Source organism: Bacillus sp. 1021 (genome assembly GCF_014534735.1).
In the GTDB taxonomy this organism is placed as follows: domain Bacteria; phylum Bacillota; class Bacilli; order Bacillales; family Bacillaceae; genus Bacillus; species Bacillus siamensis.
Genome location: NZ_JACVSR010000002.1, coordinates 630,472 through 686,601, shown reverse-complemented (window position 1 = coordinate 686,601; position 56,130 = coordinate 630,472). Strand labels below are relative to the sequence as shown.

The following is a 56,130-nucleotide window of genomic DNA, read 5'->3' as shown; positions in this document are numbered from 1 at the left end:
AGGGTTATAGATGAAAAAATCTTTTGTTTTTCTATTATCGCTAGTGCTTTTATTTAGCATTTTTCCTATTAGCACTTTAGCCACCGTGAAAACGTCAGAAGATGACACGATAACTGTACCTGGAAAAGATGTAAAAAACACTGCAGTATTAGTTGATGCTATCAATGAATTAGATGAAAAATTGGATATGAAAAATCTATCATCTAATTCTCCAGAAGATATAAGTCAACTGAGTTTAGCAGCAAAAACCCTGTATGATACTATTGTAAATTATGAAAATCAAACATCTGCTTCTTTGACAGGCAATGACGCTTTGATCATATTCAAAGAGTATGTTGACGAATTAAATAGAAGTGAAGTTATTAAACCTGTTGAACATATTGTAACAACAATGGGAGTTATAAACTATAAAGAATATAAAATTAGCAACTCACAAATAAAACAATTGAGTGCTGCTGTTGGAATTAATAGTGGATTTTGGGGTACAGCTACAGCTATAGCTAAAATTTTTGCTAAAAGCCCAACTGCACTTACATTAATGTTAGGTGCGGTACCGCTTTAGGTATGGGTACTATAAATGCCTGCAATTCTAAAGGAAAAGGCATTATTATTACAAAAATGGGTTCAGGAGCAACGAATACATACAGTTGTAGATCCCAATAAAAAAGTGTGAGCTTTCGCTCACACTTTTTTATTTTTTATTTTTCTGATACATTTTGATATAAATTCACTAACAAAAAAAACTATTAAGCCTGATATTAATAACAAAAGTGAATTTATCTTTAAACCCTTGTTAAAAAAATCAAGGATACTATTTATCAATAAAAAACCCGACCAATAGATGAATGAAGAATAGAAAGCTATATTAGTGCTCTTTTCATCCGTATTTCTACTAGTTTTAAAAAACAATTATCTGCCCTCCCTATTCGCTAATCTTTTCAATCCTTACTATAAATTTTTTCCACGCTCATCAAAAATACTTATTGGTAGTTAAGTGCTTAATCTTTCGTTTAGGTTGGTACATTGAGCCTTCTTCATCTTACTCATGTCGTCACCTCCCATAAAACAATGATAACATGAATTAATTCTAGTTTATATTGTATGTAATTCCCGAAATAGCTAATACTCTTCACTAACTTCAAGTATAAACCGAAACATTTAAACAATTTCATTTAAAATCTAAACAGAAGACCATGTACGAGCCTGAAGAAAATACTCCGCAATTCGATCCCTATCTTTCATTTCATTCTGAAAACAATTAAAACAAAGAGCACAGTAATTCTGTTGGCTTTATCTCTATTCTTTACTGTATTTTCTGGACAACTTAATATTTGTCAAAATATGAAAAAACAGATAATACAAAATGATAAGATAAAGCAAGCACAGAAAAATCATCTTTTAGATTATCCTTTAAAGTAGTGAATGAGTAGTAAGGGAAATTAAAATATACCGGCAGGAAATTAGATATGAAGAGGTATGGCATTAACACGAAAGCCATCTTCCTTTCAGCACAAAGGGAGAAAACGAAGAATTTTAAAAAGTGTTGCCAAAATGTTACCGCAGTGCCATCGAAAGCTTTGGAAGCCTTGATAACACTGCGGTTTCGGCATTATGTATGGAGACGGTGGGAGTCGAACCCACGTCCAGAAACATCGATTACTTAAGCGTCTACGAGCGTAGCCTGCATATTTCGTGTTTCACTCGTCTTCGTGCCTGCGGGCGGGCCTTCCGAGAGCTAGTCTGTCAGTCTCTTCTTACGTTCTCAGACGGGAACGTAAGCGTAGCCTACTTGGATGTGCTCTTCACGGACACATAGGCAATGTCAGGAAGAGCTCGCTGCGTTTATTAGGCAGCTAGTGCTAAGTTTTGGTTAAAACTTTTAGTTTTGCCAGTTATATTTAGGTGCGTGTTAACGAGATCGCCTCTCGGCTCGCAGCTCAAGCTCGATCCATCCCTGTCGAATCCGTAACGTCCCCTTGTTAAGGGTATACGGGAGATCTATCAAGCTCTTGCTCAACTGGCTGTACTGTTATTATATCATGATCACAGACAAATTCAATTGGGAATGTCTTCAATAAACAGCCTGTGAATCTGATGTGTGAACAGTATAGCATAGGGCAGTCATCACATCAAGGCTCAGGCATCAGAAGCCTTTTTGTCTGTCTCTGAACGCTCTTTCGATTTCTCTTTTGGCGTCTTTTCGTTTTAAATCTTCGCGTTTATCGTATGTTTTCTTCCCTTTTCCGAGGCCGATTAACACTTTGGCGAAGCCGTTTTTCAAGTACAGCTTCAGCGGCACGAGGGAATAGCCTTTCTCTTTCGTCAGGCCGATCAGCTTATTGATTTCTTTCCTGTGCATCAAAAGCTTTCTCGTCCGGAGCGGGTCGTGGTTATAGCGGTTTCCCTGCTCGTACGGGCTGATGTGCATGTTGTGGAGGAACACTTCTCCGCGCTCGATTTTCGCAAAGGAATCCTTCATGTTTACGCGGCCGGCGCGGATGGACTTAATCTCCGTCCCCTGCAGCACGATGCCTGTTTCATAGGTTTCTTCTATAAAGTAATCATGGTTTGCTTTTTTGTTTTGTGATAGCACTTTGCCTGATCCTTTTGGCATGCCTTATCCTCCTCTCTCCGCAAAAACCGTTCATGTGTGCGATACGCTTTATTTTAGCAAATGGAGCGTTCCGCGACAATGAAAATGCGGCTTGCGAAAGAAAGCAAACAGAGCATTTTGCCCCATTTGCTTTTCGCATTTACTTCTTCTTTTTGCGTTTTTGTTTCGGCGCGTTTTGGAAACCGCGTTTTTTCTTTTTCTTCTTCGGTTTTGTAAACCATTCCCCTTTTTCCTCCGATTTCGGCGGTGAAGCCGGGGTATTGCTGTTTAACACGCGTTTCCGCGCCGGTCTGCCTCGTTTTCTGCGGTCGCCTGTTGTTTCTCTCGGACGGCGGGTGCCTTTCATGCCGACAATTTCAAAGTCGATGTTTCTCTCATCTTTATTGACGTCGACGACTTTGACCGTGATTTCGTCTCCGATCCGGTAAACGTTGCCCGTGCGTTCGCCGATCATGGCGAAATGCTGTTCGTCAAAACGGTAATAATCATCCGTCATAAAGCTGACGTGCACAAGCCCTTCAATCGTATTCGGCAGCTCGACGAACATTCCGAAGTTCGTGACGGAACTGATCATGCCGTCAAATTCCTCGCCGATTTTATCAAGCATATATTCCGCTTTTTTCAGATCGTCCGTTTCCCGCTCTGCATCAACGGCGCGCCGTTCCATCGTTGACGTATGGTCAGCGATTTCCGGCAGGCGTTCGGCCCACTTTTCCTGAGTCGCTTCGTCCGATTGTCCGTTGATCAAATACGTTCTGATCAGCCTGTGAACGATTAAGTCAGGATAACGGCGGATCGGCGATGTGAAGTGCGTATAAAATTCAGTCGCCAGCCCGAAATGGCCCAAGCTTTGCGGATCGTATTTCGCCTGCTTCATGGAACGGAGCATGACGGTTGAAATCACCGTTTCTTCCGGACGGTCCCGCACTTCGTCAAGAATGCTTTGCAGCGCGCGCGGATGAATGTCTCCGGCTTTCCCTTTGACGATATAACCGAATGTGGTGACGAACTCCAGGAACTTTTGCAGTTTTTCGGCGTTCGGTTCTTCGTGAATCCGGTAAATAAACGGCACGTTCATCCAATGGAAGTGCTCGGCCACCGTTTCGTTTGCCACAAGCATGAATTCTTCAATCAGCTTTTCCGCTACTGAGCGCTCTCTGATGACGACGTCTTTTACGGCGCCTTCCTCATCGACGAGCACCTTCGCCTCTTTGAAATCAAAATCCACGGCGCCGCGGTCCATCCGTTTCGCCCGGAGAATTTCCGCCAGACGCTCCATGTCTTTGAACATCGGGACGAGCGGCTCATACCTTTCTTTCAGCTCGGCGTCGTCTTCTGTGAGAATCCGGTTGACATCTGAATAGGTCATTCTTTCCGTCGTTTTAATGACGCTTTGGAAGATCTCGTGCTCTGTCACCTGTCCCTGCTGGTTGATTGTCATTTCGCAGGAAAGCGTCAGGCGGTCGACCTTCGGATTTAAAGAACAGATTCCGTTAGACAGTCTGTGCGGGATCATCGGAATGACCCGGTCAACCAGATACACGCTTGTCCCTCTTTCCAGCGCTTCTTTGTCAATCGGGGAATTCTCCGTGACGTAATGGCTGACATCGGCAATATGGACGCCGAGCTTGTAGCTGCCGTTATCAAGCTTTGTTACAGTGACGGCGTCATCCAGATCCTTCGCATCCGCGCCGTCAATGGTGACAATGACCTGATCGCGGAGATCACGGCGGTTTTTGATGTCTTTTTCATCGATGGTATCGGGCGTGCTTGTTGCCTGCTCCATCGCTTCAGCCGGAAAATCTCCCGGCAGGCCGTGCTTATGGATGATGGATAAAATATCGATGCCCGGATCATTTTTATGGCCGAGTATTTCAACGATTTCTCCTTCGGCGTTCATTCTGCCTTCAGGGTAGCTTGTCAGTTTGACGACGACTTTATGGCCTTCCGCAGCGCCGTTATTGGCATGTTTCGGAATAAAAATATCACTCGTGATTTTCTTATCATCCGGGATGACAAAGCCGAAGCTTTTCGTTTCTGTGTATGTGCCCACGACGCGGTCGATGCTTCTTTCCAAGATGCGGATGACCGTGCCTTCCTGTCTCGATCCGCTTGACTGGGAATTGAGCCGCACCATGACGATATCGCCGTTCATAGCTGTATTCAGCTCATTCGGCGGAATAAACACATCGCTTAAAGAGGTATCCTCCGGCAATAGGAACGCGAATCCCTTTGCATGCGCGGAAATTTTTCCTTTTACTAAATTCATTTTTTCCGGAAGCCCGTAGCGGTTGCTTCTGGTGCGGACGATCTGTCCGGTCTCCTCGAGCGCCACCAGCGCTTTAACCAGTTCTTTAAATTCTTCGGCTTCCGTGATGTTCAGCATCTCCTCAAGTTCCTGAACGGTAAGGGGCTTGTACGCCTCTTCCTTCATAAACGCGAGAAGACGGTCCATAAACGCTTCTTTTTCCATTATCCGACCTCCTGTTTGTTACCAATCGAGTTTCTCTAAAAATTCGTACACATCCTGATGAACGAGGTCCCGTTCTTTGTCCAGCGTAATGACATGTCCTGACTCTTCATACCATTTCAGCTGTTTGTCGTCCGTTTCCACCTCGTTGTAAATGATGTCTGCACTGTCTGTGTTAATCATATGGTCATGCCGTGCCTGAACCACAAATGTCGGGGAATAGATCATGTCGACGTTTTTGCGCACATCGGCAATCAGCTCCTGAAGCGATTTGAGCGTATTCATCGGCGTTTTTTCAAACTCCTTCATTTCCTTTTCAATCTGCTCCGGCTGTTTTCCTTCGAATTTTTTATAATTGCGCGCGTAGGAGAGAACTCCTTCGTACATAACCTCTTCACTTTTAATGTGCATCGGAGCACACATAGGAACAATTCCCTTTATGGGTACAGTGTAACCCAATTTCAATGAAAAAACCCCGCCAAGCGACAGTCCGCAGGCCGCAATGTTTTCATAGCCTTCAGATTGTAAATATTCATACCCGTCCATGACGTCTTTCCACCAATCTTCCGGCCCCGTATGTACCAGCTCTTCCGGCGGAACGCCGTGCCCTTTATATTGAGGCGCGTGACAAGTGTAGCCGCGCTCATTTAAGTAGCGGCCGAGCATTCTGACGTCTGCCGTATTTCCCGTAAACCCGTGCAGCAGAAGCACCGCCTTGTCTCCGCCTTTAAATGTAAATGGTTTTGGTGTCACAATTTTCATGCTCATAACCCCTTTTTTGCACATTCAATTTAGTTTTCCACAGTTTTGCGAGAAACAAACGCCGTCTCTCAACAAGAAAAAGGCCTGATATTAAATCAGACCTTATACAAACATTGCCTTATACGATATACGCCAGCGAAATCGTCAACACGAAAAACAAGACTGCCAGCACAACGGTTGTGCGGTGAAGAATCAGATCAAGGCCCCTTGCTTTCTGTTTTCCGAAAAGCTGCTCCGCCCCGCCTGAAATCGCACCCGATAAACCGGCGCTTTTGCTGGATTGAAGCAATACGACAATAATAAGTGCAATACTGACGATAACCAATAAGGTAATCAATAAAGTGTGCATCCCATACACCTCCAGACTGACTGGCCTACATTGCTTCTATTTTACATGAAAAGCAAAGGCATGTCACGCCGTATCGGTGCATATCATGTCAGAAAAACGGAAATGCAATTTGAATCTTTCATCACTGTTGACTTTTGTCAACAAAATCGTAGTAAAAAAGATCTTCAAACTTCATGTCAAAGTAATAGAGCATCTTTCCGATGACCAGCTGGCCCGGCCTCCGCTCTCCATTCAGTACACGGCTCAGTGTGGCGGGAGATATTCCGATCTCCAGGGCGAGCTGGTTTAACGAGTAGTCATTATTGACCATATACTGCAGCACATAATCTCTTCTGATCTGTATCTTTTCGACCACTTTCTTCACCTTCCGTTCTGTCAAATACTTTCTTTCTTATACATAAGATACGGCTTTTGTTAACTTTTGTCAATACTTTTCCAGCCTGACTATTCCCTTTAGTCAATAAACATACTAGAATATAAATAGACCGCGGGAGGGGGAGAGACTGTGGAAAGCTTCGGGAAACAATTACGGACATTGCGGGAAAAACGGCATCTGACAGTGAACCAGCTGGCAACGTATTCAGGCGTCAGCGCCGCGGGAATCTCGCGGATTGAAAACGGCAAACGCGGGGTGCCGAAACCTGCAACCATTAAAAAGCTCGCAGATGCGTTAAAAATCCCGTATGAGGAATTGATGCAGACGGCGGGATACATAGAGACCGTTCAGGAAACGAGAGCCTCATACGACACAGGCTGCACCTTGCTGGAAAAAGCCGAAACGTATGAGCTGGATGATTTATCACTTTTGGAGCGGGAGAACTGGCGGCACCTGTCGAAAGAAGACTTGGTTCTGCTTGATAAATACTTTGCGTTCTTGTCAGCGGAAGCCAAAAAAAGAAAAAATGAAGACTCATGACTTTGCACATGTGAGGCGATCTTATTGAATACATTCGGAAAGCAATTAAGAGAGCTGCGCCGCGCCCGGAAGCTTACCGTCAATCAGCTTGCCGTCTATTCCGGCGTCAGCTCGGCGACCATTTCCAGAATTGAAAACGGGCACCGCGGCATTCCTAAACCGGCGACCATCAAGAAATTGGCGGACACATTAAAAATTCCGTACGAAGAGTTAATGGCGCGGGCCGGACACATCAAGGCATTTCAGGAGGAAATCCGCGAAACATCCGAAAGCTATCAATCCATCCGCGCCATCTATCAGACCGCCGTTGACAGAGGCGCGGAGCATCTGCCGCTGTTTGACAGCAAAAAGTGGCAGCACTTCACAAAGGAAGACATTGAAAGCGTCAGCAAATACTTTGATTTTATCGCCGCTGAAGCGAAAAAGCGCTCCCCGGATTCCTCATCCTCTTTTTGATCCTCTCCTCAACTTAACAAGCGCCAGACGTACGTTCCCTCCGATTTTGCGGTATAATAGCGGAAGACGAGGTGAAAAAGCATGAACCAATCAGAAATGTGCCCCAGATTCGAAAAAGCGGTCGACATCCTAAGTAAACGCTGGGTGGCTCTAATCGTCTTTCAGTTATTGAACGGACAGCAGCGATTTAGCGAAATTGAAGCGGCGCTTCCGAATTTAAGCGGAAGAGTCTTGTCAGAACGTCTGAAAGAACTTGAAACAGAAGGTGTCATCAAACGGGATGTTATCCCCGAAACGCCTGTCCGTATTGAGTATTCTTTAACGAAAAAAGGCTGCGCATTAGCCCCTATTTTAGAGGAAATTTCCAAGTGGTCTTCAACATGGATTGATCCTTCCTGATAAACGCTTTTCCGCATAAGCGGCTGATCTCTCAAACGGACAGCCGTTTTCATTTTGCCTTTCTTAAACAGGAAAACAAGCCCTCATGCGTGCAGGGCTTGTTTTTGTCTGATGCCTTCCAGCGGAATTCGGATTTCCGCACGGGCTCCGCCAGACTCTTGATTTTCAAGTATTAATTCGCCGTGGTGAAGATGCACGACATGATGGGCGAATGTAAGCCCCATGCCGTGATGCCCCGCCGAATGTCTGCTTTTATCCTCCGTGTAAAAAAGCTGTGTCGCCCTTTTCAGCGCTTCCTGCGAGAACCCGCTTCCGCTGTCAGATACGGCAATACTGAGTGCGGTATCGGTGCATAGGACGTCCACACGGATTTCTCCTCTTTCCGGCGTATAGTCGACGGCATTCGCCGCGATATTCATGACCGCCCTGCGAAGCAGTTCTTGATCAATCGGCGCTTCTTTTCGGTCAATGCCCCGCTCTCTGAGGACGAGATCAATCTGTTTCGGCCCCGCAAGCGCCGCTGCGTCACGATATATGTTTTGAGCCCACTCTTTGAGATCGGTATATTCCAGATGAACGGCAACTGCCCCCTCCGCTTTAGAAAGCTGAATCAGCTGCCCGACATATTGCTCGATTTTGTTTCCGGCATCAAGGATATACTGCGTGTATTCCGTCTGTTCCTCATCAGGTTCTGTTAACTGAAGCAGCTCGGCATTTCCTTTAATGATCGTTGCCGGAATTTTAATATCATGCGCAAGCGCGCCGATCTGTTCCTTCTTTATCCGCTCCGCCTCCCATTGCGCAGCCAGAGATGCCTGAAGCGCGTCTTTCATTTTCAGCAGAGAGTCAATGACATCGTCAAATTCCTTTATGCGCGGCCTTTTTGGATTGATATTTAAATTCTGTTTTTTAATGCTTGCCGTAATGGAGCTGAGTGTGCTGAAATGCCGTCTCAGCTGATTGGCGAATCGCGTCGTCACGATAAACACAGTTAAAAGAAGCAAAGTGATCAGAACCGCAAGACCCGTCCATTCATAATTCGGCAGATAGCGCCTTAGCAGCGGCGACTGAAATTCCGACCTGAGTGAATATTGGAGAACGCCATATTCATTTTTCCGATCAACCACCATGAATCCTTTTTGAGCATAATTAAAATACGGCTGATGCTGGATCTTTTTTCTGGCGCTGGCCGCGTCTTTTTCCGTCATCGTCCCTTTCGTCATCCGCTTTGTTTTTTTATCAAAAACGGCGTATGTCATACCATCGGGGATCATGTCTTCTGTTATCTTTTCCGCCGATTTCAGGCGGGGCTTGATCTGTTCCGCCTCATGCTCGCTGTAATTTGCCGGCAGGATCGCTCCGGCATTCAGGGCAATGGCATTTAAGGCGACGCATAATGCAGCCACCCCCATCGTGCTCAGACACAGCGTGATGGTGAATTTGACAAGCTCTTTGCGGATGCTGGATTTTCCTTTTGCTATTCCCATTTGTACCCGACACCCCACACCGTTTTGATCGGATCAGCCCCGTGTTCTTTACATTTTTTCCGAATGGTTCTGATAAACTCTGTAATGGTTGAATAGAGCGCATCGCCATCTAAGCCGTACACTTCCTCGTAAATCTGCTCCCGTGAGAATGTTCTGTTTTTATGTTGTGCCAGAAATTCTACGATTTTATATTCGTTTTTCGTAAGAGGCAGTTTACGGTCATCAAACCATACTTCTTTATTATCAAAATCAAACATGAAGCCTGATATCAGACGTTTTGTCTGACGCTTTTCCCGCTGTTCCCTTCTGACATGCGCGTTTACCCTTGCCATCAATTCCTGTACGCCGAACGGCTTTGTGATGTAATCATCAGCGCCTGTCATGAGGCCTTTCACAATGGATTCTTCGTCAGATTTTGCCGTTAAAAACAGAATCGGGCTGTCCACCAGCGGCCGAATCCTCCGGCAGAGTTCAATTCCGTCGGTTCCGGGCATCATGACATCAAGAAGAATCAAATCATAGCCTTGAAAAAAATCCAATGACTGATCTTCCGCTTTTTCCAGAATCGTTACTGTATGCTGATCACGCTGTAAAATGTTTCTGATCAGAACGAGAATATCTTTTTCATCATCTACCGCTAAAATGTTTGCCACCGGCCGAATCGCTCCTTGCCTTTATTCATATGAACGCCGCCCTTCCCATCTTCTGCACCAATGGAGGCCGGCCAGACATAATATCACTATAGAAAAATATAACATTATTTCTCCGAATCTCATATCGTATCTCACATAAGGGATAAACTCTTTTTTGACTTTGTCAAAATGCAGCAGTCCTGCAAGGTTCGACAGCCGCACGCTCCATGCCCACGGGAAAAAACGCCAGATGACATCGCCCAATCCCGTATTCATCAGCGCCGCCATTAATAAACCCGCTCCCCCTAAAAGCCCGGACGGTCCCATGCCGTACTGTATGCCGACAAAAAAAGAAATCATATAAAGCGGAATACTGCCGGCAATCAGCCACGCCCCTCCCTTTAAAAAGAGAAAGTACGGAAGGTCATTGATGTGAAGAACAAATTTCATCCCCGCCAAATAAAGACAGATGGCAAGACCTATCGATAACACATTCAACAGCAGCAATAGAAGCAGCTTGCCCGCAAAACTGACGATTTTCGAATACGGAACCGCCAGCATCATCTGAAAATGACCCGCCTGTTCCTCGACTGAGGCAGACATGCCGCAGACAATACTGATGATTAAAGGGTATAAAACGGCAATCACGTTGAAGAAGACGCTGTACAGCTCATAAGGCTCCTGAATCCTTCCATACATCATATATAACAGGAAAAATCCCGCGCATACGGCCGGCGCCGCAACATGCATCCATATGAACGGCGTGCGCTTCATTTTTAATACATCGGCCCACATATATCGTAAAAGCACGGTCATGACCGGTTTCCCCCTTTTGCAAAAGGCACGGCGGAAATCAAACTTATTGCGATAAAAGAAAGGATAGAAAGAATAATAGCCGGAAAGATCACATTTCCGTTTAATAAGCCGCTGTCTGCGGGAAGGGGAATTCCGTTCGGATGGATTCCGAGAATCGGTGACATCACCCGGACTGACCAGCTCCATGGACTCAGCCACCACAATGAACGGGACGCCGGCAGAATACCAAAAACAAAGGCGGCGATCATATTCATGAGAATGACTGCCGTAAACCCGAACTGTCTGGCAATCCATAAGCACAATGGGATTTCCCAAAGCGTCGTCAGCCACAAAAGGGAGCCTGCTTCAACGCCTTTCAGCTGCAGCGCAGCAATTCCCGGAAACACAAGGCCAAGTAAAAACATGATGATGAAAAAGACGATTTGCGACAGGAGTGAATACAGCGCGATCAAGCTTATTTTTGAGAGCCATATGCTTTTTAAATCCGCCGGCAATGAGTACACCGCGCGGTCATTCGCAGATTTTTTCTCTTTTTTAACAGATAAACCGCACATTAGAGCAATCATGAGCGGCATGAAAATAACCGCCCACCAATTGAACGTGCCCGTCATAAAATAGGCCGGATTCAGCAGAAAAGAAAAAGCCGTGTTCAGAAGGGGAATCAGAATGATCAGTTTTTTGATAAATGTTCTTTTAGATGTAAGGTGTTCCGCCTGCATGTACTGAATCATTTTCCTGTCCCCGCTTTCTCCCGTGTTGATTTGACTACCTCCAGAAACAGCCGCTCCAGATCGTCTTCCCGGCTGATTTCTCCCTGATATCCCAAAACACCGTCACTGATGATTCCGATATGGTCTGCGATCTGCTCCACTTCTGATAACAGGTGGCTTGATAAAATTACCGTCATTCCCTGTCCGGGCAAGGAGCGGATAAATTCCCGCAAATCCTGAATCCCCATCGGGTCCAATCCGTTTGTCGGCTCGTCAAGAATTAAGAGCGACGGACGGTTGACTAATGCCAACGCAATGCCGAGACGCTGTTTCATTCCCATGGAAAATTGGCCGGCGCGCTTTTTTCCGGTTCCCGTTAATCCCGTGATTTCCAGCACCTCCGCAATTCTTGAATCAGGCAACCCGAGCATCACGCAGCGGACTTTTAGATTTTCAGCGGCTGTCAGGTTGCTGTAAAGCGGCGGCGCTTCAATCAGGGAACTGATCTTTTTCAAATCTTCGCGCTTCCATGGATGCCCGTCGAACAGAACCTCGCCGGATGTTTGCTGCAAGATGCCGGTCAATATTTTAAGAGTCGTTGATTTTCCGGCGCCGTTCGGACCGAGCAGGCCGTAAATACTGTTGCGCTTAACCGATAGAGACACATCAGCCACTGCCTGTTGTCTGCCGAATGATTTTTGCAGCTGTCTCGTTTCTAAGATGTTGCTCATATGATTACCCCTCTGCTTTGTTATTTGATATGTAAGACTTTACAGCGCAGTTATCAAAATTTAATCAAGAAATCAAAAAAAGCATCCTTCACGCAGAAGAATGCTTTTTTTCATGAGGCTGAGCGTACGATCAGCTTTCTTTTTTGTTTTTTCACAGGGCTGAGGGCTCGTTCCAGCCACGCCATCAGCAGGTCTGCGGCTACCGCCATCAGTGCGGTCGGAATGGCGCCCGAAAGAATAATGGCGGTTCCGTTTGTCGCGTTCGAGCCTCTGACGATCATATCCCCGAGGCCGCCTGCGCCGACGAAGGTGCCGATTGCCGTGATGCCGATCGCAATGACGAGCGCCGTTCGAAGACCCGCCATAATGACGGAAAGCGCAAGCGGCAGCTCCACCATGCGAAGCACTTGATATTTCGTCATGCCCATCGCTTTTCCCGACTCAAGATAAGCGTGATCAATATTAATAATGCCCGTGTGCGTATTCCTGAGAATCGGCAGCAGTGAATACAGAAACAAAGCCGTGATGACCGTATTGGCGCCAAGTCCCATGACAAGCATCAGGACGGCGAGCATCGCCAGCGCCGGAACGGTTTGAATCACGTTCGCCACAGCAAACACCCAGCCGGAGAGACGCCCGTGCCTTGCTGTCACAATGCCGGCCGGAATGGCGAAAGCGGCGGCGAAAACGACGCCGTACGCCGACATGAGAAAATGCCGCCAGCACTCATACAGAACATAGCTGCCGTTTTGAGCGTAATACGTAAACAGCTCTTTCAGCGTGTCCATCCGCATATCTCCTTTCCGTTATTCAAAGTAATGATGCTTTTCTAAAAATTCCTTTGCCACGACGGACGGCTCTTTTAATTGGCCGTCGACTTCGTAATTCATTTTCTGCATCATCTTCGTATCAATCTCGCCGATCATTTGATTGATCACGCCCTCCAGTTCGGGATGCTCGTTTAATACACGTTTCGGAACGACGGGTGAACAGTCGTAAGGAGGAAAGAACCGCTTATCATCCTTCAGTGTTTTCAGTCCGTAAGCAATGATTCTTCCGTCGGTGGAATAAGCGAGCGCGATATCCATCTTCCTGCTTTTCAGCGCGTCGTAAACGAGGCCGATCTGCATCGGATACGTGCCTTCAAATGACATTCCGTATGTGTTCATAAAATCCTGATATCCGTTGCCTCTCAGCTTCATCCAATAGTTATCAACGCCGAATTTCAGATGAGACGCCTCTTTTTTGACATCGGATACCGTTTCTAAATGGTATTTGCGGGCAAGCTGTCCGGAAACGGTAAAGACGTATGTATTATCAAAGCCGTAAGAATCAAACCATTTCATGTCATATCTGTTTTGAAATTCACGCTGAACGAGCCGCAGCGCTTTGTCCGGGTCTTTTTCCGGCTCCATGCGAAGCGTGCCCGTCAGCGCGTCCCCCGTATAGCGCGTCGCGGCGATATCAATATCACCGTTTATCAAAGATTGCTGCTGTACGGCGTTGGAGCCGAGATTTTTAATAACGGTTGTTTTCAAATCGCTGTGATGTTCAATCATCTGTCCGAGCATGCTCGCGATGATTTCTGATTCGGTCATGCTTTGCGCCCCGATTTTGAGGGTATCCTCCGATGCGGCGCTCAATCCCGGTAGCGAACAGCCGCCAAGGAGCAGCATACCGATACAGGCGAATGCGAGCAGCCGTTTTTTGCATCTATTCCCCACGAGAGACTTCCTCCTTATGAAGCATTTTTTATGTCCTTCAGCCCGTCAGGCGTGACTTTCCGTTCTGTCATCCCGAGCAAGCAGTCGACGGCGGCCGCTAACATCGTGACCGGAACGGCGCCAGCGATAATATACTCCGGCTGATAAAGGTTCAAGCCGATAAAAATGTAATCCCCGAGTCCGCCTCCGCCGATAAAGGAGGCGAGCGTCGCCCAGCCGATCAAATAAATCGCCGACGTCCGGATGCCCGCCATGATGACCGGGGCGGCAAGCGGGAGCTCTACAAGCCTGATCTGCTCCCATGCGGTCATGCCGATCCCTTTTCCCGATTCAAGAAGATGCCGGTTGACACCGAGGATTCCCGTATACGTGTTTCTGAGAATCGGCAGCACGGAATAGAAAAACAGCGCCGCAATGGCCGGGACCTTTCCCACGCCTAAAAGCGGAATAAAAAATGCGAGAATGGCAAGGCTCGGCAAAGTTTGGATGATGTTGACGATGCCGATGACTGTGCCGGCGCCTCTTTTCATCCTCGTCAGCAGGACGCCGAGCGGAACGGCGGCGAGAATGCCCGCCATGACGGCGATTAATGAGATGTACAAGTGCTCCCATGTTTTATAAAGCAGTTCTGCACCGTTTGTCTGTAAAAATTGCATGGTCTGATTCATATCAATTGAAGCCTCCTCATGACATCACCGCGAGCTCTTTCTCTTCTCCCCAAATGGAGTCATAGACGATGTCAACGAGACTTGCCCTTGTCACGATTCCCGTTAAACGGCCGGCTTCATCAATGACGGGCACAAATTTCATGCCTCTTTTTAAAATTTTATGGACGGCGTCGCGAAGCAGGGTGCCGCTTCTGACCGTGTATAGATCGCGCTCGAGCACTTCCGCGACGGTTGCCGCCTGTCTTCGTTTGCGGTCAATCATTTCCACATCGACATAACCTTGGAGAACGTTCTTCTCATCAATGACGAGCAGCGAATCCACCCGCTCGGCGCGCATCAACTGAATGGCGGCTGACAGCGTTTTCTCAGGTGTTACCGTCACAGGAGCGGAATTCATGATCTGCTCCACCCGTTCAATATCAGGGCTGGATGATTGAATCAGCCGTTCTTTGCCGATAAACTCCTCGACAAATTCATTCGCCGGAAATCGGAGAATGTCATCAGGCGTTCCGGCTTGGACGATTTCTCCCGCTTTCAGAATGACGATTCTGTCCGCAAGTTTGATGGCTTCGTCCATATCATGAGTAACAAATACGATGGTTTTATGTAAGGTTTTTTGCAGTTTTTTAAATTCTTCCTGAAGGGAATCTCTCGTAATCGGGTCAAGCGCCCCGAACGGTTCATCCATTAAGATGAGCGGCGGCTCTGCGGCAAGTGCCCGTAATACACCTATTCGCTGCTGCTGTCCTCCGCTCAGTTCATGAGGGTAACGGTCTAAATATTCAGGCCCCATATCAACGAGCTTTAAAAGCTCCCGCGCCCGTTCCTTCCGTTCTTTTGCAGGATGTTTTAAAAGTTTCGGAACGAGGGTAATGTTCTGCTGAATGGTCATATGCGGAAACAGCCCGATCTGCTGAATGACATAGCCGATGCTTCTTCTGAGTTCCACCGGGTCTTGTTCCATAATGTTCCGGCCCTCTATCAGGATTCTGCCTTCCGTCGGTTCAATTAAGCGGTTGATCATTTTCATCGTCGTCGTTTTCCCGCAGCCGCTCGGTCCGATAAAACAAATAAATTCGCCCTTAGCGATATTCAGATTGATGCTGTTGACGGCTTTTTTTCCGCCTTTATACGTTTTCGAGACATTTTCTAATGTCAGCAAACACTCACACCTCCATGATTAAGTTTATTCAATTCGTTAAATTTGTATTTAACTTTTCAGACAATTGAATGTTTCCCATTATAAATTAAACTTTATAAATAAAAAAGTTTACAATTTGTCCATATTATATATAAAGGTTGTGTAAGCACTGATTTACCCGTATTGACCGGCAAAGTTCTTCTTATTGCTCCGAATTACTGCCAAATTCTCTCGGAAGAGCATTTCCGCCGGTTTAAAAATATGGTATATTGACATCGGAATTGCTGACTGAAAGGATTGAAACTGTTGGAGAAAGATCCGTTACACGTAATCGAACAAGCCGAAGATCATTTAATAGAACGAATCGCTGAAAATATGCATACATTCGGGATGCCCGCGACGGTGGGACGCATTTTAGGCATTATTTATATGAACCGCAAGCCGATGACCTTAACTGAATTATCAGAAGCGACCGGCATGAGCAAAACGAGAATGAGCCAGGCCGTCCGTGAAATGCTTGACGTCAATCTGGCGGAAAAAGTGTTTGAAAAAGGCGTCCGCAAAGATTTATACGACGTCGAGCAGGATTATTACCAAACCTTTATTACGCTGTTTACGGCCACATGGAGCAAGGTCGTCAGCAAAAATAAGATGATGCATAAAAAGCTGAACCGCGAACTGACGGCCGTTCTTGAAAACGGCGTGCCGGAGGAAGCTGAGGAAAAAATCAATGAACTGCTGAAAGAATTAAAGGATTGGCTTGATTACTACAATTGGATCAGCCGCCTGATCGAGTTTTTCGAAAGCGAAGAAATTTTCAAGCATGTTCCGAAGCCATAAGAAAAAACGCCCTGACCCGCAAGGCGTTTTTTTCATGCCGCATTCGGCGCTTTGGTTCGTTTTTTCTTTCTCCCCGGACTCAGCGCCCGCTCCAGCCACGCCATCACAAGATCTGCGATAACGGCCATGAGCGCTGTCGGGATGGCGCCGGCTAAAATAATCGCGGTCCCGTTCGTGGCGTTTGAGCCTCTGACAATAATGTCACCGAGGCCGCCAGCGCCGACAAACGTACCGATTGCCGTAATGCCGATCGCGATGACGAGCGCCGTCCGCAGCCCCGCCATGATGACGGAGAGCGCAAGCGGCAATTCCACCATGCGAAGCACTTGAAATTTGGTCATGCCCATCGCTTTTCCCGATTCAAGATAAGCGTGTTCAATGCTGGCGATTCCCGTGTACGTATTCCGGATGATCGGAAGAAGCGAATATAAAAACAGCGACAAAATCACCGTATTGGCGCCGAGCCCCATGACGAGCATCAGCACCGCGAGCATCGCAAGCGCCGGCACGGTCTGAATCACGTTTGTCACCGCGAATACCCAGCCGCTTAATGTTCTGTATCTGGCAATGAAGATGCCGAGCGGAATCCCAACGATCGCCGCAAATAAAACGCCGTATACCGACATGAGAAAATGGCGGTAAAACTCCTGAAGTACATAGGCGCCGTTTTGAGAATAATAAGTGCCGAGCTGCTGCAGCACTTCCATTTGCCCCACCTCATTTCTTATTCAAAATAATGATGTTTCTCCAAAAATTCTTTAGCGACGACGGACGGTTCTTTCAGCTTGCCGTCCACCTCGTAATTCAATTCCTGCATCGTTTCCGTATCAATTTTGCCGATCAGTTTATTCACAATGCCTTTCAGTTCCGGATGCTGTTTCAGCACGCTGTCGGGGATGACCGGGGAACAGTCATACGGCGGGAAAAACTGCTTGTCGTCTTTTAAAATTTTCAGATCGTATGCTTTGATCCGTCCGTCCGTTGAATAAGCGAGAACGGCATCCATTTTCCCGTTTTTCACGGCATCGTATACAAGTCCGATCTGCATCGGATAGGTTGTGCCGAATTCATAGCCGTATGTGTCGGTGAAGCCCTTATAGCCGTCGCCTTTTCGTTTCAGCCACGCATTATCTACACCGAGCTTAAATTGATCCGCATACTTCTTAATATCTGATACTTTGTCTAAATGGTCTTTTTCCGCAAGCTCTTTCGTGACGGTAAAAGCGTATGTGTTCTCAAACCCGTAGGAATCAAACCATTTGTAATGGAAGCGTTTCTCAAATTCTTTCTGCACGATGGATAATGCTTTTTTCGGATCTTTTTCCGCTTCCATGCCGAGGGTGCTCGTTAAGTCAGTTCCTGAGTAGCGCGTCGCGGCGATATCGATTTCACCGCCGAGCATCGCCTGCTGCTGGACATAGTTTGATCCGAGGTTTTTAATTAATGCCGTATTCAAATCTGTATTGTGCTCAATCATCTGTGCGAGCATATTGGCGATAATTTCTGATTCCGTCATGCTTTGCGCCCCGATTTTAATCGTATCATCGGAAGCCCCGCTCAGCCCGGGAAGGGAACAGCCGCCTACAAGCAGAGCAGCCGACAGCGCCAGCGCGCACATCCATCTCTTTAGGTTTCTTTTCAAAACAGCCAACTCCTTATGATACTTCCTTCAGTCCTTTCAGCCCTTTCGGCGTCACCTTCCGTTCCGTCGCCGCCAGCAGATAATCGATGATAATGGCTAAAATGGTGACGGGCACGGCGCCGCCGATAATATATTCAGGCTGATAGAGGTTCAGGCCGATAAAAATATAGTCTCCGAGCCCGCCGCCCCCGATAAAAGAAGCAAGCGTCGCCCAGCCGATCAGATAAATGGTGGATGTGCGAATGCCCGCCATGATCACCGGAACCGCAAGCGGCAGTTCCACAAGCCTGATCTGCTCCCAGACCGGCATCCCGATGCCTTTTCCCGATTCCAGCAGATTTTTATTTACGCCTTGAATGCCGGTGTACGTGTTCCGGAGAATCGGCAGCACCGAATAGAAAAACAGCGCGACGATCGCCGGCAGCTTTCCCACCCCTAACAGCGGGATAAAGAATGCCAGTATCGCGAGACTCGGCAAGGTCTGCACAATGTTGACGGCGCCGATGACAGCGCCTGCGCCCTTTTTCATTCTCGTCAGCCCCACTCCGAGCGGAACGGCGACGAGAATGCCTAATATGACGGCGATGATTGAAATATATAAATGCTCCCACGTTTTATATAAAAGCTCTCCGCCGTTCGTCTGCAAAAACTTGATCATTTCATTCATTGTAAGCGTTCCTCCCCTTGTCAGCCTGTCACCAGCTGGTCTTCCTCGCCCCAGATTGAATCGTAAACGATGTCGACAAGGCTCGCTCTCGTGACAATCCCGACCAAATGCCTTTGTTCATCAACCACGGGTACATATTTCATTCCGCGCTTTAAAATTTTGCGTACGGTATCGCGGAGCAGCGTCCCCTGTTCGACCGTATACAGATCAGAGCGGAGCACGTCGCCGACGAGGCTTGCTTTTTTCCGGTTCTGATCAATGATTTCGACATCTACATATCCTTGCAGCACATTCAGGTCATCAACGACAAGCAGGGAATCGACACGGTGCTCCCGCATCACCTGTATCGCCTGCGAAAGCGTTTTGTCCGCCGTAACGGTGACAGGCTTTTTGTTCATCATTTGCTCGACGCGTTCAATGTCCGGTCTTGATTGCAATAACCGTTCTTTGCCGATAAATTCTTCGACAAACTCATTAGCCGGATTTCGGAGGATGTCATCAGGAGTGCCGGCCTGAACGATCTCTCCCGCTTTTAAAATGACGATCCGGTCAGCCAGCTTAATAGCTTCATCCATGTCGTGGGTTACAAACACAATCGTTTTATTCAGTGTTCTTTGCAGTTTTTTGAATTCTTCCTGAAGCGAATCACGTGTAATCGGATCAAGCGCTCCGAACGGTTCATCCATGAGAATAAGGGGAGGTTCCGCTGCCAGGGCGCGCAGCACGCCGATTCTCTGCTGCTGTCCGCCGCTCAGCTCATGAGGATAGCGGTCTAAATATTCCGGGCCCATATCGACGAGCTTCAAAAGCTCCCGCGCCCGTTCCTTCCGCTTTTGTTCCGGCCATTTCAGCAGTTTCGGCACGAGGGAAATGTTCTGCTGAATGGTCATGTGGGGGAAAAGTCCGATCTGCTGAATGACGTAGCCGATTTTCCGTCTCAGCTCCACGGGGTCCTGCTCCATGATGTTTTCGCCATCGATAAAAATCTTTCCTGATGACGGCTCAATCAATCTGTTAATCATTTTCATCGTCGTTGTTTTTCCGCAGCCGCTCGGCCCGATAAAACAAATAAACTCGCCTTTTTCGATATTTAGATCAATGCTGTTGACGGCTTTTTTTCCGCCTTTATAGATTTTTGATACATTTTCTAATCTCAGCAATCCGTGCACCTCCGAAGGATTCCGTTATTTTTCTGAAAAGTATAATCTTTATTATAAGATGAAGTTTATAAAATAAAAAGTTTACAACGTGTTGAAATTATATATAATACACGTATTATTTGATGTTATCCCGCTGACAACGGGGACGTTCTTACAATCGCTCCGGATAGCTCGCATATCCTGCCGCATCATCTTTTTCAACAACTGTAAAAAATATGATATATTGTCAGCATGAAAAGCCAGTGAAGGGATGATCAGCCGTGGAAAAAAACGCTCTTGATATCATCGGTCAAGCTGAAGAGCATCTCATTGAGAGAATCGCCGAGAATATGCATACATTCGGAATGCCGGCCACACTGGGGCGTGTGCTCGGTATTATTTATATGAACCGAAAGCCGATGACGTTAAATGAGCTGTCAGAGGCGACCGGCATGAGCAAAACGAGGATGAGCCAGGTGGTCCGCGAGATGACCGATGCCAATCTGGCTGAAAAAGTGTTTGAGAAAGGCGTTCGGAAAGACCTTTACGACGTGGAGCGTGATTATTACCAGACGTTCATCTCCCTGTTTACGGCAAATTGGACAAAGGCGGTCAGCAAAAATAAAATGCTGTATAAGAAGCTGAACCGTGAGCTGACTGAGCTTCTGGAATCGGAAAACCTCAGTCCCGAAATTGAAGAAAAAGCCCGTCAGCTTTTGGACGAACTGACGGACTGGCTCCATTATTATGACTGGCTGAGCCGTTTGATAGAATTTTTTGAGAGTGAAGAAGTGTTTCAGCATGTGCCGAAAATAGAAAAAAGCAGCGCCCGCAGATAACCGGGCGCTGCTTTTTTTAAGTCAGGAAACCAATATCGGGAACATGCCTTTCAGACCGGCGCCGATCATGCCGATCGCCACTACCGCCAAAATCAAACCCATCAGCCGGGTAATCACGTTCATTTCGGTTTTCCCGAGCTTGTTGCTGATGAAAGAAGAATAGTGAAAGAAGATGAACGTCATCGCGATGACGGCCGCAATACCGATCAGCACGCTGATGTAATGGAAGATGCCGCCGTGGCCGGCCGACAGACTCATTACCGTCGCAATCGTACCGGGACCGGCGATAATCGGAATCGACAGAGGCGTCACGGAAATATCCGCTTTCTCCTTGCTTTCCCCTTTCTCTTCATGATGAAGGGACTGTACATGTGATTGTTTCGCGTTCAAAAGATTATAAGCGATGCCGAAAATAAAAATACCGCCCGCGATACGCAGGGCATGAATATTAATGTCAAACAGTTTAAAGATCAGATGGCCGAAGATTAAAAATGCCGCCAAGATGATAAACGACAGCACGGACGCCTTGCGTGCGATCGCCGTCCGTTCTTTCTCCGGGTAGCCCTCTGTCAGTGAAAGAAAAATCGGCACGTTTCCGATGGGGTTGGACACTGCAAACAGGGAAATGAAGACATGAATGATAAATGAAAACATGCGTACCTCCTTATGACTTGCCGTTGTGATTTATGTTTTGTTTTCCGCTGTTTCTTATGCATGATTTTTACCCCGGTGCCTGCTTCTTGTAACCTCAGCCGGCCGATCCGGAAACAGAAAAAACCGTCCTTACAGGACGGTTTTTTCCGTTTGCTATCTCCATAAGCCTTTTCCGAATTTCAACAGCCGATAAAGCATTTTTAATTTTTTTAGCATCTGTTAATTTCCTCTATCACCCTGAATCAATACTCTCGTTAAAAATTCTACCATAATGGGTACTTTTTCTCTATTATCAAATAATAGAGAAAGTGAATAGTATATCTTTAGAAATCTCCGTTACATCCGTCCTATTTTCTTTTATAATGTAAATATTGAACAAAATCCCTATATTACATGTAAAAGGAGTTTTAGAATGTATTGTCCTCAATGCGGCCATCATACAGATGGCGGAAAGTTTTGTGAAAAGTGCGGTGCGCCCCAGCCCAACCAGACCGGTTCAGGCCAAATGCAGGCCGGCGCTGCTGCTAAACAGGCTTCAAAGCAATTTGCCTTATTCGTGCTTAATGTTTTAAAGAAACCGTATCAGACATGCAAAACGACAGGCGGTGAACAGCTTGTCAGCAGCATAATCAACATGGTGCTTTTCTGTCTGATAACGCCGATTATGATGTATATTCTCTTATCAGACGGCTTTCGTGACGTCAGTTTTACCGCGGTTGTGATCAAACCGGCGCTTACCTTTGCGATATGTGTATTCTGCCTGTATCTCTTGATTTTTATCGCATTGAAGGCCGGCGGCGCGCAGGTGTCATTTAAAGATTCGCTGTCCAGATTCGGGGCGTTTTTGATTCCGTTTACGGCTATTTTGCTTCTTGCACTCATTTTTATGCTGATGCACACAACCGTTTGCTTTACCATTCTGGCTGTCGGTCTATTAGGAGCGGCGTTTGCCGTGCCTCCGCTCATGCTGGCGAGCTACCAGCATCAGCTCACGGCTAAAGCGGATATCACTTATGCTGTTATCGTCATCTATTTCATCATTTGCGTCACGTTTCAATTCACGATCAAGCATTACACAAAAGAACTTATGAATTATTTTTTCTTTTAAAAATGAAAACCCCCGCCGCCTGGTTGGCGCGGGGATTTTTTTATTGAATGGATGTTAAATAAATTCTTCCGTCTTTCACAACGCCGCCATACGTCCAATGATATGTTCTGAGCTTCGGACTGCCGCCGGCTTTCGTAATATAAAACTCCTCATACGTATGAATCGTCAGATGGGAGCCGTTCTGCGAAAAGCTTTTTACATTCACTTCATTAAATACTTCTGTCGTTCCCTCGCCGTATAGTTTTTTAACCAATTTTTGCTGATCAGCATACAAAGGGCTTCCCTCTTCCAAATTGCCCGCCATGATCGCGAAATTGTTCAGGCTGACGGCGCTTGATTGGTTTGTCAGGTAATCAACCATAAACGATGTGACTTGTTCATTCGTGAGGCTGCCTGAAGCTGCCTTTCCTTTGGATGACGCCCATGCGGATGTGTAGGTTTTCGGCTGGTCGTTTTTTATTTTTTTCACATTTGCCCCAGAAGAATCTGAGGCTGGATCAGCTTTTTCAAAAACCCATTTTTTATGCTTTGGATCATATGACAGTATATAATGAAAGCTCGGTTCAGCCTCTTCCATATCAGGCTTCGTATTCTCGTCGAAATAAGCAGACTCATGAAGCTCTTTACCCGTAACAGTTACTTGCCAGCGGCCGTTCTCTTGTGAAATCGCAAATGAGTCCAGATCAAAGCTTGTCTCTTTATACTGATCCTTCAAAAAAGTGCCGGAACTCTTCATGCCGGAAACCACTTCTTTCGTCTGCTCCTTCCACGCTGAACCAGCCTCTGTCATCTGGTCCGTATTTCCGTCTGCCATGGCTTTTGTATACTGCTTCGTTGTTTTGACAATCGTGTCCATGATTGTTTTTTGTGTATCTTGATCGGGAATTAGCGTTAATTCCATATCAGTGCCGTTGATCGGAACATCGGCAGTTTTTGTTTCCCCCCAAGGAAAATCAGCCTCCACGGCGGCTGTCATGGAGCCGTCAGTTAAGAGCGGGCCGTATGTAACGGACTTAAAAGGGTCTTTATGGACGGACTTGCCGTTTATCAGCAGATCGCCTTTCGCGTTTTTGAAGCTGTCTGCCGGAGTGAACGTCACATCCTCGGCGTCTAACGGCAGGTCCAACTCAACATTCCGGCTGCCGGCTGCCTCCGCCTCTTGCTTTTTGCCAACGTCAACCGTGTCATTTTGAAGCTTGGCTTCCGCCGTATAGACACCCGGTGCATACGGGCCGAATGTTTGGGTTTCATCGGCTTTTTTGACCGTACCGGTTTTCTCGCTGTTGATGTAAAGATCGGCGCCTTTATAATTACTTGTGATGCGGAAATAAACCGGATCGACTTTCAGTTCATAATGGTCGAACAATAGAAGGGTTTTTCCCTCTTTTTTGACGTATACCGCATCTTTTTCAGATGAATTGCCGCGAAGCGATTCCATCAGTTCACCGTGTTTCTTTGCGTATGCAAGGAGCGGTTTGACATTGGTCTCATTCAGCTTTAATTTTTTATCTGATGGGGTGAGAAGGGCTGCGAGCTTTTTCGTGTCCCCGTCATGAACCGCCTGTTCGAATTGATCCGTGAGCCTTTTTTCAGATGTCAGCCAGGCTCCGGTTTTATATGCGGCAATCAATAAGATGAGCGCTGCAGCGATGCCTCCCCATAGGAAGAGCGTTTTTTTAGGGATCGGCTTTCTCGGCTGTGATGCGGATTCAGCCGCCTGCCGCCCCAGCCGGCTTCCTTTCCCGATCGGCTTTCCGCATTCTTTACAGAAATGCGCCTCTTCATTATTCTGTCGGCCGCAATATTTACAAAAAAACATGACTTTCCTCCTATTCAATCTGCAAAACTTGTATAACTTTTCCTATGTTTCATATTTTATAATAAAGTAGAATGATTTTGGAGTTATTTTGAAAAAATAGCTGCCGATCACAATGAAGGAGGAGAAACGGACATGCAAAAACTGAGCATCCGAAAAGCGGCAGAGCGGGATGAAGCGCTGTATGAACTATTGCTGCTGGCCGATCCGTCGAGGGAAATTGTCGATGATTATCTTGCCAGAGGCGAATGCTATACGGCTTGGACGTCAGACGAGCTTGCAGGGGTCTTCGTCCTTTTAAAAACAAGACCAAAAACGGTGGAAATCGTCAATATTGCGGTAAACGAATCAATGCAGAACAAAGGCATCGGCAGAAAGCTCTTAGAAGAGGCCGTGAATAAGGCAAAACAAATGGGAGCGGCGACTATTGAAATCGGAACGGGCAACTCCAGTATAGGCCAGCTTGCCCTTTACCAAAAATGCGGCTTCAGACTCCAAGCCATCGACCATGATTTTTTCATCAGGCATTATGAAGATGAGATTTTCGAAAACGGGATACAGTGCCGCGATATGGTAAGGCTTTATGCAGACATATAAAAAAACCTCCCCTTGGGGAGGTTTTTTCGATTACTTATTCAAGTTATAGAAAGAGTTGATACCGTGGTATTGAGCAGTTTCAGCCAACTGATCTTCGATGCGAAGAAGCTGGTTGTATTTCGCAACACGGTCCGTACGGGACGGAGCACCTGTTTTGATTTGTCCTGCGTTCGTTGCCACAGCGATGTCAGCGATTGTGCTGTCTTCAGTTTCACCAGAACGGTGAGAGATAACAGCAGTGTAGCCTGCGCGTTTCGCCATTTCGATCGCATCGAATGTTTCAGTCAATGTACCGATTTGGTTTACTTTGATCAGGATAGAGTTGCCTACGCCGTTTTTAATACCTTCAGCAAGCTTTTTCGTGTTTGTAACGAAAAGGTCGTCACCGACAAGCTGAACTTTTTTGCCAAGACGCTCTGTAAGAAGTTTGTGGCCTTCCCAGTCGTTTTCGTCAAGTCCGTCTTCGATAGAGATGATTGGGTATTTAGAAACCATTTCTTCGTACCAGTCAACCATTTCAGCAGATGTTTTCACAACGCCTTCGCCAGACAGATGGTATTTGCCGTCTTCTTTGTTGTAGAACTCAGAAGATGCAGCATCCATAGCAAGTTTCACTTCTTCGCCAGGTTTGAAGCCGGCTTTTTCGATTGCTTCAACGATTGTTTGAAGCGCTTCTTCGTTAGAACCAAGGTTCGGAGCGAATCCGCCTTCGTCACCTACAGCTGTGTTCATGCCTTTAGCAGAAAGAACTGATTTCAGGCTGTGGAAGATTTGAGCGCCCATGCGAAGCGCTTCACGGAAGTTAGGCGCGCCTACAGGCATAATCATGAATTCTTGAATGTCTACGTTGTTGTCAGCATGCTCTCCGCCGTTTACGATGTTCATCATCGGTACAGGAAGCGTTTTTGAGTTGAAGCCTCCAAGGTACTGATAAAGAGGGATCTGTAAGAAATCAGCAGCTGCGCGCGCACAAGCCATAGATACGCCAAGGATAGCGTTCGCACCGAGTTTGCCTTTGTTTTCAGTTCCATCAAGCTCGATTAAAAGCTGATCGATTGCGTTTTGTTCTGTTACGTCAAAGCCGAGAAGCTCTGGAGAAATGATTTCGTTTACGTTGTTAACAGCAGTTAACACGCCTTTTCCAAGGTAACGGTCTTTGTCGCCGTCACGAAGCTCAACCGCTTCGTATTCGCCTGTAGAAGCTCCGCTTGGCACTAATGCGCGGCCGAAAGCTCCTGTTTCTGTATATACTTCTACTTCAACTGTCGGGTTGCCGCGGGAGTCAAGGACTTCGCGTGCATAAACATCAACAATGTATGGCATGAGTTTTGTCTCTCCTTTTGATTTCAAATTATTTTTGAATTAAAGATGTTCCGGTCATTTCTTTCGGTTTTTCAACACCGAGAAGGTCTAATAACGTTGGTGCGAGGTCGCCTAGGATTCCGCCTTCGCGCAGCGTCACGCCTTCTTTCGTCACAATGACAGGGACTGGATTTGTCGTATGGGCAGTGTGCGGTTCGCCTGATTCTGTAATCAGAATATCTGCATTACCGTGATCAGCGGTAATGATGGCATGCCCGCCTTTAGCGATGATGGCGTCAACCACTTCGCCTAAGCACTCGTCCACTGCTTCAATTGCTTTAATCGTCGGTTCGACCATTCCGGAGTGGCCGACCATGTCAGGGTTTGCAAAGTTCAGGATGATCGCGTCATGCTTGTCAGCCGCGATTTCTTTTACAAGAGCATCCTTCACTTCATACGCACTCATTTCAGGCTTCAGGTCATATGTCGCAACCTTCGGCGAGTTGATAAGGATGCGCTCTTCGCCCGGGAATTCTTCTTCGCGGCCGCCGCTCATAAAGAACGTAACGTGCGGATACTTTTCAGTTTCTGCAATGCGAAGCTGTTTTAACCCGTGCTGTGCTAATACTTCACCAACCGTATTGTCAAGGTTTACCGGTTTAAAAGCCACATATCCGTCAACAGATTCACTGAAGTGAGTCAGGCAGACGAAATACAGGTTTTTCGGATGATGTTCACCGCGGTCGAAATCGCGGAAATCTTTGTTGGTAAACGTGTTCGAAATCTGGATGGCGCGGTCAGGTCTGAAATTATAGAAAATCACAGAATCGCCGTCATGAATTTTCGCAACGGGTTCACCGTTTTCTTTTGTGATAACGGACGGAATGACGAATTCATCATGAATGCCGTTCGCATAAGAATCGTCAACTACATCCATCGCGCTGCGGTAAGACGGGCCTTCGCCGTAAGCCATTGCGCGGTACGCTTTTTCTACACGGTCCCAGCGTTTGTCGCGGTCCATGGAGTAGTAGCGTCCGGAAATGCTGGCGATTTCACCGACACCGATTTCTTCGATCTGCTCATTCAGCTGCTGAATGTAAGTTTTCGCAGTTTGCGGACCTACATCGCGGCCGTCGAGGAAACCGTGGATATACACCTTCGTCAGCCCTTCACTTTTCGCAAGCTTCAGCAGCGCGAATAAATGATTGATGTGACTGTGTACGCCCCCGTCAGAAAGAAGGCCGAACAGGTGCAGCGCTTTGTCGTTGTCTTTCGCGTTTTTGATGGCGTCAAGGAACGTTTGATTGCGTTCGAATTCGCCTTCGCGGATGGCAACGTTCACGCGTGTTAAGCTTTGGTACACAATACGTCCTGCGCCGATATTCAAATGTCCGACTTCAGAGTTCCCCATCTGTCCTTCAGGCAGTCCGACTGCTTCGCCTGATGCCGTCAGCGTCTGATGAGGGTATTGGTTCCAATAACGGTCGAAATTCGGTTTTTTCGCTTGTGCGACTGCATTTCCGACTGTTTCATTGCGTAATCCGAACCCATCAAGAATGATGAGTGCAGCTGGTTTTTTACTCATATTGACCTTCCTCCAATAATTGAACGAATGACTGCGGTTCAAGGCTTGCGCCGCCGACCAAAGCACCGTCAATATCGGACTCTGCCATATATTCTTTAATATTTGCAGGTTTTACGCTGCCGCCGTATTGAATGCGGAGCTTGTCAGCAGTTTCCTGGCTGAAGCTTTCAGCAACGACTTTACGGATATGCGCGCAGACGTCGTTAGCATCTTTCGCTGTAGAAGATTTGCCTGTTCCGATTGCCCAGATTGGCTCGTACGCAATAACGGAAGCAGCAACTTGCTCTTCAGAAAGACCCGCAAGACCTTTTTTCACTTGATCGGCAACAAGATCATTTGTTTTTCCGGCTTCGCGCTCTTCAAGCGTTTCACCTACGCAAATGATCGGCACAATGCCGTGTTTGAAAGCGGCATGCGCTTTTTTGTTAACTGTTTCATCTGTTTCAGCGAACATTTCACGGCGCTCAGAGTGGCCGATGACGCAGTATTCCACGCCGAGGTCTTTCAGAGCAACCGGGCTGATTTCGCCTGTGAACGCACCGTTTTCTTCAAAATGCATGTTTTGGGCGCCGACTTTTAAGTCAGTTCCTTTAACAGCAGAAGTCAGCTTTTCTAAGAAAAGTGCTGGTGCGCAAACAACGGCTTCCGCTTTGTCTGCTGCTGGAATGGAAGATTTCACTTCTTCAACGAAGCTGACAGCCTCGCCGAGTGTTTTGTTCATTTTCCAGTTACCGGCTATAATTGGTTTTCTCATCTGTTCCACTTCCTTATAGCAGTTTTATTTATCGTTCAGTGCAGCTACCCCTGGAAGCTCTTTGCCTTCCATGAATTCAAGGGATGCGCCGCCGCCTGTTGAGATGTGGCTCATTTTGTCAGCAAGGCCGAATTTTTCAACGGCTGCCGCAGAGTCTCCTCCGCCGATGACAGAGTATGTATCATTCGCCTCTGCCAATGCTTCTGCAACCGCTTTTGTGCCTTGAGCGAACAAGTCGATTTCGAATACACCCATCGGTCCGTTCCACACGACAAGTTTGCTGTTTTTGATGACGTCAGCATACGTTTCGCGTGTTTTCGTACCAATGTCGATAGCTTCTAAATCACTTGGAATCTCAGAGATCGGCACGATTTGAACGTTTGCATCGTTAGAGAAATCATCAGCAACGAGAACGTCTTCCGGCATATAGAATTTAACGCCTTTTTCTTTCGCGCGGTCCATGAATGATTTTGCAAGCTCGATTTTATCTTCTTCAAGAAGAGATTTACCGACTTCATAGCCAAGCGCTTTAACGAATGTGTAAGCAAGACCTCCGCCGATGATCAAGTTGTCCACTTTATCAAGCAGACTTTCGATGACGCCGATTTTGTCTTTTACTTTCGCTCCGCCGATGATTGCCGTAAACGGGCGCTCAGGATTTGTCACGGCTTTGCCGAGAACGTCAAGCTCTTTTTCCATCAGGAATCCTGCAACCGCCGGCAGATGCTCGGCAATTCCGGCTGTAGATGCGTGAGCACGGTGGGCAGCACCGAATGCGTCATTGACATATACATCCGCAAGCTCAGCAAATGCTTTAGCAAGCTCAGGATCATTTTTCTCTTCGCCAGGGTAGAAACGTACGTTTTCCAATACAAGAACGTCTCCGTCCTTCATATCAGAAATTTGTGCTTTTACAGCATCACCGTAAGCTTCATCTGCTTTTTTCACTTCTTTGCCAAGCAGTTCGCCTAAGCGTGCAGCGACAGGAGTTAAACGAAGCTCCTCAACCACTTCGCCTTTCGGGCGGCCTAAGTGGCTCGCAAGAAGGACTTTCGCGCCTTGGTCTGCAAGATGTTTGATTGTCGGAAGCGCAGCACGGATACGAGTATCGTCTGTTACTTCCCCGTCTTTCATTGGAACGTTAAAGTCAACGCGGCAGAATACGACTTTGCCTTTTACGTCGATGTCTTTTACTGTTTTTTTATTCATGCCTTAGGAGATCCTCCTTCAAAATGGTTTGCATAGCACGAAAAACGTGAAACGTGAAACCGCCTTATGATGCTTCCGCCGCGGGGCAGATTGCAGCTTCCGGGCACGGGGCAGATCGTCTTCTGAGCCAGGGCAGGCGGCCAGAAAACGAAAGTGCCGCTGAAACTGCAAAACGCGGACGTTCTGCAGCAATCCGGCGCTTTCTGAAAGCCGGTTCTCATGGAAAAAGGGAAAGGGAGTCCGTCCCCTTCCCTTGTCCGCTTTCATTATAGCGTTTCTGTCCGAAAGAACCAAGTCCGGTCCTTTCCGGGAGCTATGAATTAAAGACCTTGTTTTGCGATGTAAGCTGCAAGGTCAACAACGCGGTTAGAGTAGCCGCTTTCGTTATCGTACCAAGAGATTACTTTTACCATGCTGCCTTCCATAACCATTGTAGAAAGAGCATCGATTGTAGAAGAGTTAGCATTGCCGTTGTAGTCTCCGGATACTAATGGCTCTTCGCTGTAGCCAAGGATTCCTTTAAGATCGCCTTCAGCCGCTTCTTTAAGAGCTGCGTTTACGTCTTCAACCGTTACGTCTTTGTTAAGTTCAGCAACTAAGTCAACAAGAGAAACGTTTGGAGTCGGCACACGCATAGCTCCGCCGTTCAGTTTGCCTTTTAGTTCAGGAAGAACTAGAGAAACTGCTTTAGCAGCACCAGTTGATGTTGGGATGATGTTTTCAGCTGCTGCACGCGCACGACGGTAGTCTTTGTGCGGAAGATCAAGGATTTGCTGATCATTTGTGTAAGAGTGAACAGTTGTCATCATACCGCGTTTGATGCCGAATTTGTCGTTAAGTACTTTTGCAAACGGCGCAAGGCAGTTTGTTGTGCAAGATGCGTTAGAGATAACATCGTGGTTAGCTGCATCGTATTTATCTTCGTTAACACCCATAACGATTGTGATATCTTCTTCGTTAGCAGGTGCAGAGATGATGACTTTTTTCGCGCCGGCTTCTAAATGTTTCGCAGCGTCTGCGCGTTTTGTGAAGAAACCAGTAGATTCAACTACGATTTCAACGCCTTGTTTGCCCCAGCTGAGTTTCGCAGGATCGCGCTCAGCAGAAACTTCGATTGTTTTGCCGTTAACAACAAGGTTGCTGCCGTCAACTTTAACTTCTGCGTCTAATTTTCCGTGTACGGAATCATATTGTAAAAGATGAGCAAGCATGTTAGCGTCTGTTAAATCGTTAACCGCCACTACCTCAACTTCAGGATTGTTTAATGCTGCGCGGAATACGTTACGTCCAATACGACCAAAACCGTTAATACCGACTTTTACTGCCATGATTATTTCCTCCTTTTAATAAGTGAGAGATATTTATATTGAGGGACTGTTATCCCTTAATAACTTCTTTGCGGCTCCTTCGTCCGTGACGAGAACCGTGTTTCGCTGCTTTTTAAAATAAGCTTCGATTGCTTCTGCTTTTGATGATCCGCCCGCTACCGCGATAATGTCGGGGATGGCATCGAGGTCATCGAGCTGCATTCCGACTGAATGCACCTTGTGAACGACTTCTCCGTCCGCATTAAAGTAGTAGCCGAATGCTTCTGTCACCGCATGATTGTCATCTATTTTCTTCAAATCTTCCAAAGGTGTGTTTCTTCGCTCCGCCATTGTTCTAGCTTCGCCGATTCCGTGAATGAGCATACTCGCTGATTTAATCGTCTGAAGCACCTCTTTTACGGAAGGTTCTTCAATAATAGATGAATAGGCGCCTTGTGACAGCTGTCCGGGAACAAACAAAAGCCGGTAAGTGCCTGAAGCCTTTTCCGCCATATGCGCGCATATGGTGTTCGCCTGGTTTTTCACGTCTTCGCCTAAACCGCCTCTTGCAGGCACAAACAAAAGCTCGCGGTTTTTAGAATCCGGCGTCATCATATCGGCGACAGCTTCAATTGTCGTACCGCCGGTTACAGCGACGATATTTTTGCCTGAAAATCTCTTTTTCATACACGCAACGGCCGCTCTCCCTAATTCTTTTTTGACCCAAGGAGATTGGTCGCTGTCTCCGGAGACGATAATGGCATCTTTCAGATTAAGCCGCTCTTTTAATGTCTTTTCCAAAAGCGTCAATCCTAAAACATCCTTCATCGTATCTTCCAGAATCGAAAGCAGTGAATAGCCTTCTTCCGTCATTGTCATGCCGTTTGTTTTAATATCAATGAGATTCTGTTCTTTCAAAAACTGAACCTCGCTTCTGAGAACGCGCTCGGTCAATCCGAGACTGGCTGCGAGACTTCTGCGGCCGATCGGTTCGGTAAGCCTGATATACTGCAAGATTTCAAATCTTTTCTGCATGACAAGCAAAAGATCAGGCAATAATTTTTTTTGAGCTTGGATTAACTGGTTCATGACTCAAACGTTCCTTCCTATTCATACTGGACAGAAAATGTCCCGCTATGACAAAAAACGTCCCATCATAGCCAAAAAAAATTATGTCTGCTTTCTTTAATTATTTTAACAGGATGACTTTGTTAATTCAACTGTTAAAGGTCAATTCCTCGACATTCTTCGCAGGATTTACCAGTATCTCCTTGATACAGTCATTATATACAGAAACGGACTGAAAGTGACAGACAAAAGCCCGCCGGAGCGGACTTTTGTCGTAAAGCGCTTTCATTTTATCCAGAGTTTTTCTATTTCCTCTAATGATTTATTTTTCGTCTCAGGGCAGATCGTCACGACAAACAAGAAACAGAGAATATTAATGACGGCGAATATCCAGAAAGTGTACGCGAGACCCAGCCCGCTGATCATCATCGGCACGAATTGGCCGATCGCCCAGTTCGCCCCCCACAGGAATATCGTCGCAATACCGGCGGCGCGTGCGCGGAGGTGGTTCGGAAAGATTTCTGAAATCATGATCCACGTAATCGGCCCGACTGAAACGCAGAAAGCGGCGACGAATCCTAATATAATGACGACTAAAGCCGGACCGCTTGCCAGCTGAAAATAAAAGGATGCCCCGATTAAGATCATGAACAGCGCCATAAAGGCTGATCCGACCCCCATCAGCTTTTTCCGGCCAACTTTATCGACTAAAAGAACCGCAATAATGGTGAAAATCACTTCGACGACACCGACGATGCATGTCGTGACAAACCCCGCATTCTGCCCGAAGCCCATCATTTTGAAGATTTCCGGCCCGTAATACGTAATCGCGTTCATGCCGATGACCTGATTGAACAAAGCCAGCAGAATCCCGATCACAAGCGCTTTTCTCAGCCCCGGTTTAAACAGCTGAGACAATGAACCCATTTTTTCTAATTGTAAAGACGTTTCGATTTGTTTGATTTCTTCTTTCGCGGTCTGCTCGCCGTTAATGCGCGTCAGCACGGCGAGAGCTTCATTCCTGCGCCCCGCTTTTGCAAGCCAGCGCGGACTTTCCGGCACGATAAGCAGCACGATAAAAAAGATGACAGACGGAATCATGCCGTAAGCGAGCATCCACCGCCAGCCGGTGTGCACCCCCCATTCATATGAGCCGGACTGCTGGACGGCGAGGTTAATAAAATAAGTGCCGGAGATGCCTAATATCGTAAACAGCTGATACAGTGAGGACAGACTGCCGCGTATGGCCGGCGGAGCGGCTTCGGTAATATAGGTGACAGAAAGCGAGGAGCCCATTCCGATTCCCAGACCGCCGATGATTCTGGCGATAATTAAGGAAGACACACTTTGAGAAAGCGCAGAGACAACCGCTGACACCGCAAACAAAAGGGCCGCTGCCATCAGAACCTTTCTCCGTCCGAAACGGTCACTCAAAAATCCGGAAATACCGACGCCGAAAACACCGCCGATCATAATGCTTGAAATCACGAGCCCTTCCATAAAAGGACTTAAACGGTACAAGTCTTTCAGAAAACCGATGGCGCCGGAAATCACCGCCGTGTCATAACCGTACAAAAGCCCTCCCAGTCCGGCCGCGCATGAGATGAGAATGACAAACCACTTCGAATGCTCCCGAGTGACAGGTACATTTGAGCCAATTGGTGCCGGGTGATTCTTCATGAATTTTTACCCTCCCGCGAATAATAGAATAAAAACGCTTACAAATCAGAGCACTATTACATTTGTACGTACTTATAAAGAATTTTATCTAAAAATAAGGAAAATTAGTACGTACAAATAAAGAATAAGCAGTTTTTCAGAATCTGTCAATTGTTTTTACGACTTGATGAAAGGGCTTACTATGTTATACTGGAATTTGTCCGTATACATTTTGGAGGAATTGATATGCTACCGAAATATGCTCAAGTAAAAGAAGAAATTTGTTCATGGCTGAATCAAGGAAAAATACAGCCTGACCAAAAGCTGCCTACGGAAAATGAGCTGATGCAGCAGTTCGGCGTCAGCCGCCATACCATCAGAAAAGCGATCGGGGATTTAGTCTCGCAGGGGCTGCTGTACAGCGTTCAGGGCGGAGGCACCTTTGTCGCTTCACGCACGGCGAAATCAGCCATGCATTCAAACAAAACGATCGGCGTCATTACAACGTACATATCAGACTATATTTTCCCGAGCATCATCAGGGGAATCGAATCTTATTTAAGCGAACAAGGCTATTCCATGCTGCTGACGAGCACCAACAACAATACAGAAAGTGAACGACGCGGCCTTGAAAACCTGCTGTCTAAAAATATAGACGGGCTGATTGTCGAGCCTACGAAAAGCGCGCTGCAAACGCCCAACATCGGCTATTATCTCAATCTGGAGAAAAACGGCATTCCGTTTGCCATGATTAACGCTTCTTATGCGGAGCTGGCCGCACCGAGCTTTTCCGTCAATGATGTCAAAGGCGGCATGATGGCTTGCGAATACGTCATGTCCCTCGGCCACACGCACATTATGGGAATTTTTAAAGCGGATGACACGCAGGGCGTCAAACGGATGAACGGCTATCTGCAGGCGCATCGGGAGCGCGGGATTTTCCCGTCTCCGGACATGATCGTAACTTACACGACTGAGGAAAAAGAAACCGTGCTTCTCCAAAAGATTAAGGATACCCTTGAGCAAAACAGCGGATCATACCCGACGGCCATTCTTTGTTATAATGATGAAATTGCGCTGAAGACAATTAATCTTCTCAGAGAATTCGGCTTAAAGGTGCCTGATGACGTGTCAGTCATGGGCTATGATGATTCACATTTCGCCCAGATTTCCGAGGTGAAGCTCACCTCTGTCAAGCACCCGAAATCCATTATGGGGAAAGCGGCGGCAAAATACGTCATCGACTGCTTAGAACATAAAAAACCGAAGCAAGATGACGTCGTGTATGAACCGGAACTCGTCATCCGGAATTCCGTCAGGCGGATCGGCGAATGAAAAAAGCAATGTGCTGCGCACATTGCTTTTTTTGATCAGCTGTTTTTTAATTCGGCGATGATTTCAAACGACCGCATTCTGTCGGCATGCTCAAAGCTTTCTGAATTCACCATGATTTCATCGGCCTGTGTTGTCCGGATGAAGTTTTCCAGCTTTTCCTTCACACGATCCGGTCCGCCGACGATCGTTGAACTGAGCTGTTCATTGACCATCGCTTTTTCATACGGCGACCAGATTTGATCCATGTCTTCAACAGGGGGCTTCAGCTGGTTCGGCGTGCCGCGGACGAGGTCTAAAAATCTTTGATAATGCGATGTCGCCAGATGCTCCGCCTTTTCATCCGTGTCCGCGGCAATAACGGTAACGCCGACCATCGCGTACGGTTTATCCAGTACGTCTGACGGACGGAAGGAGCTTCGGTATAACTCAAGAGCCGGCACGGTATTTTTCGGTGAGAAATGAGCCGCAAAGGCGAACGGAAGCCCGAGCTCTCCGGCAAGGCGTGCGCTGAAGCCGCTTGAGCCCAGAAGCCAGATCGGCACGTCCAGCCCTTCGCCCGGAATGGCGCGGACTTGATTGCGCACATTGCCTGTCGGTTTGAAGTAATTTCTCAATTCTTCAAGCTGATCCGGAAAATCTTCCCCGCTGTTTATGTTTCTTCTTAAGGCTCTTGCCGTTAATTGGTCGGTTCCCGGCGCACGCCCGAGTCCGAGGTCAATCCGCCCCGGATATAACGTTTCAAGGGTTCCGAATTGCTCCGCGATTACAAGTGACGAATGATTCGGCAGCATAATGCCGCCTGAACCGACGCGGATTTTTTTCGTGCCGCCGGCGATGTGGCCGATCAGCACTGACGTTGCCGAGCTGGCGACGCCTTCTATATTATGATGCTCCGCCAGCCAATAGCGGTTATAGCCCCACTCCTCGGCGCGGCGCGCTAAATCCATGCTGTTGCGGAACGATTCAGCAACCGTTCCCCCCTGTACGACCGGCGATAAATTCAATACGGAAAACGCAGTATCTTTCAATGTATGTTCAGCCATCGTTTTCTCCTTTATGGTTTAGTGTAAGCAGATCTTAAACAAGGTCTCTACCACCCACCTTACCACAGCTTTTCACGTGAGTTAAACAATTTGATTCGATGATCTTCGAACAATCAGTCAGCGGTCATCACTGATGAACTCTGTATGAATGAATCTATAACATTCAGATATGAAGAGCCTAGAATGATATAAAAATGAAAAGATATCATTGAAAGAACAGAACCAATAATGTTAACATATGTCATATATTGAATAGGAAGGAAGTCATTCTATATGCGTAAAAAACTCTTAATGGCACTCACAACAGCTTTACTGGCAGCAATCTTTTTTACAGGAAACACCGATAAGGCATACGCCGCAGACTTTTATTCCGGCACTCAGCAGCATTTAAATGTAAGCGGATTTACCGATGCCTCCTACTACACGAAAAAAGCGAAAACTGTCGATTTTACTCTCAGTACACCGTATCCGTCTAATCGAACCTTTAAAGGAAACCTATACTTACAGCGAAAGTCAGGAAAGAAATGGACGACTTGCAAAAAAACAACCTTTTCATTCTCAGTAAGGGTGACTAAGTCATTCTCTTTAAAAGGATGCAAGACAGGTTATTATCGTGTCAAAGCCACGTTCAGCGGTTCAAAACTTGTCAATACGACAAACTCTTTTAAAATTAACCGATAAGATTCAGGACCCTAAGATGATTAGGGTCTTTTATTCATTCTTTGTGAGTTCCTGCGCGATTTGAATAAAAAGTTTTGCCGCCAATGAAGCTTCCTTTACGGAAGGAACGGCAAGCAGAACATCGCGGTACACCGCCTGATTCAATTCTCTCGTCACGACATTGTCCGGCAGCGATATTCCCGACATAGACATTTGTGATAATATCGCAATTCCCAGCCCTTCTTTAATCATGCTGATGGACGTATTGACGTTGTAAACAGTGAATGCGGCAGTCAGCACAGATCCTGCCTCCCTAAACATATCAATAAGCGGTGATTCGTACCCTCCGTCACAGATGATCATCGGCTGGCAGTCAAGGTCTTTCAGAGTGATTGACTCACAGCTGCAAAGCGGATGATCATTTCTAAGCACGACGGCCATTTTATCTTTTTTCAGCGGCAGATATTCCATGTCTTCCGTAGGAAAAAGAGTAATACCTGCGTCTATTACCCGGGAACGGAGCCATTCCTTTACTTCGTTGACCGTTCCTTCATGAAGCACCAATTCAAGCTTCGGATACCGCTTTTTAAACATGCTGATCAGCTTTGGAATGAAATAAGCGGAAGCGGCCGGAAATGTGCCGACGTGAATCGTTCCCTGTTCAAGCCCTCTTTCTGCGGCCGCGAGCTGCTCGGCTTTTTCTATGCCTTTGAGCACCTCTCTGATATGGACGAGAATTTTTCCGCCCGTGTCCGTGAGTCTTATGCCGTTGCGGCGCTCGCGGATGATCAGCTTAATGCCGAGCTCTGACTCAAGCGCCGAGATGGCATGGCTGACGGCGGGCTGCGTCATATTCAGCGCCTGCCCTGCTTTTGTAAAGCTTCCCGTTTCAGCGATTTGAACAAAAACCCGCAGTTGTGTAATCGTCATAACGTTTTACTTATGCTCCTTATAAAAAAGATTCATTTTATTTATCTTGCTGATTACCGTATCATATGATGGAATTGTTCTACAAGGAGTGAACGACGTGAAACAGCTTTCGAAAATACAGACGGCTCTTATGCTGGCGTTTTTAGTTACGGTATGGGGGATTAACTGGCCGCTGACAAAGGCCGCGCTCGCCTATTCCCCGCCTCTTCTGTTTGCCGGAATCCGCACGCTGATCGGCGGACTTCTATTATTAATGGCGGCGCTGCCCCGTTTTAAAAAGCTGCGTTTTAAAGAAACGTGGCCGATCTATCTGATTTCTGCTATTTTAAATATTACTTTATTTTACGGCCTGCAAACGGTCGGCTTAAATTACCTGCCTGCCGGCCTATTTTCAGCCATTGTGTTTTTCCAGCCGGTTTTAATGGGTGTTTTTTCTTGGCTGTGGCTCGGCGAATCGATGTATCCTTTGAAAATAGCTGGGCTTATTCTAGGCTTTTCCGGTGTCGCCGTCATCAGCTCAGCCGGTTTCGGAGGTCATATTTCCATCGCCGGCATTCTTTTGGCCTTAGGCTCCGCAGTCAGCTGGGCGCTCGGCACGGTATATGTGAAAAGAACGGGCGGACGCGCGGACTCGATCTGGATGGTCGCTCTTCAGCTTCTGATCGGCGGCGTGCTGCTTGTGAGCTCCGGCAGTTTTTCAGAAAGCTTTTCAGCGATTCAATGGAAAGCTCCGTTCATTCTGAGCCTTCTGTTCATTTCGGTATTTGTCATCGCGCTCGGCTGGCTCGCCTTTTTTACGCTTGTCGGTTCAGGGGAAGCAAGCAAGGTTGCCTCTTACACCTTCCTGATCCCGCTCATATCCATTGTCGTCAGCTCGATATTCCTGCATGAGCCGCTGACCGTCAGCCTTTTAGCCGGACTGCTTCTGATTGTCACAAGCATTTGCTTTGTGAATATAACACCAAAGAGACTGAAAACACCTGCTTTGGCCGCAGAAAAAAAGGCCGCTCATTAAAAAAACTCTTGCCGCGGGGCAAGAGTTTTTTTGTTTATTGATGTCTCCCTTTCACGAGATACGCAGCCGTAATAAGCAGGTAGATGGCCGCGGTGATGCATGTGATGACAATGGATGTCGTCGCAATTACGCCGATCAGGATGGCCAAAAGCGCAAGCACCGCGAACCAGGTCGTGTACGGGAACCATTTGACGTAATAAGCCGGCTGTTCTGTTGAATGTTTTCTTGATTTCAAATGGGCGAATCCGATAATCAGCCAGATGAACAGCACGGTATAGCCGAGTGAACCCATCAAATAATTAAACGTCTGGCTTCCTGCAAATAAAGAAATCAGAACGCCTACATATAAAAATGACGTACAAGTCAGAATCGCATAGACGGGAACCTTTTTCTTCGATAGTTTTGAAAAGATTTTCGGCACCCGGCCGTCAGAAGCCTGCGTAAATAAGACGCGGGATGACCCATACAATCCCGAGTTCATAGACGAGATAATCGCAAGAAGAATGACGGCATTCATAATATGGTCGGCACCCGGAATTCCGATCATCTTAAATACTATGACAAACGGGCTTTCGGGAACGCTGTTGACTTGATTCCAAGGAATCAGGCTGACGATGATGAAAAACGGCAGCAAATAAAAAGCGACAATCCGCGTTAACGTGCTTCGGACAGCTTTCGGAATCACCTTTTCGGGGTTTTTTGTCTCCGCCAGCGTGACGCCGATGATTTCCGTTCCGCCGTATGAGTAGATCACGACGAGCATCGCCGTAATGACGCCCCCCGCTCCATGCGGGAAGAACCCTCCGTGATCCGTTAAATGAGACAGCCCCGGCGCCGTGTGATTGCCGAATGAGAAAAATAAAAGCAGAATTCCGCATAAAATAAAGATGACAATCACCGTAATTTTAATGAGCGCAAGCCAGTACTCTGTCTCGGCAAAAAGCTTCACAGAAAGCATGTTTACGACCGTTACCACAATGGAAATAATCAAAGCGAGTATCCATATCGGACATTCCGGCAGCCAATATTGAATGAAAATGGCGGCTACGACCGCCTCTGCAGCAATATTGAGCACCCACATTTTCCAATAGATCCAGTCTAAAAAGTATGCAGCGTACGATCCGAGAGACTGCTCAACCAAATCACGGAACGTTCTTGCATGTTTGTTTCTGACGGCCATTTCGGCCAGCCCCTGCATAATAAACAGCAGAATGATTCCGCCGAGGAGGTAGGCCAGCAGCACGGAAGGCCCGGCTTCATCAATCGCCGTGCTGCTGCCTTTAAAGAGCCCGGCCCCGATTGCGCCTCCAAGCGCCATCATCATAATGTGTCTGGACGACATCGTCCGTTTCAACGTTTGCTTGTCCTTTTCCATCTATCACACGCCCTCTCGCAAAAAGTGTTCATCACATAAAAAAGCACGCCGCCTCTTTTTAGAAAAGAGACGGCGTGCCTCAGGCAGCCGCGGTACCACTCTTGTTGATCCCGAATATCCGGAATCCAGCTTAAAAACCTTTTAACGAAGGTCAGCCGTTAGGACATAGGGAATATTCCGACAATTCCGTTCCGCCCTGCCACTTCCGGGCGAGTTCAAAGAACAATCAGTCCGCGTTGCACCACCCCGCGGCTCTCTTTTTCTGACTGGATTCTTTTACTGCTCCCGTTCACAGTGTTTTATGTTAAATGAATCTCTTGAGTTTTTATTTTCTGAATATAGTAACATAATATACAGTCTTCTAATTTCAAAGTCAATACTAATTTTTACCGTCCTATTGTCCTTCCCGATCATTCGAAAATCTCAGCTGAAATCCGGAAACAAGGCTTTGCTTTCCAGGTGCCGCGCTTTCCGCTTTCACCTTAGTGTTTGCGTATAAAAACAGCGCAAGCGCAATGCCGAAGGATATGACGAGAATCCATGCTTTTTTCATCCAGATGCCTCCTCACTTTCTATCATCGGCGGCCTTTCTCTTTTTTTATACACCAAATCGAAAAAACAATTTTAAAATTCTGTTTTCCTTATATTGAAACTTGCTTTATCATAAAAGTATGCGTTTACATTCGAATAGGGAGGTTATAGCATGACCCCTGTCAATTCAAGCAGTATCGGGAAGATTCAGGCAGCCAGCAAAGGCTTGTCGCCAAAATTGAGAGCGATTGCAGATCATATCGTGAAGGAACCGAAAGACGTGGTTCATCTCTCTATCATTCAGCTGGCGGAAAAAACGAAAAGCTCTGAAGCGACGATTTTCAGGCTGTGCAAGCGGCTCGGTTTTTCCGGCTATCAGGATTTAAAAATCGCGCTTGCTCAGGAAATCGTTCAGGAGCCTGTGCAGCACATTCATGAAGAAATGAGTCCTGATGACAATACCGAAGTCATCATCCAAAAAGTTTTCCGCGCAAATATTTCCGGCCTGACCGATACGTTTCAGTTGTTAGATCCGGCCGATGTTGAAAAAGCGGTAGAGATGATTCACGGCGCAGACAGAATCGAATTTTACGGAAACGGCGGCTCCGGGCTGATCGCCACAGATGCGTATCATAAGTTTATGCGCACGGGCATAAACTGCATCGCTCACACGGACTCTCACTTTCAGGCGATGTCAGCGGGTCTTCTCGGTCCCGGAAGCGCAGTCATTGGGATTTCTCACTCAGGGAGCAACAAGGATGTGCTCGACGCGGTGAAAACGGCCAAATCGCTCGGCGCGGGCACGATCGGCATTACAAGCTACCAAAAGTCGCCGCTCACCCAGATTTCTGACGTTGTGCTGTATACATCAACAAGGGAGACGGCCTTTCGAACGGAAGCGATGTCCGCAAGACTCGCCCAGCTGACGGTCATTGATACACTTTATTTCGCAACGGCACGTCTGCGGCAGGAGAAAACGCTCGCCAACTTGCAGCAAATCAGAAAAATGATCGCGCACAAACGTTTGTAACCGTTTTCTGAATATTTATTTTTCAAAAGAGAAAAGCCGATACAGCGGGAATTGAGGCAATTTTGTGAAAAAAATTTTCTTCTCTATCGTTGATTTATAAAAAAATTATTCCTATAATTGACTTTGTAAGGGCATACATTATCAATCTATCTTATTATTCAATTAGAGTAGGCGGGATATATATGAAGGAAACCCAAGCTGTTATCGGTCTGGATATCGGCACGACCAGCACGAAAGCCGTTCTGTTCGGACCAAGAGGCAAAGTGCTATCCAAACATTCGGTTCACTATGATTTAATACAGCCAAAGCCGGCATGGGCCGAGCAGGATCCCGAGCACATTTTGGAAGCTGTTATCGCGAGCATCAGAGGCGCCGTCACAAAGGCCGGACTGAGCCCGGACAACCTGCTGGCAATCGGTATCAGCACCGCCATGCACTCATTGATTGCTGTCGATCAAAATGGCGGCCTGCTGACCAAAAGCATCATTTGGGCGGACAACCGCAGCGCCGAGCAATCAAAACGGATTTTAAAAGAGATGAACGGTTTCGATATTTATAAAAGAACGGGCACACCGGTTCACCCGATGTCTCCCCTTTCCAAAATTGTGTGGATGAGAGAACAGGATAAGGAGACATTCACGAAAGCCGCCAAATTCATCAGTATTAAGGAATATATTTTGCACGAGTTTTTCGGAACTTATGTCGTTGATTATTCGATTGCTTCGGCAACGGGGCTGTTCCGTTTAGAGACGCTTTCATGGGATGAAGAAGCGCTCCGGATTGCCGGAATCCGGGAAGATCAGCTGTCGGACATCGTGCCGACCACTCACCAGCTATGCGGCCTTGCGCCGGAAATCGCGGCACGGATGGGCATTCATGCGGATACTCCGTTTATCATCGGCGCAAATGACGGCGTGCTTGCCAATCTGGGAGTAGGCGCGATCGGCAAAGGCGAAGTAGCCGTTACGATCGGAACAAGCGGAGCCATACGTTCGGTGACGGATAAGCCGGTGACGGATGAAAAAGCGCGGACGTTCTGTTATGCGCTGACTGACAAGCATTGGGTCATCGGAGGACCGACGAATAACGGAGGCATTATGCTGCGCTGGCTTCGTGATGAATTCGCTTCTCCTGAGGTCGAAACGGCGAAGCGGCTTGGCATTGATCCGTACGATTTAATGATTGATATCGCGGATAAAGTGCCCGCAGGCTCTGATGGTCTGCTGTTTCTGCCGTTTTTATCAGGAGAGCGCGCGCCGTTTTGGAATCCGAATGCCCGCGGAACGTTTTTCGGCATCAGCCTCCGCCATAAACGGGAGCATTTTATCAGAGCGGTGCTGGAAGGCGTCATCATGAGCGTCTTTTCGATCGGTGTCGCACTGAGAGATTTGGCGGGCCCCGCAAAAGATGTGCGGGCATCCGGAGGGTTTGCGAGATCACCGCTGTGGAGGCAGATTTTGTCCGATACGATGGGACGGGAAGTCCTCGTTCCGGAAAGTTATGAGGCATCAGCGCTCGGAGCTGCCGTCCTCGCTTTACACAGCATTGGCGAAATGGAACGGATTGAGGATGTTCAGGACTGGATCAGAATTTCTCACCTTCATGAACCGAATGTCAAAAACAGCGAAACATATATTGAGCTGTTTTACTTATACGAGCGGCTGTATGACAAGCTCAAAGATGAATTTGACGTCATCAGTGAATTTCAGCTCAAACAAAGCCGTTAATTCTTCTTTGAAAGGGTGAAAAGGTCATGTTACTGTTTATAGTCATTGCCGCTATTATCGTTTTACTCTTATTGATTACGGTCGCTAAGTTAAATCCTTTTATCAGTCTTTTGATTACATCCATTCTTGTCGGTTTCGCAGCGGGCATGAAGCTGCCGGACATTATCACTTCGATGAAAACCGGGCTCGGCAATACGCTGTCTCTGCTTGCGATCGTGCTGGCCCTCGGCACGATGCTCGGAAAAATGATGGCTGAATCAGGCGGTGCGGAGCGGATCGCCCACACCCTGATCGGCCGTTTCGGCAAAAAGAAAGTGCATTGGGCGATGGTGGCCGTTGCTTTTATCGTCGGCATCCCGGTCTTTTTCCAGGTCGGCTTCGTCCTGCTCGTGCCGCTTCTGTTTACGATTGCGATTGAAACCGGTGTTTCATTAGTGACGATCGGAATTCCGCTCCTTGCGGGACTTTCCGTCGTGCACGGATTGGTTCCGCCCCACCCGGCGGCGATGGCGGCTGTCGGCATTTATCACGCCAATGTCGGAAAAACGATTGTGTATTCTTTAATCGTCGGCATTCCGACTGCCATCATCGCGGGGCCGCTTTACGGAAAATGGATCGGTAAGCGTATTCACAAACCCGTCCCCGAACTGTTGAAAAAACAATTTATTGAACGGAATGAAAAACGCAAGCTTCCGGGATTCGCAAATACATTGTTTACGATATTAGTACCGGTGATTCTGATGCTTATGGCAACGCTTGCCGAAATTGCGCTTCCGGAAAAAAGCGCGCTCTATGACACTTTTAAATTTATCGGCGACCCTGTCACGGCGCTTTTGATCGCCACGGTTTACTCCTTTTTCAGTCTTGGATTTTATCAGGGCTTTAACAGAGAAAGCATTTTAAAATTCAGCAATGACTGTCTGGGACCGATCGCTTCCATTCTGCTCGTGATCGGAGCCGGCGGCGCTTTTAACAACGTTCTGATTGATTCAGGCGTCGGCACGTACATCGCAGACATGGCGAAGCATTCGAGCTTCTCTCCCGTTCTTTTAAGCTGGACGATCGCGGCAGTCATCCGTGTCGCGACAGGTTCAGCGACTGTCGCCATGATGACGGCGGCCGGTATTGTTGCACCGATTGCATCTGTCATGCCGGGGGTCAGCAGCGAGCTTCTTGTTTTGGCAACGGGAGCAGGCTCTTTGATTCTGTCTCACGTCAACGACTCCGGTTTCTGGCTCATTAAAGAGTATTTCGGAATGACCGTGAAAGAAACGTTCCTGACATGGACGGCGATGGAAACGATTATTTCTGTCAGTGCGATTTGTTTTATTATGATTATTAACGCGTTTATATAAAAGCCGAATAGTGACCCCTGTCAAGTAGACAGTGTTAAAAAGACACTAAGCAGCCTGAGTCCTGTATTGATATGGGCTCAGGTTGTTTAACTTCTTTTGGAACCGTTGATGGTTATAAAAATGAATATATTTACATACTGCTTCTTGAACTGCTTATGCTGTTTTGAATGAATATAAATACATACATTCCGTTTTAAAATGGCTAAAGAAACTTTCCATACAGGCATTGTCCCAACAGTTTCCTCTTCTCGACATACTGGCTTTCATCTGATATTTTTTGAGTAGATTGTGGTAGAGGAGGGATGTACATTGGAAACCTTGGTCGCTATGCAGGAGTACGCCTTTTACATCATTCCGTTTTTTCTTTGCTTTTTTAGCGTATCCACTACAAGTTTCAGGTCATTCCTTCGACTGATCTGATAAGCGGCGATTTCATTATTATACAAGTCTTTCATCACAGAAATGTACAGTTTTTGGCCGCTGAACATTAAATAGGTAATATCCGTTACCCATTTTTCATTAGGTGTTTCGAAGCTGTAAAATCTCTGTTTAGATGGTTGCGGGAAGTGATGTGCGTTTCTTTCTTGCCGTAAAAGGGGCGAATTCTCGGCCTGCCCATACCAGTGCCATTTGCCTTGCGCGTTTCTCCTTAAGCCCTTTCATCCCTCTGTCTGAAAGTGGTTAACCCATCTCCTTACTTGGTATTTATCAATGTTCATTTCTCTGGCGATTGTCTGATAACCCATCCCATCATTTAGGTGAAGATCAACAACTTTTTTCTAAAGTGAATATCATAAGTTTTACGTGTTTTCCCAATAAAAATCCCCTCCATTGCAGACAGATCAGTATGCTTTCTTTTTTCTGTCTACTATGAGGGGATCATATCAATATGAGCTGGGCTCCTTTTTCTTTAACGAAACAAAAGAACAGCTAATATCCCTAGATTAATTATTCCTAAAAGGAAGGAAACGACCGCTATCCCTTTGTTTTTCTGCATAAAATAAAGACCATTTATAACCAAGATACAGCTGATCAAAGCATCAAATAATCGGAGAGCCATAACGTTAAAATCAACTTCCGACTCAAAAAAGCTAAATATCGATACTGCTATTAAAAAGATTACTGATACTGTGATATAAATCAACCAGTCCCTAGATGCACTGCTCTTTTCAGTTTCTTTTTGAATACTGTTCATGAGTTGTTCAAAACCACCTTATAACAATATTTCCTAAATTTTATAATATGCACCTAATCATTTTCAATGCATCGTTATAATGATAAAAAAGAGGGGTATTTCTTCCCCCCCTCTCCTTAATTATCCGCAAATTAATTTTATTGCTTTGCTTTTTGAGTTGTGCTTGATAATAACACAAACTGTTCCGCAACCAATACCAATTGCTAGGTTGATGGCCGCAATTCTTAAGCAAGAAAGAGCACAAGAGCCTCCATTTGCTATATCATATAACCAAGATACAGCAGCTCTGCAGCTCATCATAGTTGATGCTTTTGTTTCTTCCGCAGAGTCTTTTGAATCCTTTAAGTAATCTTCTACAGAAACTTCTGTTCCATTATCCAGTTTGACTTTTCCGCCTTCTGTTAAGTTTACATCTTCAACAACTTTACCAGCTTGTTTTATTTGTAAATTAAGAAGTTTTTCTGATTCATCAAATGTAATGTAAGTTTCAATGGTATCGAATATTTGTTCAGTTTTCAGATCAACAAAATATTGTGCTGATGTTAATCCAGACTCCATATCATCAACAGGAATTGTTACCACAGCCATGCCTTCTTTTACATTTACAATCTCTTCATCTTGTTCATTTGAAAGTCCAAAGAAGCTGTTTTTTGGTTTTTTCACCAACTTGTTTTGTTTAAATTCCTTTGAGGCATAGACAATTTCTTTTGCTTTTTGTTGATCTTCTAATGGTCCCGATGACTCAGGAACCCCTGATTGGCATGAGGTACAATTTGTTTTTGCTTTTCCTAAAACATTTGAATTAGCTTTAACACTAGTATTAAAAGAGAAAATCGTTACTAATGTAAGTGTGAAAGCCATTAACAGTGAAAAAAAGCCTTTCTTATCCATCAAATACCTCCTTTTTCCATATTTTAGGTATACCCATGAAGATTGTAACTTATTTCCAATTCAGAATCAACAACAAAACAGATAATTCTATTAAAATCAAAAAAATTTCTAAAATAGCGGACTTTATTTTCACTGTCAAAAAACTGTCTAATTGCACTTTCTTTTCGTTCGTAAATACAATCATAGAAAACCCATACATCAGGTGAAATTGCTGAGACATCGGCGCCGGTTTCAAAACAAAAGATCTCAAAAGGTAAAATAACACGGATCAAATTGATCATTTCTTACTTTTGTATCACATTTTGTCTGTTTCTTCATTGTCCCAAGGTAAGATCTTGTTGATCTATTAAAATGAAAGGATATGAATATGAAAGTATTTGAAGCCAAAACACTGCTTTCAGAAGCAGATAAACGTGCAAAAGAATACAAGGAATTAAGAAGCCAGATGGTCAATCTTAAAAAAAGCCTTTAAAGCCGCAGCTGACTTAGATGACAGTAAGTTTTCCGGAAAAGGTGCTGACAACATCAAAGCATTTTATCAAGATCACGCTGGTGTGGCTGACAATTGGATTGATCTAATTGATAGGAATAATTAGGAAATGTGGACGAAGCACTTGTTACCTCAATGTTCATTTCTCTGACGATTGTCTGATAACCCCCATCATTTAGCTGAAGATCAACAACTTTTTTCTTAAAGTGAATATCATAAGTTTTACGTGTTTTATCTATAAAAAATCCCCTCCATTGTAGACAGATATGCTTTCTTTTTTCTGTCTACTATGAGGGGATCATATCAGAAAACCGGGGGTTGTTTTTTATCGGTCATTAACAAGGATATAAGCGGCTTTCACGGGTCCGTGGACGCCGACAACCAAGTCCATTTCGATATCGGCCGAGTTGCTCGGTCCGGTAATATAGTTGATGCAGGAAGGAACGGTGACGCCGTCTCTGATCTGCTGTTTCAGGATATCGCTGGCCTGCGTCATTCTCGGCACAATGGAAGATTTCGGAATGATTGCGATATAGGTGGTCGGAAGCAGGCTGACTGATCGGCCGGCATGCTCTGACGCATACAAAACGACGGTGGCTGATTCAGCAAGCGTAATCTCGCTGAATGTAATGCCTACATTCGCTTGTTCCGCTTTTTCAATATTTTTCGCTCCTTGTTCCGCATCCCATTCCCAAACCGGAATGCCTTCATCCGGCCACTCTTCCGACACAAGAGTCTGCAGGCCGTACGTTTCAAACCGGCTGTCTTTCGGAATGATGACAGGCCCTCCTTCAAAACGGTCCACCTGCGTGCGCAAAGCGGCGTACAGCCCGGCGGCATCCGTTTCGATCAGCTCGGTATGAATGTTGACGCAGTGGTCTTTCAGCATCGTGACAAGATCATCTTCCGTACAGCCCGCATGCGTTTCATATTGAGGCTGGTACTTCCATTCAGGCAGGGACACGCCTGCTTTTCTGCGCTCTCTGCCCAGACGTCCGGCGATCCGGTTTAAAAAGGATTCCTGATGTTTAACCGTCCCTTTCATCATCATTCTTCCCCCTTTTGTTTTTCACGGTCAAAAAACCAATCTCTGAATCTCGATTTATGCGGCGCCGGGAAGTCCCGGACTGCGGTCCATCCCTTTAACGGCCCCGGCCCTTTTGATATTTTGTCATCTTCCGTAAACGGCGTCATGGCGGCAGGCGCCCATTTTGATCCCATTTTATAAAGGGACGGGGATGACGAGCCGATCCCGAAGGCTTTCATGGCCAGTTTTTCGCTGAACGGCGCTTTGCCCTCTTTTTCCACGATGTTCTGCCGATGCTTGAGCAGCAGCTCGTGCAGCGGAATTTTAACAGGACACGCTTCCGTACAGGCCGCACATAAGGAAGATGCGTACGGGAGCTCCTTATACTCATCGTATCCGCCGAGAAGGGGCGATAGGACGGCGCCGATCGGACCCGAATAGATGGACCCGTACGAGTGTCCGCCGACATGTCGGTATACAGGACAGACATTGATGCAGGCGGCGCAGCGGATACATTGCAGCACCGATTGAAATTCCGTGCCGAGAATGCGGGAACGCCCGTTATCCACGACCACGAGGTGGAATTCCTCCGGCCCGTCTGCTTCTCCTTCCTGCCGGGGGCCCGTAAGCGCCGTAATGTAACTTGTAAGCCGCTGGCCGACCGCGCTTCTCGTCAGCATGCTGACAAGCACTTCAAACTCAGAAAATGAAGGAACGATCCGCTCCATTCCCATCACGGTGATCTGCGTCTTCGGCAGCGCGGACACAAGGCGGCCGTTTCCTTCGTTTGTCACGAGACTGACCGATCCCGTATCCGCGATTGCAAAGTTGCAGCCCGTGATGCCGACATCCGCTTCGAGAAATTTTTTCCGGAGGACGCTGCGCGCGTGCATGACGAGCTCTTCCGGTTTTTCCGTCTGTTTGTATTCGAGTCTCTCTTTAAACACGTCACGAATCTGCTCTTTGTTTTTGTGAAGAGCCGGAGCAACAATATGTGACGGCGGATCGTGATCGTCAATCTGGAGAATATATTCGCCGAGATCCGTTTCTGTGACTTCGCAGCCCTCATCTTCAAGCACTTCGTTCATATTGATTTCTTCTGTCACCATGGATTTGGATTTTACGATTTTTTTGGCGTTTTTCTGCCGGATGACATCGCGGATATAGGAGGACGCTTCTTCCGCCGTTTCGGCGAAAAATACGTGCCCCCCTCTTTTGGCGACGTTTTCGGCGAGCTGTTCTAAATAGAAATCAAGATTGTCCAGCACATGCTGTCTGATTTCCTCCGCATGGGAACGCCAATCCTCCCAGTTTCCCAATTCCTCTGCCGCCTGAAGCCTTCTCGTCCTGAGCCGTTCCTGCGCTCCGGAGACGGCTCCTCTCATAAATTCATTATCTATTCCTTCTGATACCCGCTCTTTAAAAGCGGCGGTACCGATTTTCATCGCCATGATTTTACCCCCCTGTGGTTTCTCCTTTTATCTGCTGTTCAGCACTTCGGCGATGTGCATGACTCTGACGTTTTTATCCTTACGGTCAAGACGCCCTCCGATATTCATCAGACAGCCGCAATCCGCCCCGATCAGCACCTCGGCCTCCGTTTCTTCCACGCAGGCGACCTTTTCATCCACCATTTGCTCAGAGATTTGCGCCATTTTTACTGAAAACGTTCCTCCGAATCCGCAGCATTGATGTTTTCCGGGAAGCGAAGTAAACTCAAGCCCCTTTACATGACGCAAAAGCTTCATCGGCTCCTCCGACACGCCGAGCAGCCTTGTCATGTGGCACGACGTATGTAATGTCGCTTTTTTATGCAGCACCGCCCCGACATCCTCCACTCCGAGAACATTGACGATAAAATCTGTTAACTCATACGTTTTGTCCGCAAGCTGCTGCGCTTTTTCCGCCCACTTCGGATCGTCCTGAAACAGATGCGGATATTCACGGAACATCGTCGTACAGGAACCTGACGGACTGACGACGTACTCCGCTTTTTCAAACGCGGCAATCATCTGCTTCATTGCTTTTTTCGCGTCCGTCACATACCCGCTGTTGTATGCGGGCTGCCCGCAGCAAATCTGACCCTCGGGAAAATCCACCTCACACCCGAGCCGTTCCAGCACCTCAACCGTCGCCTTTCCGACATTGGTCTGGAACATATCCACAAGGCACGTGACAAATAATGAGACTTTCATGATGAACCCCTCTTTCATCCTCAATATGTGATCCGGTCATCTGATGACCTGTTTTTGGAAAGCTCTATAAATATCCTACACTATTCTGAATATGGATTGGAAGGTTTTTCTGAAAAATCCTTTTGTCCGATGCGCTAAGAGCACAAAAAAAGAGAAGCCCGAATGCTTCTTTACGCCTCATTTTTCAGCAGGCATCCCAGCCGTTGGACCCCCTCTTTTAGCGCGGCTTTTCCTGCGTAACTGAACGACAGACGGAGATATTCTGCGCCGTCTTCCTGATGCAGAAAAAAATATTTACCGGGTACATAGGAAACACCGTGAGAAAGAGCCCGCTCCAGAAGTGCAGACGTATCAGCCCCCGGCACTTTTACCCAGACAAAATAACCGCCGTCCGGCACGTGCCAGGATGCGGACTCCGGCAGATATTGCTTTAATGCGGCGATCAATACGTCACGTTTGCTCCGGTATGCTTTACGCAAGGCGGCGAGCCGTTCTTCAACATTCGTTTGTTCCAGATAGACGGCGGTCACCGCTTGAGAAAATGGATGATCCAAGTCTTTTTTAAACCAAGACAACGCCTTGATGAATGCAGCGTCCCCTGCAATCCAGCCGATTCTCAGACCCGGGGCGATGACTTTTGAAAATGAACCGGCGTACAGCACCCGGCCGTTCTGATCCATGGCTTTCAATGACGGCGGGATATCCGTGAATCCGAGCTCGCCGTATGCGTCATCCTCCAAGATGAGAAAATCATATGTGTCGGCAAGCTGAAGCAGGCGGGTTCTCCGCTTCGCTGACATCACGGTTCCCGCAGGATTCTGAAAAGCGGGTATCGTGTAAAGAAGACGCGGAAGCACAAGCCCTTTTCGTTTTCTTTCCTCAAGCATGAACGCTAATGTTTCTGTTTGCAGGCCGTCTTGATCTGCCGGAATGCTTATCATATGCGGTGTGTAATTTTTAAAAATCTCGAGCGCTTCCATGTAAGCCGGAGCTTCTGCGGCAGCGGCGGTTTGTTCATCGAGGAACACCCGGGCTGCCAGATCTATCGCCTGACAGGAGCCCGAGGTCACGAGCAGTTCATCGTCACGGCAGCGAATGCCGCGGATGGCCAACCGTTCTTGAATCTGCTTTTTTAAAACGGCCGTCCTCGGACTTCCCATATAATGCAGCGGCAGATCGCGCTCCTCATCCAGAAGGCGGGACGCGGCTTCTTTCAGCTCCTTATCAGGAATGAGCGCGGGATCGGGATAGCCGGAATGCAGAGGGATGCACGCTTTTGGAACAGCCGGCATCCACTCCCCGGGAGGATCGTTTGTCAGAGCTTTCTTTACATGGTCAGGAAAAAAAGATTCGGCCTGCATGTGATCTTATCCCCTTTCACAAGTCAGCTTCTATACATTTTCTTCAAAATAAGCCCCCAGCACTTCTTCCACATTGGTCAGGTGCGCGGTCATCGCGGCTTCCGCTTCATCCGCGTCTCCGGCCGCGACGGCGCTGTATATGCGTTCATGCTCTTCATACAATCGCTGCACGCTCGTTCGTTTAGAAAACAGCCAGATTCTTCTCGTTTCTCTCATCGTTTCCAAAAGAAGCGCAGAGACATGATTCATGAGATGCTTGAGCAGGCCGTTTTGTGATGCTTCCGCCAGCGCCATGTGAAAGGAGAAATCTGCTTTTTCGCCCAATTCTTCGTCTCCGTCGATGTCTTTCATCTCCATGAGGGCCTGGCGGATTTTTTGTAAATCCTCTTCGGTGCGTTTTTCAGCGGCCATGGCGGCGACGCCGAGTTCAAGCAGCTTTCTCACTTCGAGCAGCTGTTTGACATCCTCTTTTTTCATTAAGAGAGCGGAAGAAAGCGGCTGGGAAATATGGGACGGCTCAAATTCTCTTATGTATGTGCCTTCTCCCTGCTTCATGTCGACGAGCCCCATCGCTTTTAAAGCCGACAGCGCTTCTCTGACCGCCGAGCGGCTGACCTGAAAGCTCTCGGAAAGCGCCTGAACGGAATCAAGCTTTTCACCCGGCTTAAGCTCGCCCGCTTTTATCTTCTCCAGCAATGCATCAGCGATTTCTTCGTAAATTTTTTTCGTTTTAATTTGTTTATATTTCAACGCGATCACCCCGTCACTTGTGAATCTTGATGTTTATCGTCTATTATACTTCTTTTTTCGCACGGCCGACAGGTTCAGACAATTTGTTCAAGAAAAGGATTGTATTTTCAAAACTTTCAAAATATAATGCTAATTAACCCGGTCATCAGATGACCTTATCATAAAAGTAATCGCTCGCATGACATAAGGAGGGGTTTTTTAGGGATGCAATGGACACAGGGGTATGCTCCATTAGGGGGAAATTTGCTTTTATCGGCAGCTTGCGCGCTCGTGCCGATGATCTTCTTTTTTTGGGCGCTTGCGGTGAAACGGATGAAGGGGTATATAGCGGGGCTTTTGACGTTAGCCGTTTCGCTTTTAATCGCTGTATTTGTGTACGGCATGCCGGCGGAAAAAGCAGTGCTGTCGGCTTCGCAGGGAGCGGTGTACGGTCTGCTTCCGATCGGCTGGATTATCGTCACATCGGTCTTTTTGTATAAAATCACCGTGAAAACGGGACAATTTGAGATTATCCGGAGTTCAGTGCTGTCCATTACAGATGACCGGCGTTTGCAAGCGCTGCTCATCGCCTTTTCTTTCGGGGCGTTTTTAGAAGGCGCCGCCGGTTTCGGCGCTCCCGTCGCGATCTCGGCCGCTTTGCTTGTCGGACTTGGTTTTCAGCCGCTTTATGCGGCGGGGATTTGCCTGATTGCCAATACGGCGCCCGTTGCCTTTGGCGCGATCGGCATTCCGATTACCGCCGTCGAAGGTCCGACCGGGATACCGGCTATGGACATTTCCCAAATGGTCGGCCGGCAGCTGCCGTTTTTATCCGTGTTTATACCGCTTTATTTAATCATTTTGATGAGCGGGTTTAAAAAGGCTTTTGAAGTATGGCCGGCCATTCTTGTTTCCGGCGTCTCCTTTGCGGCCGTGCAGTACGCAAGCTCGAACTTTTTAGGGCCTGAACTGCCGGATGTGCTGTCAGCGCTAGTTTCCATGGCCGCGCTCGCTGTGTTTTTAAAGTTTTGGAAACCGAAAACGGCCTATCGTTTCGCGGCAGAACGGGAATCAGCAGCGTCCATCGACGGGGTGCCGGCCGTGTACGGAGGCGCTCAAATATTTAAAGCATGGTCTCCTTTTCTTCTTCTGACGGCCATGATATCCGTTTGGGGGATTCCCGGCGTGAAGGCCGCCCTGACCGGCCATTATGAAGGAACGTCAATTTGGCTTTCCTGGCTGAATGCAGCCGGGCGAGCATTGACTTTCACGCCTCCCGTCCCATTTGTAAATCAGCAAATTCTTCAGGCGGACGGCACGCCGATTGAAGCGGTGTACAAGCTTGAGCTTCTCGGTTCAGCGGGCACGGCGATTCTGATTGCCGCCGTCATCTCCAAGTTCGCACTCGGCATGTCGTGGAAAGCATGGGGCGGGGCGTTTATAGAAACGGTGAAAGAATTGACGCTTCCGATCGTCACCATCGTTTCTGTTGTCGGCTTTGCTTATGTGACGAATGCTTCCGGCATGAGCACGACACTCGGTCTTGCGCTTGCCATGACGGGCGCGATGTTTACCTTTTTTTCACCTGTGCTTGGCTGGCTCGGCGTGTTTATTACCGGCTCTGATACGTCGGCCAATCTGTTATTCGGCGGATTGCAAAAGGTGACGGCGCTCTCTGTCGGGATGGATCCCGTTCTCTCCGTCGCCGCCAATTCATCAGGCGGTGTCACCGGAAAAATGATTTCTCCGCAATCCATTGCGGTTGCCTGTGCAGCTGTCGGTCTGGCGGGCAAGGAAGCCGACCTTTTCCGCTTTACGATTAAGCACAGTCTGTTTTTGCTTCTGCTCGTCTGTCTCATGACATTTTTACAGCATCATTTGTTTTCATGGATGATCCCGTAACATGGAGAACCTCCCCGGGTATGGCTCGGGGAGGTTTCAGCTGTACCGTTTTCGCGCAGATGACGGCGGGATATTTAATTGGTCACGGTATTTGGCGACGGTGCGTCTGGAGATTCGGATGTCATGCTGTTCGTGCAGCAGATCGGCAAGCTTTTGGTCTGAAAAAGGTTTCTTTTTATCTTCTTTACGGACCAATGCTTCCAGATGCGCTTTTACGGCATAATTGGAGGCGCCGCCGTCTCCCGATGATTCAGCTTTCGCCGAGAAAAATGTTTTCATTTCATACAGTCCGTACGGCGTCTGGACGTACTTCCCTTTGATGGCCCGGCTGATCGTTGATTCGTGGAGCTCCAGCGTTTCCGCCACCTCTCTTAAGGTCAGCGGCTGCATTCCGCTTTTTCCTGTGAGAAAAAAGGATGCCTGCCGTTCAGTCAGGACGCCGATGATTCTCGTGATGGTTTGTTTTCTTTGCGACAACGCCCGGTTCAGCCAGCGCCATTCCTGATATTTCGCCGACAGATAGTTTTTCGTGTCACGGCACCCGGCAGCTGACAATAGCGGCTGGTAATGGGCATGAAGCTGAATGTCAGGGAACGAACGGCTGTTGAGCCGCGCTTGAATGGTGCCGTTTTTCACCGTGATGAAAATATCCGGTTCTACATAAAAACCCGGCTCCTCATGCGCATAACGGAGCCCCGGCCTCGGATCAAGCGCGCTGATCATGTCAAAGATGTCCTGAATGTCTTTCAGCGGAATGCCCGTCTTCATTGTAAGCGCTTTCCAGTTCTTTCTTGCAAATAGCTCAAAATAGTCGCCGGCAATCCATTCCGCCTGTTCGTTCCGTTCGGGCAGACGGCGGAGCTGAAGAAGGATGCATTCCTGCAAAGACCGAGCACCGATTCCCGCGGGCTCAAGCGATTGAAGCTTTGAAAGAACCGCTTCCGTCTCCTCCAATGATGCGGATACATGGTCGGCGGCAGCTTGTATGTCCTCATTTAAATATCCGTTTGAGTCCAAAGAATATATCAGATAATTAAAAATTTTCTTCTCATCATCGGACAGCTTCATGTCCAAGGCCTGCTGTTTGAGCGAATCCTGCAGCGTTTTGCGCGTAAGTCTGATCTGCTGGCTTCCGTCCCGTTCTTTCATCCTGTTTTTACTTGTTTTATGGTAAGATAGTGGCGGCGTGTCTGTTTCCTTTCGTTCAATCAGAGGGTTTTCCAGTGAGAGCTCATCAATATATCCGGCCAGTTCCGCGGAATTGTATCCGAGTAATGT

56 protein-coding genes, 1 other RNA gene, 3 pseudogenes and 1 other annotated feature (1 of these 61 only partly in view) are annotated in these 56,130 nt (G+C 47.1%); of the genes and pseudogenes, 16 read left to right on the top strand and 44 right to left on the bottom strand.

Features of this window, described 5'->3' with window-relative positions; all coding sequences use genetic code 11:
• Positions 1-10: 10 nt before the first annotated feature.
• Entirely contained in the window at positions 11-562 is a 552-nt protein-coding gene (locus tag ICW23_RS10125; RefSeq protein WP_223152288.1) for a hypothetical protein, read from the top strand.
• A 1,051-nt stretch (positions 563-1,613) separates the two neighbouring features.
• On the opposite strand, the gene ssrA is transcribed toward ICW23_RS10125, so the two are convergent.
• The 6 genes from ssrA to ICW23_RS10095 all read right to left on the bottom strand — a co-directional run bounded on the left by ssrA (position 1,614) and on the right by ICW23_RS10095 (position 6,505).
• Positions 1,614-1,976: a transfer-messenger RNA gene (ssrA, locus tag ICW23_RS10120) on the bottom strand.
• A 167-nt stretch (positions 1,977-2,143) separates the two neighbouring features.
• A complete protein-coding gene (smpB, locus tag ICW23_RS10115; protein WP_003151688.1) occupies positions 2,144-2,614 on the bottom strand; it encodes an SsrA-binding protein in 471 nt (156 codons plus the stop codon).
• A 139-nt stretch (positions 2,615-2,753) separates the two neighbouring features.
• Positions 2,754-5,087, bottom strand: coding sequence for a ribonuclease R (gene rnr, locus ICW23_RS10110; protein WP_047477172.1), 2,334 nt, complete (start codon positions 5,085-5,087; stop codon positions 2,754-2,756).
• 18 nt (positions 5,088-5,105) lie between these two features.
• Entirely contained in the window at positions 5,106-5,846 is a 741-nt protein-coding gene (locus tag ICW23_RS10105) for an alpha/beta hydrolase (protein WP_016937913.1), read from the bottom strand.
• Positions 5,847-5,964: 118 nt separating this feature from the next.
• Positions 5,965-6,195: a preprotein translocase subunit SecG gene (gene secG / locus ICW23_RS10100; RefSeq protein ID WP_013353627.1), complete on the bottom strand. Its 231-nt coding sequence runs from the start codon at positions 6,193-6,195 to the stop codon at positions 5,965-5,967.
• Positions 6,196-6,316: 121 nt separating this feature from the next.
• Positions 6,317-6,505 carry a helix-turn-helix domain-containing protein gene (locus tag ICW23_RS10095; protein WP_101605598.1) on the bottom strand — a complete coding sequence of 63 codons (189 nt, stop codon included), beginning with the start codon at positions 6,503-6,505 and terminating at the stop codon, positions 6,317-6,319.
• 195 nt (positions 6,506-6,700) lie between these two features.
• Here ICW23_RS10095 and rghR point away from each other — a divergent pair, with 195 nt between their 5' ends.
• From rghR to catR, 3 genes are all read left to right on the top strand, one after another.
• Positions 6,701-7,111, top strand: a complete 411-nt coding sequence (gene rghR / locus ICW23_RS10090) for a transcriptional repressor RghR (protein ID WP_045925948.1) — start codon at positions 6,701-6,703, stop codon at positions 7,109-7,111.
• A gap of 24 nt (positions 7,112-7,135) precedes the next feature.
• Positions 7,136-7,567 carry a helix-turn-helix domain-containing protein gene (locus ICW23_RS10085; RefSeq protein ID WP_016937910.1) on the top strand — a complete coding sequence of 144 codons (432 nt, stop codon included), beginning with the start codon at positions 7,136-7,138 and terminating at the stop codon, positions 7,565-7,567.
• Between the two features lie 81 nt (positions 7,568-7,648).
• A complete protein-coding gene (gene catR, locus ICW23_RS10080) occupies positions 7,649-7,966 on the top strand; it encodes a catDE operon transcriptional regulator CatR (RefSeq protein ID WP_016937909.1) in 318 nt (105 codons plus the stop codon).
• An 83-nt stretch (positions 7,967-8,049) separates the two neighbouring features.
• Here catR and ICW23_RS10075 read toward each other — a convergent pair whose 3' ends face one another.
• From ICW23_RS10075 to ICW23_RS10035, 9 genes are all read right to left on the bottom strand, one after another.
• Positions 8,050-9,453, bottom strand: a complete 1,404-nt coding sequence (locus tag ICW23_RS10075) for a sensor histidine kinase (protein ID WP_188154445.1) — start codon at positions 9,451-9,453, stop codon at positions 8,050-8,052.
• A complete protein-coding gene (locus tag ICW23_RS10070) occupies positions 9,444-10,106 on the bottom strand; it encodes a response regulator transcription factor (RefSeq protein ID WP_016937907.1) in 663 nt (220 codons plus the stop codon). Before ICW23_RS10070 ends, ICW23_RS10075 begins: the two co-directional genes overlap by 10 nt.
• 21 nt (positions 10,107-10,127) lie before the next feature.
• Positions 10,128-10,901 (bottom strand): lantibiotic immunity ABC transporter MutG family permease subunit, encoded by a 774-nt coding sequence (locus tag ICW23_RS10065; RefSeq protein ID WP_188154444.1) that lies wholly within the window; start codon positions 10,899-10,901, stop codon positions 10,128-10,130.
• Entirely contained in the window at positions 10,898-11,632 is a 735-nt protein-coding gene (locus ICW23_RS10060) for a lantibiotic immunity ABC transporter MutE/EpiE family permease subunit (protein ID WP_188154443.1), read from the bottom strand. The genes ICW23_RS10065 and ICW23_RS10060 overlap by 4 nt, the downstream gene beginning before the upstream one ends.
• Complete coding sequence (locus tag ICW23_RS10055) at positions 11,629-12,342, bottom strand: lantibiotic protection ABC transporter ATP-binding protein (protein ID WP_188154442.1); 714 nt, start codon at positions 12,340-12,342, stop codon at positions 11,629-11,631. Before ICW23_RS10055 ends, ICW23_RS10060 begins: the two co-directional genes overlap by 4 nt.
• Before the next feature lie 110 nt (positions 12,343-12,452).
• Entirely contained in the window at positions 12,453-13,130 is a 678-nt protein-coding gene (locus ICW23_RS10050; protein ID WP_099743844.1) for an ABC transporter permease, read from the bottom strand.
• Between the two features lie 18 nt (positions 13,131-13,148).
• Positions 13,149-14,018, bottom strand: a complete 870-nt coding sequence (locus ICW23_RS10045) for an osmoprotectant ABC transporter substrate-binding protein (RefSeq protein WP_223152332.1) — start codon at positions 14,016-14,018, stop codon at positions 13,149-13,151.
• A gap of 62 nt (positions 14,019-14,080) precedes the next feature.
• On the bottom strand, positions 14,081-14,734 hold the full coding sequence (locus tag ICW23_RS10040; protein ID WP_188154440.1) for an ABC transporter permease: 654 nt from the start codon (positions 14,732-14,734) through the stop codon (positions 14,081-14,083).
• Positions 14,735-14,750: 16 nt separating this feature from the next.
• The gene (locus tag ICW23_RS10035; protein ID WP_016937900.1) at positions 14,751-15,896 is read right to left on the bottom strand and encodes a betaine/proline/choline family ABC transporter ATP-binding protein; all 1,146 of its coding nucleotides are present in this window, start codon (positions 15,894-15,896) and stop codon (positions 14,751-14,753) included.
• 285 nt (positions 15,897-16,181) lie between these two features.
• Here ICW23_RS10035 and ICW23_RS10030 point away from each other — a divergent pair, with 285 nt between their 5' ends.
• Positions 16,182-16,715, top strand: coding sequence for a GbsR/MarR family transcriptional regulator (locus ICW23_RS10030; RefSeq protein ID WP_003151660.1), 534 nt, complete (start codon positions 16,182-16,184; stop codon positions 16,713-16,715).
• A 32-nt stretch (positions 16,716-16,747) separates the two neighbouring features.
• Here ICW23_RS10030 and opuCD read toward each other — a convergent pair whose 3' ends face one another.
• The 4 genes from opuCD to opuCA are packed head-to-tail and all read right to left on the bottom strand — an operon-like array spanning position 16,748 to position 20,184.
• Positions 16,748-17,422 carry a glycine betaine/carnitine/choline/choline sulfate ABC transporter permease OpuCD gene (gene opuCD, locus ICW23_RS10025; RefSeq protein WP_045925940.1) on the bottom strand — a complete coding sequence of 225 codons (675 nt, stop codon included), beginning with the start codon at positions 17,420-17,422 and terminating at the stop codon, positions 16,748-16,750.
• A gap of 17 nt (positions 17,423-17,439) precedes the next feature.
• Positions 17,440-18,333 (bottom strand): osmoprotectant ABC transporter substrate-binding lipoprotein OpuCC, encoded by an 894-nt coding sequence (opuCC, locus tag ICW23_RS10020; RefSeq protein WP_045925939.1) that lies wholly within the window; start codon positions 18,331-18,333, stop codon positions 17,440-17,442.
• Positions 18,334-18,370: 37 nt separating this feature from the next.
• Complete coding sequence (locus ICW23_RS10015; protein ID WP_188154439.1) at positions 18,371-19,024, bottom strand: ABC transporter permease; 654 nt, start codon at positions 19,022-19,024, stop codon at positions 18,371-18,373.
• Positions 19,025-19,044: 20 nt separating this feature from the next.
• A complete protein-coding gene (gene opuCA, locus ICW23_RS10010) occupies positions 19,045-20,184 on the bottom strand; it encodes an osmoprotectant ABC transporter ATP-binding protein OpuCA (protein ID WP_016937896.1) in 1,140 nt (379 codons plus the stop codon).
• Between the two features lie 260 nt (positions 20,185-20,444).
• Here opuCA and ICW23_RS10005 point away from each other — a divergent pair, with 260 nt between their 5' ends.
• Complete coding sequence (locus tag ICW23_RS10005; RefSeq protein WP_188154438.1) at positions 20,445-21,002, top strand: GbsR/MarR family transcriptional regulator; 558 nt, start codon at positions 20,445-20,447, stop codon at positions 21,000-21,002.
• A gap of 21 nt (positions 21,003-21,023) precedes the next feature.
• On the opposite strand, the gene ICW23_RS10000 is transcribed toward ICW23_RS10005, so the two are convergent.
• Complete coding sequence (locus ICW23_RS10000; RefSeq protein ID WP_014471043.1) at positions 21,024-21,656, bottom strand: NAAT family transporter; 633 nt, start codon at positions 21,654-21,656, stop codon at positions 21,024-21,026.
• A 412-nt stretch (positions 21,657-22,068) separates the two neighbouring features.
• On the opposite strand from ICW23_RS10000, the gene ICW23_RS09995 reads away from it, so the two are divergent.
• Positions 22,069-22,764 (top strand): zinc ribbon domain-containing protein, encoded by a 696-nt coding sequence (locus tag ICW23_RS09995; protein ID WP_188154437.1) that lies wholly within the window; start codon positions 22,069-22,071, stop codon positions 22,762-22,764.
• 40 nt (positions 22,765-22,804) lie between these two features.
• Here the strand turns inward: ICW23_RS09995 and ICW23_RS09990 are convergent, their stop codons facing one another.
• Complete coding sequence (locus tag ICW23_RS09990) at positions 22,805-24,583, bottom strand: zinc ribbon domain-containing protein (RefSeq protein WP_188154436.1); 1,779 nt, start codon at positions 24,581-24,583, stop codon at positions 22,805-22,807.
• Between the two features lie 132 nt (positions 24,584-24,715).
• On the opposite strand from ICW23_RS09990, the gene ICW23_RS09985 reads away from it, so the two are divergent.
• Positions 24,716-25,177 (top strand): GNAT family N-acetyltransferase, encoded by a 462-nt coding sequence (locus ICW23_RS09985; RefSeq protein WP_047477191.1) that lies wholly within the window; start codon positions 24,716-24,718, stop codon positions 25,175-25,177.
• 30 nt (positions 25,178-25,207) lie between these two features.
• Here the strand turns inward: ICW23_RS09985 and eno are convergent, their stop codons facing one another.
• The 7 genes from eno to araE all read right to left on the bottom strand — a co-directional run bounded on the left by eno (position 25,208) and on the right by araE (position 34,082).
• A complete protein-coding gene (eno, locus tag ICW23_RS09980; protein ID WP_007409956.1) occupies positions 25,208-26,500 on the bottom strand; it encodes a phosphopyruvate hydratase in 1,293 nt (430 codons plus the stop codon).
• A 28-nt stretch (positions 26,501-26,528) separates the two neighbouring features.
• Complete coding sequence (gene gpmI, locus ICW23_RS09975; protein WP_016937891.1) at positions 26,529-28,064, bottom strand: 2,3-bisphosphoglycerate-independent phosphoglycerate mutase; 1,536 nt, start codon at positions 28,062-28,064, stop codon at positions 26,529-26,531.
• Positions 28,057-28,818, bottom strand: a complete 762-nt coding sequence (tpiA, locus tag ICW23_RS09970) for a triose-phosphate isomerase (RefSeq protein ID WP_016937890.1) — start codon at positions 28,816-28,818, stop codon at positions 28,057-28,059. The genes gpmI and tpiA overlap by 8 nt, the downstream gene beginning before the upstream one ends.
• Positions 28,819-28,842: 24 nt before the next feature.
• The gene (locus ICW23_RS09965) at positions 28,843-30,027 is read right to left on the bottom strand and encodes a phosphoglycerate kinase (protein WP_016937889.1); all 1,185 of its coding nucleotides are present in this window, start codon (positions 30,025-30,027) and stop codon (positions 28,843-28,845) included.
• 320 nt (positions 30,028-30,347) lie between these two features.
• Complete coding sequence (gene gap, locus ICW23_RS09960) at positions 30,348-31,355, bottom strand: type I glyceraldehyde-3-phosphate dehydrogenase (RefSeq protein ID WP_016937887.1); 1,008 nt, start codon at positions 31,353-31,355, stop codon at positions 30,348-30,350.
• A 33-nt stretch (positions 31,356-31,388) separates the two neighbouring features.
• Complete coding sequence (gene cggR / locus ICW23_RS09955) at positions 31,389-32,423, bottom strand: gapA transcriptional regulator CggR (RefSeq protein ID WP_016937886.1); 1,035 nt, start codon at positions 32,421-32,423, stop codon at positions 31,389-31,391.
• 264 nt (positions 32,424-32,687) lie between these two features.
• Positions 32,688-34,082, bottom strand: a complete 1,395-nt coding sequence (gene araE / locus ICW23_RS09950) for an arabinose-proton symporter AraE (RefSeq protein WP_045925933.1) — start codon at positions 34,080-34,082, stop codon at positions 32,688-32,690.
• Positions 34,083-34,307: 225 nt separating this feature from the next.
• Between araE and araR the strand changes: the two genes are divergently transcribed.
• Positions 34,308-35,396, top strand: a complete 1,089-nt coding sequence (araR, locus tag ICW23_RS09945) for an arabinose utilization transcriptional regulator AraR (protein ID WP_049627429.1) — start codon at positions 34,308-34,310, stop codon at positions 35,394-35,396.
• 35 nt (positions 35,397-35,431) lie between these two features.
• On the opposite strand, the gene ICW23_RS09940 is transcribed toward araR, so the two are convergent.
• Positions 35,432-36,439, bottom strand: a complete 1,008-nt coding sequence (locus ICW23_RS09940) for an LLM class flavin-dependent oxidoreductase (protein ID WP_188154435.1) — start codon at positions 36,437-36,439, stop codon at positions 35,432-35,434.
• 273 nt (positions 36,440-36,712) lie between these two features.
• Between ICW23_RS09940 and ICW23_RS09935 the strand changes: the two genes are divergently transcribed.
• On the top strand, positions 36,713-37,120 hold the full coding sequence (locus tag ICW23_RS09935; RefSeq protein WP_188154434.1) for a hypothetical protein: 408 nt from the start codon (positions 36,713-36,715) through the stop codon (positions 37,118-37,120).
• 30 nt (positions 37,121-37,150) lie between these two features.
• Here ICW23_RS09935 and ICW23_RS09930 read toward each other — a convergent pair whose 3' ends face one another.
• Positions 37,151-38,029 carry a LysR family transcriptional regulator gene (locus ICW23_RS09930; protein WP_188154433.1) on the bottom strand — a complete coding sequence of 293 codons (879 nt, stop codon included), beginning with the start codon at positions 38,027-38,029 and terminating at the stop codon, positions 37,151-37,153.
• Positions 38,030-38,126: 97 nt separating this feature from the next.
• Here ICW23_RS09930 and ICW23_RS09925 point away from each other — a divergent pair, with 97 nt between their 5' ends.
• Positions 38,127-39,044: a DMT family transporter gene (locus ICW23_RS09925; RefSeq protein WP_188154432.1), complete on the top strand. Its 918-nt coding sequence runs from the start codon at positions 38,127-38,129 to the stop codon at positions 39,042-39,044.
• Between the two features lie 34 nt (positions 39,045-39,078).
• Here ICW23_RS09925 and ICW23_RS09920 read toward each other — a convergent pair whose 3' ends face one another.
• Positions 39,079-40,419 carry an amino acid permease gene (locus tag ICW23_RS09920; protein ID WP_047477202.1) on the bottom strand — a complete coding sequence of 447 codons (1,341 nt, stop codon included), beginning with the start codon at positions 40,417-40,419 and terminating at the stop codon, positions 39,079-39,081.
• Positions 40,420-40,481: 62 nt separating this feature from the next.
• Positions 40,482-40,721: a binding site (T-box leader), on the bottom strand.
• A 92-nt stretch (positions 40,722-40,813) separates the two neighbouring features.
• Positions 40,814-40,972, bottom strand: coding sequence for a hypothetical protein (locus ICW23_RS09915; RefSeq protein WP_016937878.1), 159 nt, complete (start codon positions 40,970-40,972; stop codon positions 40,814-40,816).
• Between the two features lie 150 nt (positions 40,973-41,122).
• Here ICW23_RS09915 and ICW23_RS09910 point away from each other — a divergent pair, with 150 nt between their 5' ends.
• The 3 genes from ICW23_RS09910 (at position 41,123) to ICW23_RS09900 (ending at position 45,062) form a co-directional block, all read left to right on the top strand.
• On the top strand, positions 41,123-41,980 hold the full coding sequence (locus tag ICW23_RS09910; protein WP_016937877.1) for a MurR/RpiR family transcriptional regulator: 858 nt from the start codon (positions 41,123-41,125) through the stop codon (positions 41,978-41,980).
• 182 nt (positions 41,981-42,162) lie between these two features.
• Positions 42,163-43,707, top strand: a complete 1,545-nt coding sequence (gene gntK / locus ICW23_RS09905) for a gluconokinase (protein WP_188154431.1) — start codon at positions 42,163-42,165, stop codon at positions 43,705-43,707.
• A 26-nt stretch (positions 43,708-43,733) separates the two neighbouring features.
• On the top strand, positions 43,734-45,062 hold the full coding sequence (locus ICW23_RS09900) for a GntP family permease (protein WP_016937875.1): 1,329 nt from the start codon (positions 43,734-43,736) through the stop codon (positions 45,060-45,062).
• Between the two features lie 45 nt (positions 45,063-45,107).
• On the opposite strand, the pseudogene ICW23_RS19240 reads toward ICW23_RS09900, so the two are convergent.
• The 6 genes and pseudogenes from ICW23_RS19240 to ICW23_RS09870 all read right to left on the bottom strand — a co-directional run.
• Positions 45,108-45,197, bottom strand: a pseudogene (locus ICW23_RS19240) (IS3 family transposase); the annotation flags it as partial.
• Between the two features lie 18 nt (positions 45,198-45,215).
• Complete coding sequence (locus tag ICW23_RS19235; RefSeq protein WP_099744175.1) at positions 45,216-45,329, bottom strand: integrase core domain-containing protein; 114 nt, start codon at positions 45,327-45,329, stop codon at positions 45,216-45,218.
• A 77-nt stretch (positions 45,330-45,406) separates the two neighbouring features.
• Positions 45,407-45,577 (bottom strand): annotated as a pseudogene (locus ICW23_RS19230) (DDE-type integrase/transposase/recombinase); the annotation flags it as partial.
• Positions 45,578-45,721: 144 nt separating this feature from the next.
• A complete protein-coding gene (locus ICW23_RS19225; RefSeq protein ID WP_076983029.1) occupies positions 45,722-45,808 on the bottom strand; it encodes a helix-turn-helix domain-containing protein in 87 nt (28 codons plus the stop codon).
• A gap of 164 nt (positions 45,809-45,972) precedes the next feature.
• Positions 45,973-46,257 carry a hypothetical protein gene (locus ICW23_RS09875; protein WP_188154430.1) on the bottom strand — a complete coding sequence of 95 codons (285 nt, stop codon included), beginning with the start codon at positions 46,255-46,257 and terminating at the stop codon, positions 45,973-45,975.
• Between the two features lie 120 nt (positions 46,258-46,377).
• The gene (locus tag ICW23_RS09870; RefSeq protein WP_188154429.1) at positions 46,378-47,148 is read right to left on the bottom strand and encodes a putative immunity/bacteriocin fusion bifunctional protein; all 771 of its coding nucleotides are present in this window, start codon (positions 47,146-47,148) and stop codon (positions 46,378-46,380) included.
• 367 nt (positions 47,149-47,515) lie between these two features.
• On the opposite strand from ICW23_RS09870, the pseudogene ICW23_RS09865 reads away from it, so the two are divergent.
• Positions 47,516-47,732, top strand: a pseudogene (locus tag ICW23_RS09865) (T7SS effector LXG polymorphic toxin); the annotation flags it as partial.
• 231 nt (positions 47,733-47,963) lie between these two features.
• Here the strand turns inward: ICW23_RS09865 and ICW23_RS09860 are convergent.
• From ICW23_RS09860 to lutR, 5 genes are all read right to left on the bottom strand, one after another.
• Positions 47,964-48,686, bottom strand: a complete 723-nt coding sequence (locus ICW23_RS09860) for a LutC/YkgG family protein (protein WP_049627437.1) — start codon at positions 48,684-48,686, stop codon at positions 47,964-47,966.
• Positions 48,686-50,116: a LutB/LldF family L-lactate oxidation iron-sulfur protein gene (locus ICW23_RS09855; protein ID WP_016937873.1), complete on the bottom strand. Its 1,431-nt coding sequence runs from the start codon at positions 50,114-50,116 to the stop codon at positions 48,686-48,688. The genes ICW23_RS09860 and ICW23_RS09855 overlap by 1 nt, the downstream gene beginning before the upstream one ends.
• A 27-nt stretch (positions 50,117-50,143) precedes the next feature.
• Positions 50,144-50,860 carry a (Fe-S)-binding protein gene (locus tag ICW23_RS09850; RefSeq protein WP_016937872.1) on the bottom strand — a complete coding sequence of 239 codons (717 nt, stop codon included), beginning with the start codon at positions 50,858-50,860 and terminating at the stop codon, positions 50,144-50,146.
• 170 nt (positions 50,861-51,030) lie between these two features.
• A complete protein-coding gene (locus tag ICW23_RS09845; protein WP_188154428.1) occupies positions 51,031-52,221 on the bottom strand; it encodes an aminotransferase-like domain-containing protein in 1,191 nt (396 codons plus the stop codon).
• A 30-nt stretch (positions 52,222-52,251) separates the two neighbouring features.
• Positions 52,252-52,971: an L-lactate utilization/bacilysin biosynthesis transcriptional regulator LutR gene (gene lutR, locus ICW23_RS09840; RefSeq protein ID WP_060964222.1), complete on the bottom strand. Its 720-nt coding sequence runs from the start codon at positions 52,969-52,971 to the stop codon at positions 52,252-52,254.
• 204 nt (positions 52,972-53,175) lie between these two features.
• Between lutR and lutP the strand changes: the two genes are divergently transcribed.
• A complete protein-coding gene (lutP, locus tag ICW23_RS09835; RefSeq protein ID WP_188154427.1) occupies positions 53,176-54,852 on the top strand; it encodes an L-lactate permease LutP in 1,677 nt (558 codons plus the stop codon).
• Positions 54,853-54,888: 36 nt separating this feature from the next.
• On the opposite strand, the gene rpoN is transcribed toward lutP, so the two are convergent.
• A protein-coding gene (rpoN, locus tag ICW23_RS09830) for an RNA polymerase factor sigma-54 (protein WP_049628769.1) crosses the window boundary here: on the bottom strand, positions 54,889-56,130 show its 3' portion. 69 nt of this gene lie beyond the right edge of the window; the window shows 1,242 of its 1,311 coding nt (coding positions 70-1,311); the start codon falls outside the window, past its right edge; its stop codon occupies positions 54,889-54,891.

Bases quoted from the DNA above. Each gene is read 5' to 3' on its own strand.
- ICW23_RS10125 (WP_223152288.1), top strand. From the start codon at position 11: ATGAAAAAATCTTTTGTTTTTCTATTATCGCTAGTGCTTTTATTTAGC.
- smpB (WP_003151688.1), bottom strand. From the start codon at position 2,614: ATGCCAAAAGGATCAGGCAAAGTGCTATCACAAAACAAAAAAGCAAAC.
- rnr (WP_047477172.1), bottom strand. From the start codon at position 5,087: ATGGAAAAAGAAGCGTTTATGGACCGTCTTCTCGCGTTTATGAAGGAA.
- ICW23_RS10105 (WP_016937913.1), bottom strand. From the start codon at position 5,846: ATGAAAATTGTGACACCAAAACCATTTACATTTAAAGGCGGAGACAAG.
- secG (WP_013353627.1), bottom strand. From the start codon at position 6,195: ATGCACACTTTATTGATTACCTTATTGGTTATCGTCAGTATTGCACTT.
- ICW23_RS10095 (WP_101605598.1), bottom strand. From the start codon at position 6,505: ATGGTCAATAATGACTACTCGTTAAACCAGCTCGCCCTGGAGATCGGA.
- catR (WP_016937909.1), top strand. From the start codon at position 7,649: ATGAACCAATCAGAAATGTGCCCCAGATTCGAAAAAGCGGTCGACATC.
- ICW23_RS10075 (WP_188154445.1), bottom strand. From the start codon at position 9,453: ATGGGAATAGCAAAAGGAAAATCCAGCATCCGCAAAGAGCTTGTCAAA.
- ICW23_RS10065 (WP_188154444.1), bottom strand. From the start codon at position 10,901: ATGACCGTGCTTTTACGATATATGTGGGCCGATGTATTAAAAATGAAG.
- ICW23_RS10060 (WP_188154443.1), bottom strand. From the start codon at position 11,632: ATGATTCAGTACATGCAGGCGGAACACCTTACATCTAAAAGAACATTT.
- ICW23_RS10055 (WP_188154442.1), bottom strand. From the start codon at position 12,342: ATGAGCAACATCTTAGAAACGAGACAGCTGCAAAAATCATTCGGCAGA.
- ICW23_RS10050 (WP_099743844.1), bottom strand. From the start codon at position 13,130: ATGGACACGCTGAAAGAGCTGTTTACGTATTACGCTCAAAACGGCAGC.
- ICW23_RS10045 (WP_223152332.1), bottom strand. From the start codon at position 14,018: ATGCTGCTCCTTGGCGGCTGTTCGCTACCGGGATTGAGCGCCGCATCG.
- ICW23_RS10040 (WP_188154440.1), bottom strand. From the start codon at position 14,734: ATGAATCAGACCATGCAATTTTTACAGACAAACGGTGCAGAACTGCTT.
- opuCD (WP_045925940.1), bottom strand. From the start codon at position 17,422: ATGGAAGTGCTGCAGCAGCTCGGCACTTATTATTCTCAAAACGGCGCC.
- opuCC (WP_045925939.1), bottom strand. From the start codon at position 18,333: ATGTGCGCGCTGGCGCTGTCGGCTGCTCTGCTTGTAGGCGGCTGTTCC.
- ICW23_RS10015 (WP_188154439.1), bottom strand. From the start codon at position 19,024: ATGAATGAAATGATCAAGTTTTTGCAGACGAACGGCGGAGAGCTTTTA.
- ICW23_RS10000 (WP_014471043.1), bottom strand. From the start codon at position 21,656: ATGTTTTCATTTATCATTCATGTCTTCATTTCCCTGTTTGCAGTGTCC.
- ICW23_RS09995 (WP_188154437.1), top strand. From the start codon at position 22,069: ATGTATTGTCCTCAATGCGGCCATCATACAGATGGCGGAAAGTTTTGT.
- ICW23_RS09990 (WP_188154436.1), bottom strand. From the start codon at position 24,583: ATGTTTTTTTGTAAATATTGCGGCCGACAGAATAATGAAGAGGCGCAT.
- ICW23_RS09985 (WP_047477191.1), top strand. From the start codon at position 24,716: ATGCAAAAACTGAGCATCCGAAAAGCGGCAGAGCGGGATGAAGCGCTG.
- eno (WP_007409956.1), bottom strand. From the start codon at position 26,500: ATGCCATACATTGTTGATGTTTATGCACGCGAAGTCCTTGACTCCCGC.
- gpmI (WP_016937891.1), bottom strand. From the start codon at position 28,064: ATGAGTAAAAAACCAGCTGCACTCATCATTCTTGATGGGTTCGGATTA.
- tpiA (WP_016937890.1), bottom strand. From the start codon at position 28,818: ATGAGAAAACCAATTATAGCCGGTAACTGGAAAATGAACAAAACACTC.
- ICW23_RS09965 (WP_016937889.1), bottom strand. From the start codon at position 30,027: ATGAATAAAAAAACAGTAAAAGACATCGACGTAAAAGGCAAAGTCGTA.
- gap (WP_016937887.1), bottom strand. From the start codon at position 31,355: ATGGCAGTAAAAGTCGGTATTAACGGTTTTGGTCGTATTGGACGTAAC.
- cggR (WP_016937886.1), bottom strand. From the start codon at position 32,423: ATGAACCAGTTAATCCAAGCTCAAAAAAAATTATTGCCTGATCTTTTG.
- araE (WP_045925933.1), bottom strand. From the start codon at position 34,082: ATGAAGAATCACCCGGCACCAATTGGCTCAAATGTACCTGTCACTCGG.
- araR (WP_049627429.1), top strand. From the start codon at position 34,308: ATGCTACCGAAATATGCTCAAGTAAAAGAAGAAATTTGTTCATGGCTG.
- ICW23_RS09940 (WP_188154435.1), bottom strand. From the start codon at position 36,439: ATGGCTGAACATACATTGAAAGATACTGCGTTTTCCGTATTGAATTTA.
- ICW23_RS09935 (WP_188154434.1), top strand. From the start codon at position 36,713: ATGCGTAAAAAACTCTTAATGGCACTCACAACAGCTTTACTGGCAGCA.
- ICW23_RS09930 (WP_188154433.1), bottom strand. From the start codon at position 38,029: ATGACGATTACACAACTGCGGGTTTTTGTTCAAATCGCTGAAACGGGA.
- ICW23_RS09920 (WP_047477202.1), bottom strand. From the start codon at position 40,419: ATGGAAAAGGACAAGCAAACGTTGAAACGGACGATGTCGTCCAGACAC.
- ICW23_RS09915 (WP_016937878.1), bottom strand. From the start codon at position 40,972: ATGAAAAAAGCATGGATTCTCGTCATATCCTTCGGCATTGCGCTTGCG.
- ICW23_RS09910 (WP_016937877.1), top strand. From the start codon at position 41,123: ATGACCCCTGTCAATTCAAGCAGTATCGGGAAGATTCAGGCAGCCAGC.
- gntK (WP_188154431.1), top strand. From the start codon at position 42,163: ATGAAGGAAACCCAAGCTGTTATCGGTCTGGATATCGGCACGACCAGC.
- ICW23_RS09900 (WP_016937875.1), top strand. From the start codon at position 43,734: ATGTTACTGTTTATAGTCATTGCCGCTATTATCGTTTTACTCTTATTG.
- ICW23_RS19235 (WP_099744175.1), bottom strand. From the start codon at position 45,329: ATGAAAGCCAGTATGTCGAGAAGAGGAAACTGTTGGGACAATGCCTGT.
- ICW23_RS19225 (WP_076983029.1), bottom strand. From the start codon at position 45,808: ATGGGTTATCAGACAATCGCCAGAGAAATGAACATTGATAAATACCAA.
- ICW23_RS09875 (WP_188154430.1), bottom strand. From the start codon at position 46,257: ATGAACAGTATTCAAAAAGAAACTGAAAAGAGCAGTGCATCTAGGGAC.
- ICW23_RS09870 (WP_188154429.1), bottom strand. From the start codon at position 47,148: ATGGATAAGAAAGGCTTTTTTTCACTGTTAATGGCTTTCACACTTACA.
- ICW23_RS09860 (WP_049627437.1), bottom strand. From the start codon at position 48,686: ATGATGAAAGGGACGGTTAAACATCAGGAATCCTTTTTAAACCGGATC.
- ICW23_RS09855 (WP_016937873.1), bottom strand. From the start codon at position 50,116: ATGGCGATGAAAATCGGTACCGCCGCTTTTAAAGAGCGGGTATCAGAA.
- ICW23_RS09850 (WP_016937872.1), bottom strand. From the start codon at position 50,860: ATGAAAGTCTCATTATTTGTCACGTGCCTTGTGGATATGTTCCAGACC.
- ICW23_RS09845 (WP_188154428.1), bottom strand. From the start codon at position 52,221: ATGCAGGCCGAATCTTTTTTTCCTGACCATGTAAAGAAAGCTCTGACA.
- lutP (WP_188154427.1), top strand. From the start codon at position 53,176: ATGCAATGGACACAGGGGTATGCTCCATTAGGGGGAAATTTGCTTTTA.